At 45.7% G+C, this 57,671-nt stretch carries 44 protein-coding genes and 1 pseudogene (1 of these 45 only partly in view); 20 read left to right on the plus strand and 25 right to left on the minus strand.

Annotated elements, in window-relative coordinates; all coding sequences use genetic code 11:
* The first annotated feature begins 272 nt into the window (after positions 1-272).
* Positions 273-563, plus strand: a complete 291-nt coding sequence (locus tag GWI56_RS04915; protein WP_028759787.1) for a cytochrome c3 family protein — start codon at positions 273-275, stop codon at positions 561-563.
* A 237-nt stretch (positions 564-800) separates the two neighbouring features.
* On the opposite strand, the gene GWI56_RS04920 is transcribed toward GWI56_RS04915, so the two are convergent.
* The gene (locus GWI56_RS04920) at positions 801-2,810 is read right to left on the minus strand and encodes an ATP-dependent DNA helicase (protein WP_198572292.1); all 2,010 of its coding nucleotides are present in this window, start codon (positions 2,808-2,810) and stop codon (positions 801-803) included.
* A 432-nt stretch (positions 2,811-3,242) separates the two neighbouring features.
* Between GWI56_RS04920 and GWI56_RS04925 the strand changes: the two genes are divergently transcribed.
* From GWI56_RS04925 to GWI56_RS04990, 14 genes and pseudogenes are all read left to right on the plus strand, one after another.
* Positions 3,243-3,743, plus strand: a complete 501-nt coding sequence (locus GWI56_RS04925; RefSeq protein WP_198572293.1) for a GNAT family N-acetyltransferase — start codon at positions 3,243-3,245, stop codon at positions 3,741-3,743.
* 376 nt (positions 3,744-4,119) lie between these two features.
* Positions 4,120-5,133: pseudogene (locus GWI56_RS04930) on the plus strand (IS110-like element ISShes7 family transposase).
* A 929-nt stretch (positions 5,134-6,062) separates the two neighbouring features.
* A complete protein-coding gene (gene hisG / locus GWI56_RS04935; protein WP_006086295.1) occupies positions 6,063-6,962 on the plus strand; it encodes an ATP phosphoribosyltransferase in 900 nt (299 codons plus the stop codon).
* Positions 6,963-6,965: 3 nt separating this feature from the next.
* On the plus strand, positions 6,966-8,288 hold the full coding sequence (gene hisD / locus GWI56_RS04940; protein WP_198572294.1) for a histidinol dehydrogenase: 1,323 nt from the start codon (positions 6,966-6,968) through the stop codon (positions 8,286-8,288).
* Between the two features lie 90 nt (positions 8,289-8,378).
* Complete coding sequence (hisC, locus tag GWI56_RS04945; protein ID WP_198572295.1) at positions 8,379-9,581, plus strand: histidinol-phosphate transaminase; 1,203 nt, start codon at positions 8,379-8,381, stop codon at positions 9,579-9,581.
* A 101-nt stretch (positions 9,582-9,682) separates the two neighbouring features.
* Entirely contained in the window at positions 9,683-10,774 is a 1,092-nt protein-coding gene (hisB, locus tag GWI56_RS04950; RefSeq protein ID WP_198572296.1) for a bifunctional histidinol-phosphatase/imidazoleglycerol-phosphate dehydratase HisB, read from the plus strand.
* Between the two features lie 31 nt (positions 10,775-10,805).
* A complete protein-coding gene (gene hisH, locus GWI56_RS04955) occupies positions 10,806-11,630 on the plus strand; it encodes an imidazole glycerol phosphate synthase subunit HisH (RefSeq protein ID WP_198572297.1) in 825 nt (274 codons plus the stop codon).
* Positions 11,631-11,700: 70 nt separating this feature from the next.
* The gene (gene hisA, locus GWI56_RS04960) at positions 11,701-12,438 is read left to right on the plus strand and encodes a 1-(5-phosphoribosyl)-5-[(5-phosphoribosylamino)methylideneamino]imidazole-4-carboxamide isomerase (protein WP_198572298.1); all 738 of its coding nucleotides are present in this window, start codon (positions 11,701-11,703) and stop codon (positions 12,436-12,438) included.
* Positions 12,420-13,193, plus strand: a complete 774-nt coding sequence (hisF, locus tag GWI56_RS04965; protein WP_006081894.1) for an imidazole glycerol phosphate synthase subunit HisF — start codon at positions 12,420-12,422, stop codon at positions 13,191-13,193. The genes hisA and hisF overlap by 19 nt, the downstream gene beginning before the upstream one ends.
* Positions 13,194-13,327: 134 nt before the next feature.
* Entirely contained in the window at positions 13,328-13,969 is a 642-nt protein-coding gene (hisIE, locus tag GWI56_RS04970) for a bifunctional phosphoribosyl-AMP cyclohydrolase/phosphoribosyl-ATP diphosphatase HisIE (protein WP_173244587.1), read from the plus strand.
* Between the two features lie 777 nt (positions 13,970-14,746).
* Positions 14,747-15,934 (plus strand): aromatic amino acid transport family protein, encoded by a 1,188-nt coding sequence (locus GWI56_RS04975; protein WP_173244583.1) that lies wholly within the window; start codon positions 14,747-14,749, stop codon positions 15,932-15,934.
* Between the two features lie 305 nt (positions 15,935-16,239).
* Entirely contained in the window at positions 16,240-19,677 is a 3,438-nt protein-coding gene (locus tag GWI56_RS04980) for a YdbH domain-containing protein (protein ID WP_198572299.1), read from the plus strand.
* Positions 19,678-19,690: 13 nt separating this feature from the next.
* Positions 19,691-19,909, plus strand: a complete 219-nt coding sequence (locus GWI56_RS04985) for a YnbE family lipoprotein (RefSeq protein WP_028759774.1) — start codon at positions 19,691-19,693, stop codon at positions 19,907-19,909.
* A 24-nt stretch (positions 19,910-19,933) separates the two neighbouring features.
* Positions 19,934-20,269 (plus strand): YdbL family protein, encoded by a 336-nt coding sequence (locus tag GWI56_RS04990; protein ID WP_173244577.1) that lies wholly within the window; start codon positions 19,934-19,936, stop codon positions 20,267-20,269.
* Positions 20,270-20,571: 302 nt separating this feature from the next.
* On the opposite strand, the gene GWI56_RS04995 is transcribed toward GWI56_RS04990, so the two are convergent.
* From GWI56_RS04995 to GWI56_RS05060, 14 genes are all read right to left on the minus strand, one after another.
* Positions 20,572-21,312 (minus strand): toll/interleukin-1 receptor domain-containing protein, encoded by a 741-nt coding sequence (locus GWI56_RS04995; RefSeq protein ID WP_198572300.1) that lies wholly within the window; start codon positions 21,310-21,312, stop codon positions 20,572-20,574.
* 536 nt (positions 21,313-21,848) lie between these two features.
* Positions 21,849-22,382 (minus strand): cell division protein ZapC, encoded by a 534-nt coding sequence (locus tag GWI56_RS05000; RefSeq protein ID WP_105252649.1) that lies wholly within the window; start codon positions 22,380-22,382, stop codon positions 21,849-21,851.
* 200 nt (positions 22,383-22,582) lie between these two features.
* On the minus strand, positions 22,583-23,602 hold the full coding sequence (gene pyrD, locus GWI56_RS05005) for a quinone-dependent dihydroorotate dehydrogenase (RefSeq protein WP_198572301.1): 1,020 nt from the start codon (positions 23,600-23,602) through the stop codon (positions 22,583-22,585).
* 63 nt (positions 23,603-23,665) lie between these two features.
* Entirely contained in the window at positions 23,666-28,510 is a 4,845-nt protein-coding gene (locus GWI56_RS05010) for an NAD-glutamate dehydrogenase (RefSeq protein WP_028759769.1), read from the minus strand.
* A 264-nt stretch (positions 28,511-28,774) separates the two neighbouring features.
* Positions 28,775-31,090, minus strand: coding sequence for an MMPL family transporter (locus GWI56_RS05015; protein ID WP_113940560.1), 2,316 nt, complete (start codon positions 31,088-31,090; stop codon positions 28,775-28,777).
* 36 nt (positions 31,091-31,126) lie between these two features.
* A complete protein-coding gene (locus GWI56_RS05020) occupies positions 31,127-32,143 on the minus strand; it encodes a YCF48-related protein (protein ID WP_198572302.1) in 1,017 nt (338 codons plus the stop codon).
* A 54-nt stretch (positions 32,144-32,197) separates the two neighbouring features.
* Positions 32,198-33,562 (minus strand): DUF1329 domain-containing protein, encoded by a 1,365-nt coding sequence (locus GWI56_RS05025; RefSeq protein ID WP_198572303.1) that lies wholly within the window; start codon positions 33,560-33,562, stop codon positions 32,198-32,200.
* 13 nt (positions 33,563-33,575) lie between these two features.
* Positions 33,576-35,618, minus strand: coding sequence for a DUF1302 domain-containing protein (locus GWI56_RS05030; RefSeq protein ID WP_105252651.1), 2,043 nt, complete (start codon positions 35,616-35,618; stop codon positions 33,576-33,578).
* 338 nt (positions 35,619-35,956) lie between these two features.
* Positions 35,957-36,172: a DUF2835 domain-containing protein gene (locus GWI56_RS05035; RefSeq protein ID WP_028759764.1), complete on the minus strand. Its 216-nt coding sequence runs from the start codon at positions 36,170-36,172 to the stop codon at positions 35,957-35,959.
* 43 nt (positions 36,173-36,215) lie between these two features.
* Entirely contained in the window at positions 36,216-38,765 is a 2,550-nt protein-coding gene (gene pepN, locus GWI56_RS05040) for an aminopeptidase N (RefSeq protein ID WP_198572304.1), read from the minus strand.
* Between the two features lie 84 nt (positions 38,766-38,849).
* The gene (gene prc, locus GWI56_RS05045) at positions 38,850-40,895 is read right to left on the minus strand and encodes a carboxy terminal-processing peptidase (protein WP_198572305.1); all 2,046 of its coding nucleotides are present in this window, start codon (positions 40,893-40,895) and stop codon (positions 38,850-38,852) included.
* 28 nt (positions 40,896-40,923) lie between these two features.
* Complete coding sequence (proQ, locus tag GWI56_RS05050) at positions 40,924-41,553, minus strand: RNA chaperone ProQ (protein WP_028759761.1); 630 nt, start codon at positions 41,551-41,553, stop codon at positions 40,924-40,926.
* Positions 41,554-41,833: 280 nt separating this feature from the next.
* Positions 41,834-42,292, minus strand: a complete 459-nt coding sequence (locus tag GWI56_RS05055; RefSeq protein ID WP_028759760.1) for a GAF domain-containing protein — start codon at positions 42,290-42,292, stop codon at positions 41,834-41,836.
* Between the two features lie 17 nt (positions 42,293-42,309).
* Positions 42,310-42,609 (minus strand): YebG family protein, encoded by a 300-nt coding sequence (locus GWI56_RS05060; RefSeq protein ID WP_105252655.1) that lies wholly within the window; start codon positions 42,607-42,609, stop codon positions 42,310-42,312.
* Between the two features lie 206 nt (positions 42,610-42,815).
* Between GWI56_RS05060 and GWI56_RS05065 the strand changes: the two genes are divergently transcribed.
* From GWI56_RS05065 to GWI56_RS05075, 3 genes are read left to right on the plus strand one after another with little or no spacing between them, the layout of a single operon-like run.
* Complete coding sequence (locus tag GWI56_RS05065; protein ID WP_173496834.1) at positions 42,816-43,448, plus strand: paraquat-inducible protein A; 633 nt, start codon at positions 42,816-42,818, stop codon at positions 43,446-43,448.
* A gap of 1 nt (position 43,449) precedes the next feature.
* The gene (locus GWI56_RS05070; protein ID WP_105252657.1) at positions 43,450-44,067 is read left to right on the plus strand and encodes a paraquat-inducible protein A; all 618 of its coding nucleotides are present in this window, start codon (positions 43,450-43,452) and stop codon (positions 44,065-44,067) included.
* Positions 44,054-46,693, plus strand: coding sequence for an MlaD family protein (locus GWI56_RS05075; protein WP_198572306.1), 2,640 nt, complete (start codon positions 44,054-44,056; stop codon positions 46,691-46,693). The genes GWI56_RS05070 and GWI56_RS05075 overlap by 14 nt, the downstream gene beginning before the upstream one ends.
* A gap of 138 nt (positions 46,694-46,831) precedes the next feature.
* Here the strand turns inward: GWI56_RS05075 and GWI56_RS05080 are convergent, their stop codons facing one another.
* Positions 46,832-48,058, minus strand: coding sequence for a spore maturation protein (locus GWI56_RS05080; RefSeq protein WP_198572307.1), 1,227 nt, complete (start codon positions 48,056-48,058; stop codon positions 46,832-46,834).
* Between the two features lie 224 nt (positions 48,059-48,282).
* Here GWI56_RS05080 and rsmF point away from each other — a divergent pair, with 224 nt between their 5' ends.
* Positions 48,283-49,728: a 16S rRNA (cytosine(1407)-C(5))-methyltransferase RsmF gene (gene rsmF / locus GWI56_RS05085; RefSeq protein ID WP_198572308.1), complete on the plus strand. Its 1,446-nt coding sequence runs from the start codon at positions 48,283-48,285 to the stop codon at positions 49,726-49,728.
* Between the two features lie 241 nt (positions 49,729-49,969).
* Here rsmF and GWI56_RS05090 read toward each other — a convergent pair whose 3' ends face one another.
* From GWI56_RS05090 to apbC, 9 genes are all read right to left on the minus strand, one after another.
* Positions 49,970-50,758 carry a YchF/TatD family DNA exonuclease gene (locus GWI56_RS05090; RefSeq protein WP_131523337.1) on the minus strand — a complete coding sequence of 263 codons (789 nt, stop codon included), beginning with the start codon at positions 50,756-50,758 and terminating at the stop codon, positions 49,970-49,972.
* Positions 50,759-50,891: 133 nt separating this feature from the next.
* Positions 50,892-51,218: a PilZ domain-containing protein gene (locus GWI56_RS05095; protein WP_028759752.1), complete on the minus strand. Its 327-nt coding sequence runs from the start codon at positions 51,216-51,218 to the stop codon at positions 50,892-50,894.
* Positions 51,219-51,224: 6 nt separating this feature from the next.
* Positions 51,225-52,181, minus strand: a complete 957-nt coding sequence (holB, locus tag GWI56_RS05100; RefSeq protein ID WP_198572309.1) for a DNA polymerase III subunit delta' — start codon at positions 52,179-52,181, stop codon at positions 51,225-51,227.
* Complete coding sequence (gene tmk / locus GWI56_RS05105) at positions 52,175-52,801, minus strand: dTMP kinase (RefSeq protein ID WP_028759750.1); 627 nt, start codon at positions 52,799-52,801, stop codon at positions 52,175-52,177. The genes holB and tmk overlap by 7 nt, the downstream gene beginning before the upstream one ends.
* Before the next feature lie 22 nt (positions 52,802-52,823).
* Entirely contained in the window at positions 52,824-53,861 is a 1,038-nt protein-coding gene (gene mltG, locus GWI56_RS05110) for an endolytic transglycosylase MltG (RefSeq protein ID WP_198572310.1), read from the minus strand.
* Complete coding sequence (gene pabC, locus GWI56_RS05115) at positions 53,858-54,667, minus strand: aminodeoxychorismate lyase (protein WP_198572311.1); 810 nt, start codon at positions 54,665-54,667, stop codon at positions 53,858-53,860. The genes mltG and pabC overlap by 4 nt, the downstream gene beginning before the upstream one ends.
* Before the next feature lie 5 nt (positions 54,668-54,672).
* The gene (dcd, locus tag GWI56_RS05120; RefSeq protein ID WP_028759747.1) at positions 54,673-55,254 is read right to left on the minus strand and encodes a dCTP deaminase; all 582 of its coding nucleotides are present in this window, start codon (positions 55,252-55,254) and stop codon (positions 54,673-54,675) included.
* A gap of 31 nt (positions 55,255-55,285) precedes the next feature.
* Positions 55,286-55,924, minus strand: coding sequence for a uridine kinase (gene udk, locus GWI56_RS05125; RefSeq protein ID WP_028759746.1), 639 nt, complete (start codon positions 55,922-55,924; stop codon positions 55,286-55,288).
* Between the two features lie 11 nt (positions 55,925-55,935).
* Positions 55,936-57,051, minus strand: coding sequence for an iron-sulfur cluster carrier protein ApbC (gene apbC, locus GWI56_RS05130; RefSeq protein WP_006086266.1), 1,116 nt, complete (start codon positions 57,049-57,051; stop codon positions 55,936-55,938).
* A gap of 160 nt (positions 57,052-57,211) precedes the next feature.
* Between apbC and metG the strand changes: the two genes are divergently transcribed.
* Positions 57,212-57,671, plus strand: partial view of a methionine--tRNA ligase gene (gene metG, locus GWI56_RS05135; RefSeq protein WP_198572312.1) — the beginning only. Its footprint extends 1,610 nt past the window's final position; the window shows 460 of its 2,070 coding nt (coding positions 1-460); its start codon is at positions 57,212-57,214; the stop codon falls past the right edge of the window.

Genomic DNA, 57,671 nt, shown 5'->3' on the forward strand with positions numbered 1-57,671 from the left:
ATAACTCACCCGTTAACCTTTGATAACGATCAAGGTTTTGTCATATTAAAAAACTATTATACACACGCAAGACTGCTAAAGCTTGAGGTGTAAAAATCTCGATTATTAAACTTACGCACCAAGCAAAAGCGATATTATCTTTCCGTTTATATCACTAATAAAACAGCGAGAAAAATACAGTTCCAACTTCAAGTTACATATTTCATAGCTAGATATGTGATTTACTCGCTTCAGAATGATGATTTAACCAACAATAAAAAAAGGAAAATAACATGCTTAAAAAGATGATGCTAATGTGCGCACTGTGCTTTTCAACGAATTTAATGGCGGTATCACTTGCCGACAGTCATTCTGAAAGATCTGACTGTGAATCCTGCCATAAAGATAAAAAACCTTCAGCGGATTATGTTTTTGAAAATCAGCAATGTGTATCATGCCATGGAGAAATGAAAACACTCGCAGGCGAAGCTCATACTAAACATGATGGCGTTTTAACATGCACCAATTGCCATATCGCTCATCAAGAAAAAGCACCAGCAGATGCTTGCAAAGAATGCCATTAATTCACTAAAAATCTAAAACCAAAGGCCGAAGAATTATTTATTTTGAATGGAACCATTAGGCAGGATGCCACTTGACCCAACCTCCAAGGGTGTTTGCCATCTATTGCTCACAGGTGGCAATTTTTACCTCCATTTTTATATCCTTACAATATGTGTAACGGCTCAATACTTAGCTCAGAATCCCATGTCAGGCAAATAGGGCAAGTTTAATTGTGCTAGGTAAGCCATAGACGACTCTCAGGGGATTGTTCTCAAGAATGCCAATGCCTTTTCTAGGTCACGGGTGCGCGCCATCGGTGGCAGCGAGTTTAAAAAAGCTTGGCCATAGTAGCGATTCACAATGCGATTATCGCAAAGGATCAGCACACCACGATCTTTTTCATCGCGAATGAGACGGCCAACACCTTGTTTCAGCGCAATAATCGCCTGCGGTAACGACACTTCAGTAAAAGGATCGAGTCCCTGACGACTCACATTGTCGGCTCGGGCGCGATACAGGGGCTCATCGGGCGACACAAAAGGTAATTTGTCGATAATCACGCAGCTTAACAATTTACCGCGCACATCCACCCCTTCCCAAAAACTACTGGTGCCGAGCAATACCGCATTGCCGAGTTGGCGAAACTTAGTCAGCAGACTCTGTTTACCCGCTTGGCCTTGTACCAGCAGCGGATACTGAGTGCGAGTTCGCAATGCCAGCGCCGCTTGTTCGAGCATTTTATGGCTGGTAAATAAAATAAAAGTCCGTCCCTGTGCCGCATCTATCGCTTGCACGCACACATCCACCAACTGCTTTAACGCTTGCTGTTGATTGGTCACGCTCCCAAGTTGTCTAGGCACACAAAATACCGCTTGGCGGGGATAATCGAAGGGACTGTCGAGAATGCTTTGCTGCGCATCAACGATACCCATTTCTCGGGCAAAATGAACAAGACTGCGGTTAACCTGCAAAGTTGCCGAGGTAAATATCCAACTGGTTTCGGGCACAAATAACTGTTGGCACTCACGGGCAATATTGATTGGTGAAATTCGCAGCACCACAAAGCGACTACCAAATTCGATGCTGTAGGCCGCCAGATTATTATCGCAGTTAAAAAACACACTGAGCTTGTTATTCAACTCCGCCAACTTAATGGCGATATCATCTAACAATTCACTGCGGCCAATATGGGCCATTAATAAATTCTGCAGCGCGGTTAATTCCGCTAATAAATCCCATGACGCCCCCGCGAGCGCTTTATTGCCCAGCACTAAACGCCAATCGGATTCACCGCAGGAATATAACTGATTATGCCAATCACTTAATTTAGCGAGGCAACGCTGGCAAAATTGGGCGAGTTGCCCAGTATCACTGAGTTCAGTCTGATAAATAGCGAGTAGCTTTTGAATGAAATCATCGATAGTACGACTCGAACATTGCTGGCCAAAATAGTTAACGCAAATATCGGGTAATAAATGCGCTTCATCGAAAATCACCACATCAGGATCGGGTAATAACTCGGCAAAGCCCGTGTCTTTCAGTACACTATCGGCGAAAAATAAATGGTGGTTAACCACAATAATTTTGGCATCCAGAGCACGGCTGCGCGCCTTGCGGGTAAAGCAGGCATCGTAAAAATCGCAGCGCTTACCAATACAGCTTTCCTTAGTGCTGACCACAAGCGGCAGCGCCGAAGAATTCTCAGGCACTGAGGTTAAGCCGCCAATATCACCATCTTTGCAGGTGCTCGCCCACTGATTGATTTTCAACAAATCATCCAACAAACGCGCATCGATATGTGTCGCCTCGCTCATTTGCTTATCGAGTCGCCACTGGCACAGATAATTATTACGCCCCTTTAGCAGCGCCAGTTTTGGCTCAATTCCCAACATGGCGACCAGCGCGGGTAAGTCTTTAAAAAACAACTGCTCTTGCAAGTTTTTACTGCCCGTACTGACGATGACTTGCTTACCGCTCAATATCGCGGGGATCAAATACGCAAAGGTTTTACCTACCCCCGTACCCGCCTCAATTACTACATTCCCCTTCGCCGCTATCGCCTCACTCACTTCCTGTGCCATCTGCATCTGGCTTGTTCGCGCACTAAATCCTTGAATATGTTTAGACAATACTCCATCGGGCAAAAATGCGCGTTGCACTTCGGACGCGAGTCGACTCACCGCAGCGGCGCCTTTTAAAGCAGAAGGCTTAGCGACAGTTTCTTTAGAGGAAACATGCTTTGATGTCGGTTGGCGGGAGCGAGTCAAAGGGAGAATCAATCCTTTATCAAGGTGTTAGGAACGTCAGTGAAAACAGTACTGCAAGTCCACACAATAAATTACTGAGCGAATGCATAGTGAAACTTTATAAGCACAAACAATGGTTAGTACCGCATGCCACTGCCGTAAACAATAGCGTTAAGCTTAACAGCTCGAAGCATTATGCTGATTTGAGATAAGACTACAAGTTAGCCGCGTAATTAACGCCAATTTAAACGTCGGTATTTGCTAGCATCCGCCAAAGCATGTGCGCTAGCTGTAACGGTTCGCAAACTTCTGTCGATTTCAGCCTGCCACTAACCATTTGAAATAAATAAGCTACCTCAGCAAAGCAAAACTCTATACCAGTATATACGCTCGATAACAGGATGTTTCAGTGCCCAAGCATCAATACTAAGACGCAGGTAATCAGGATGAATGATGTCAAACGTTAGTCTTATCAATTTAAAAACAAGTGACACCACAACGCTACAACGTCTGCTCCAACTTTATTATTTTGATTCAACATCTTGGAGTAAAGAAGATATAGGCATTGATGGGTTATATGATGGCTCTACAGCCTCAGATCTTGAATCCTATGTTAACTCACAAGAGGCAAAAGCCTACCTCATTTGGGTAAATGAAGTATTGGTAGGCTTTGTTCTACTAGAATGGGTTGAAGATGAAAAAAGGCTTATCTGGGAACTGGCTGACCTCTTTATTCTTCCTAAATATCGCGGTGGTTGGATTGCGCTCGAAGTAGTCCGTCAAATATTTGAGCAGATTAGCACACCGATACTGGTCGCTACGTTCAAAGAAAATGAACTGGCTTTGCGCTTTTTTAAAGCGGTATCAAAACGATTACAGCTTAATTCAGTACGTGAGTTAATCGAGGATGAAACTACGCCGTTTTATACATTCATCATAAATGAACACATCTAACAATCGATGTTGTTCAAGTTTTTCTAAGCCACCCATTGTTTGTAGTGGTACGGTTAATTTGGCCATCTAGTTAGAATTGACCTCAGCAATGTCTACGTTTTTTGACCTTCGCCATACTTATCGTAATGTGAACTAGACGATTGTGAGTAATAGATCTTCCGCACTTTTGTCCAAAAGCGTGCTGCGTGTCTCCTTAAAACCTACAGTTTATGCTAATGCTAAAAAGGTAGGCCATGGTGATTAGCGAGACGACCGTCCGCCCCATGGACGGGGCGGTCGAGCATCCAAGGATGATGGGATGGACACCTCTTGTGAAGTAGGCGTCATTTACGCCATATTGAATTTGCACGTTCAATAACAACAAAAGGTGTCCAAAATGAAAGTTACACTAATAGGAATTGATCTCGCAAAAATATCTTCCAAGTATGTGGAGTTAATCAAGCAGGCAAGAGTGTTTTTAACCGTTCGATTAAACGTGCTCAGCTCCTGACTTTTCTGCGTACTTACCCTGATGCCACTATTGCGATGGAAGCCTGCAGTGGCTCTAACTATTGGGGCAGAGAGTTACTTTCTCTCGGGCATGACGTCAAACTGATCCCGCCTCAGCATGTTAAGCCATTTGTCAAAGGCAATAAGAACGATCGCAATGATGCCTTCGCTATCTGTGAGGCGGCGCAGAGACCGAACCTGATTTTCGTCCAGCCGAGAACCTTAGCGCAGGTTGATATCATCATTACCCACAGAATTCGCGAGCGCCGGATCAGAATACGCACTGCACTAACCAATCAAATCAGAGGCTTACTAAGTGAATATGGAATAGCCCTCCCTAAAGGACGTAATCCATTGAATCTTTTGCTGCCGGAATTACTTGAGGATGCCAGTAATCAACTCACTACGATTGCACGCCAATACATGCGTGAGCTGATGGAAGAGTTGCGTGCGATCAACGTTGCAATAGGTTCGCTGGAAAAAGATATCAAACTGCAGGCAAGAACGCACCCGGATGCCAAGCGACTGATGGGTATAAGAGGCGTTGCAGAAATCATTGCCACTGCCGCGGTGTCATTTGCCGGTGATGGCTCTGGCTATCATGGTGCTCGGCATTTTTCTGCAAATTTAGGACTGGTTCCTAAAGAGTTTTCCAGTGGGGGGGAAACAGAAATTGGGCGGCATAACCAAACGAGGTAACAGCTATCTGCGGCGGCAACTGATCCAGGGAGCTTGGTCGATTATTCGCTATGCAAGTAAGAGTAATGACAGGATCTCCGTATGGGCCTTAAAGGTGATTGAGCGGCGAGGTAAACAGAAAGCGGCAGTAGCAATTGCAAACAAATTGGCACGGATCATCTGGGCTATGCTGTTTCATCGCAGCGAATATCGGCCTTGTTAATATGTAAAAATCGAGTATTAAACTCACCTTAAAACACGACTACAGATAATGAAGTAACAGGTAATACCGGCCTTTGCAGATGCTGAGAGAGTACAAGGAGCATATGACTCCGAAAGGACGATAAGCAGCAAAGGCGCGGTTCTCATTAAGGCCAGAGAACAAAGATTCTCACAAACAGGTCGGATATACGTACGCAGTATTACTTTCTGTTACTCAAAAAGTGGTTGATCTATTTGAGGTGTCCATATAGGACTAGCTGCGAGTCGGTGAGTGAACACCATGGCAAGCCTGTATTAATGAATATCAGCAAATGCTCACAACTCAAGTTACGAATCCCCTGCACGACTTCCAACACATTTCCATCCACTTTCAACATCCCACCAACAAATATGCTCAATAACTTTATTTAACGATAACCCTCTGGCTTTCACAAAAACGCATAAATATTCTCATTTAATTCAAATTGGCTGTTGCAAAGGCTCATAAAAGCGGTTAGTTTAAATCCACTTATACGGGTAGACGTCCGTAACAACGAATTCAACGCTTCACTGTATTTCGAGCAGTTAAGCCAATAAAGTTAAATACCGAGAGAGTAAAATGAGCCCACTACTGAACGCTATCCACCACCATCACCACCATATGCGGTAGCCTTCGGACGCTCACTGCCGGAGGACTATATCCTTCTGGCGGACTGATTCAAGATGATCATAAACCCCTGGAAGGAATTCCGGGGGTTTTTGCATTTAGGCGTTAATTTGGGTTTTAATTTAAATAAGCAACTTTAGATATTTAATAAATTATCAATACGTTAGCTAGAACACTTAGCTAGATTTCTTAGCTAGGGCCCATTGAATGGCAAGGCGTATTAAACCGATTAAACAACACTTTTTGAATCTTTTAATTTTGATACTTTTGAGCGAGATAACACTATGACTGAATCGAACCGTTTACGCATCGCCATCCAAAAATCTGGCCGTCTTTCTACTGACTCTCAGCAACTGCTAAAAAGCTGTGGTGTTAAATTTTCCATTAATGAACAACGCCTTATCGCTCATGCTGACAATATGCCTATCGATTTACTGCGCGTTCGTGATGACGATATCCCAGGTCTAGTGATGGACGGCGTAGTCGATATGGGGATCATAGGTGAAAACGTGCTCGAAGAAGAACAAATCGAGCGTCAAACTCTGAACAAACCCGCAGATTGTCTCAAACTGCGTCAGTTAGATTTCGGATCATGTCGCCTTTCGTTAGCCGTACCAACAGAATTCAGTTACGCCGATGCCTCCTCGTTAGAAGGATTACGCATCGCCACTTCTTATCCGAACCTTCTGCGCCGTTTTATGCAACAAAAAGGCATAACTTATCGCGACTGTATGTTAAAAGGCTCGGTTGAAGTCGCCCCGCGTGCCGGCCTTGCCGATGGGATTTGTGATCTCGTGTCGACGGGCGCCACCTTAGAGGCCAACGGTTTATACGAAACCGAAGTGATTTACCGCTCTATGGCCTGCATCATTCAATCGACCCAAACCCAAACACCGACTAAACAAGCACTCATCGACAAAATTCTGTCCCGCGTCAATGGCGTTATCCGCGCCCGTGAGAGCAAATATATCCTGCTGCACGCGCCAACCGAGACCTTAGATCAAATCGTCGCCCTGCTGCCCGGCGCGGAAAACCCAACCGTATTGCCATTAAATGATGATACTAACCGCGTTGCTATACACGCCGTCAGTACCGAAGATTTGTTCTGGGATACTATGGAACAGCTGACCGCACTCGGTGCCAGCTCGATTCTGGTAATGCCAATCGAAAAAATGATGGGGTAATGTATGGAAATCCTAACTTGGTCAACCTTATCAACCGCCGAGCAAAAAACGGCGCTGAAACGCTCGCCTTTAATTGGTGACATCGGCTTAGAGCAAAGCGTTCGCGCCATTATCGATGCAGTGGCAACGCGGGGTGATGCCGCCATTGCCGAATTTAATCAAAAGTTTGATGGCTTCAATAGCGCGACCAAAAATTTAAATGGACAAGGAAGTGATGAGCTGCGCATGGGTGAAGCCGAGATTGCTGCGGCAAGCGCACGGGTATCACCAGAGCTGAAAGCGGCGATCGCCAAAGCCATGGCGAATATAGATGTGTTTCACAGCGCCCAGCAATTTCGTCCGATTGATATGGAAACCGAGGCGGGAGTACGCTGCGAGCTACGTAGCGAACCGATTGAAAAAGTGGGTTTATATATCCCCGGTGGCAGCGCGCCATTAATTTCTACCGTGATGATGCTCGCCCTGCCCGCCAAGATCGCCGGCTGCGAACAAAGAGTATTGGTCAGCCCACCGCCGATCAACAATGCCATTATCTATGCCGCCAATGCCTGCGGGATCACTGAAATTTATCAAGTGGGTGGCGCGCAGGCCATTGCGGCACTGGCCTTTGGCACAGAAACTATTCCCGCGGTCGATAAGATTTTTGGCCCAGGTAATCGCTACGTGACAGAAGCTAAACGCTTAGTGTCACAGGATGGCCGCTGCACTGTGTGTATCGATATGCCGGCTGGTCCTTCTGAGGTGTTAGTGATTGCCGATAGCGACGCCAATTGCGAATTTATCGCCGCCGATTTGCTTTCGCAAGCGGAGCACGGCCCTGATTCACAAGTGATTTTAGTGACAGACTCGCAAGCGATCGCCAATGGCGTCAATGACGCGCTGACAAGACAACTTGCTGCCCTGCCGCGTTGTGATATAGCTACAACGGCGCTCCTCAGCAGTCGCACTTTTGTTGTGGACGATATGCAGCAAGCCGCGCAGGTTTCCAATCAATATGGGCCTGAGCACTTGATCATTCAAACGCGCTTTCCCCGCGAGGTACTGAAAAACATTCGCGCGGCGGGCTCGGTATTTTTAGGCGCTTATACACCTGAATCTGTTGGCGATTATGCCAGTGGCACCAACCACGTGCTACCGACTTACGGTTACAGCCGCGCCGTGTCGAGCCTGTCATTAGCCGACTTTAGCCGCCGCTTTACCGTGCAGGAACTCAGCGCTAAGGGCTTAATAGGATTGGGGCAAGCAGTCATGACGTTAGCCAGTAACGAATTGCTCGATGCGCACAAAAATGCGGTCGCAGTACGTTTAGCTAGCCTAGAGAAATGACCCGCCTAGATCTTAAATGATTAGCACTTAAGTGAATAACTCTTAAGTGATTAGCCCTTAAGTTTATAAAAATAGAGCTGAGTGAAGAAAATGAGCCAAATGAGCAGCATGGAAAAGACAGCAGAACCCACAGCATTAACGGCATCAAAGTTAACACCATCAACGTTAACGCAATCGGCGCCGCTAAATTTAGCCGAGCGTTTAGCGCGCCCTGAGTTACTGGATTTAACGCCCTACCAGAGTGCCCGCAGACTGGGCGGTCGTGGTGATATTTGGATCAATGCCAACGAATCACCCTTCAATAATGTCGATACCGCAGCGCTCGATTTATCAAAATTGAATCGTTACCCAGAATGCCAACCGCCGCAGCTTATCAAGGCCTACAGCGAGTACAGCGGTGTAAGCGAGCGTAAGATAGTCGCCAGTCGCGGCGCCGATGAAGCAATTGAACTATTAATTCGCGCCTTTTGTATACCTGGCGTCGACAGCATTGCCTGCTTTGGCCCGACGTACGGCATGTATGCCATCAGCGCGAACACCTTTAATGTGGGCGTTAAAGCATTAAATCTCAGCGCGGAATATGGCTTGCCGACAAGCTATGCCGAGGACGTTCGCGGCGCAAAACTGGTGTTTATCTGCAATCCCAATAACCCGACTGGCACAGTGATCGACAAAGCCATTATCGAGCAAGCAATCAAAGCCTTGCCCGACGCGCTTGTGGTCATCGACGAGGCCTATATTGAGTTTTGCCCTGAATACAGTGTGGCGGATTTGCTGGAAAGCTATCCGAATCTAGTGGTACTGCGCACCCTGTCAAAAGCCTTCGCACTCGCCGGCGCACGCTGTGGTTTTATGCTGGCAAACGAGGCCGTAGTCAAAATCATTATGCGCGTGATTGCGCCCTATCCTGTGCCGCTACCCGTGAGTGAAGTCGCCACCCAGGCGCTATCAAACGCAGGCGTTGCGCGGATGAAAGTGCAAGTTGCTGAATTAAATGAGCAAGGCGCCAGACTCACCGCGGCGATCAGCGCTTATTGTTCAAAATCGAATAGTTCAGATTCGCGCGCCCGCGTGCTTAAGCCTAACGGCAATTATGTGCTGGCTGAATTTGATGATGTCGCCAAGGTCGCGGCGTTACTGCAAGGCAGCGGCGTTGTCGCCCGCGCCTACAAAGACCCAAGGCTTGCCAAGGCTATCCGCTTTAGCTTTAGTTCAAAGGCGGATACCGATGTGTTAGTGAATTTATTTGAATCGCAACACACTGAGCAGTCACCAGAAACGAATAATAAGTAACTGAACATAAAAACTAATAAAACCAATAAAAAGCGAATGCCGCGCTGAAGGTAAAATCAGCTTAAGCATTAGCTAAACGAATTGAATTTGAAGGTAGAGCCATGAACCCACAATTTATCCCAAACGTTGCACAAAAAATTCTGTTTATCGACCGCGATGGCACCTTGATTGAAGAGCCCGTCACCGACAAACAGGTCGATTGTCTGGCTAAATTAGTGTTCGAGCCACAGGTGATCCCCGCTTTGCTACGTCTGCAAAAGGCGGGATTTCGTTTAGTCATGGTCAGCAATCAAGACGGCCTTGGCACACCGTCTTTCCCGCAGGAAGATTTCGACGCGCCCCACAATATGATGATGCAAATCCTCAAAAGCCAAGGGGTTAACTTTGAAGATGTGGTGATTTGCCCACACTTTAATGATGAAAATTGCAGCTGCCGTAAACCTAAGCTGGGGCTAGTAAAAGACTATCTCACCCAAGGTTGCATCGATTTCACCCAATCGGCGGTGATTGGCGATCGCGAAACGGATGTGGAGCTGGGCAATGCCATGGGCATTAAAAGCCTGAAATATCAACGCGACACTTTAGGCTGGAACGCCATCGCCGATGTGCTGCTCAATAAAGGCCGCACCGCCACAGTCGTACGTACCACCAAAGAAACCGACATTCGTGTGACTGTGGATCTCGACAGCCCCGTTAAAGGCAAAATCGACACTGGCATTGGCTTTTTCGACCACATGCTCGATCAAATTGCTACCCACGGTAATTTTAGAATGGATGTGAAAGTCGATGGCGATTTAGAAATCGACGATCACCACAGCGTCGAAGACACTGCGCTAGCCATAGGTGATGCCCTGCGCCAAGCGCTCGGTGACAAACGCGGCATTGCCCGTTTCGGCTTTAGTCTGCCGATGGACGAAGCCAAGGGCGAATGCCTGCTGGATATCTCTGGCCGCCCTTTTATCAAGTTCTCGGCCGATTTTGAGCGCGAGCACGTCGGCGAAATGGCCACTGAAATGGTGCCGCACTTCTTCCGCTCCTTTGCCGATGGCCTGCGCTGTACGCTGCATGTGTCAACCGAAGGCGATAACGATCACCACAAGGTTGAAGCCCTGTTTAAAGTGCTCGGCCGCGCGCTACGCCAAGCAGTTAAAGTTGAAGGCGATATTCTGCCATCGAGCAAAGGCGTGCTTTAAGGCATCAGCATAAATGGTTTAAGAGGTTAGGATGCAACAAGACACTCTATTAACAGCTGGCCAGCAATTAACAGCAAATGCATCACCAGATGCTGAAACCGTCATCATAGACACGGGCTGTGCCAACTTAAACTCAGTACGTTTCGCCTTCGAGCGTTTAGGCGTTAAGGTATTGGTCACAGACGATAAAGCCAAAATCAAAGCGGCAAAACGTGTGGTACTGCCGGGTGTGGGCACGGCGGGTGCCGCCATGGCGTCCTTACATGAAAAAGGCTTGGTCGAACTCATTCAAGGCCTGACTCAACCTGTGCTGGGTGTGTGCCTTGGCATGCAAATGTTGGCGGCAATTTCTAAGGAGCGCGGCGGAAAAGGTCAAGATTGCGAGTGCTTAGGCATAATCCCGACCGACATTTGCGAGCTGGATACGCAGTTACTCAAAGCTGAAGGCTTGCCTTTGCCGCACATGGGCTGGAATCAACTAAAGCTCACGACCAACTCACAAGGCGCCAACAGCCCTAGCGTTCATCCGCTGTTTGCGGGTATTGAAGATGGCAGTTATGTGTATTTCGTCCACAGTTACCGCGCGCCGCTGAGTGAATTTACCTTAGCCGAATGTTCCTATGGCGAAGGCTTTAGCGCCGCCATCGGCAAAGGCAACTTTATGGGCGTGCAGTTCCACCCCGAAAAAAGTGCCGCCGTGGGCGCGCAAATTCTGCGTAACTTTTTACTGATGGACGAGTTACAGATGAACGAGTTACAGATGAACGAGTTACAGATGAACGAAGCGCTGATGAACAAAGCGCTGCAAAGCAACTCTGCTGATGGCCAAGCGGATGTAAAGAAGGCTGACCAATGAATAAATTACTCATCAAAAAACTAGTTATTAATAAATCACTTATAAACAAATCAATCAAGGATCTGAGCTTATGATTATTCCTGCAATTGATTTAATTGATGGCAATGTCGTCCGCCTCTATCAAGGTGATTACGGCCAGCAGACCACCTTTGATTTAAGTCCTTTGGCGCAGCTGCAATCCTACGAGGCTCAAGGCGCGAAGTGGTTGCATATCGTTGATTTAACAGGTGCGAAAGATCCCGCTAAACGCCAAACTCTCCTTATTAGTCAACTCGTGGCGGGACTAAACGCTAATATTCAAGTGGGCGGCGGCATTCGGACAGAAGAACAAGTCACTGAATTATTAAATATCGGCGTAAAACGCGTGGTGATTGGCTCACTGGCGGTGAAAGAACCTGAGTTAGTCAAACAATGGTTTATCAAATACGGCAGCGAAGCGATTTGCCTCGCACTCGATGTCAATATCAACCAAAGCGGCGAGAAAATTGTCGCCGTATCCGGTTGGCAAAGTGGCAGTGGTAAGAGTTTAGAATCCCTTGTAGAAGCCTTTAGCGCGGTCGGCTTAAAGCATGCGCTAGTAACTGATATTAGCCGTGACGGCACCTTAACGGGCGCGAATACCGCGCTTTATCAAGAAATTGCTGCAAGTTATCCCGATATCGCTTGGCAAGCCTCCGGCGGTATTGCAACTCTTGAGGATGTTGCCGCCGTGCGTGATAGCGGCGCGGCGGGCATCATTATAGGCAAAGCCTTGCTTATCAATCAGTTTAACGTGGTGGAGGCAATCCAATGCTGGCCAAACGACTAGTCCCCTGTTTAGATGTGAAAGACGGTAAAGTAGTGAAAGGCGTGCAGTTTCGTAACCACGAAATTGTCGGTGATATCGTGCCCTTAGCCGCGCGTTATGCCGAAGAAGGCGCCGATGAGCTGGTGTTTTATGACATTACTGCCAGCGCCCACGAACGTGTGGTCGATAAATCTTGGGTGAGCCGCGTGGCGGAGCAGATTGATATTCCCTTCTGCGTGGCAGGTGGCATTAAAACCATTAGCCAAGCCCGTGAATTATTAGCCTTTGGGGCGGATAAGATTTCGATTAACTCGCCCGCCTTGACCGATCCAAGTTTAATCTCACGCCTGCAGGACGAGTTCGGCCGCCAGTGTATCGTGATTGGCATCGACTCCTTTTTCGACGCCACCAGCAACAGCTATAAGGTAAAACAATTTACCGGCGATGAAGCGGCGACTAAGGATACTCAGTGGTTTACCCAAGACTGGGTTGAAGAAGTACAAAAACGAGGTTGTGGTGAAATCGTGCTCAATGTGATGAACCAAGACGGCGTGCGCGGCGGCTATGATATCAAGCAGTTAAGTCTTGTTCGCGCCATCTGCGACGTGCCTTTGATTGCCTCGGGCGGCGCTGGAACTATGGCGCATTTCCGTGATGTGTTTATTGAAGCCAAGGTCGATGCGGCGCTGGCAGCGAGCGTATTCCACAAGGCGATTATCAACATTGGTGAGTTAAAAGCCTATTTAGCGGCCGAAGGCATTGCGATTAGGCGCTAGCTATTGCAATTAGCCGCTCGCGGTCAATCGTTTATAGCGAGCTAATGGCGCCTACCGCTACAGTAAGAGCATGAGTAAGAGCTAGCAACCACAATACGTCGCTAAAAAGCATCAACAAATTAAGAGTGAACACTATGTCAACGCAAACACACACTAAATCGGATTTTAGCGAGCTGGATTGGGACAAACAGGATGGACTTATTCCTGCCGTGATCCAAAATCACTTATCGGGCAAGGTATTAATGCTCGGTTATATGGATAAGGCCGCGCTGGAAAAAACCTTAAGCACAGGTGATGTGACCTTTTTCAGCCGCTCAAAACAGCGTTTGTGGACTAAGGGTGAAATCTCAGGCAATACGCTAAAATTGGTGGCTATTGATAAAGACTGCGATAACGACAGCCTGTTAGTTCAAGTGATCCCCAACGGCCCAACCTGCCACAAAGGCACCGAAAGTTGCTGGTTAGATGACAATGCGCACCCATTTTTGAACAACCTCGCCAGCTTAATCACCTCGCGTAAAGGGCAAAGTGCCGATTCCAGCTACACGGCGTCTTTGTTTGCGCGCGGCACGAAACGTATCGCCCAAAAGGTCGGGGAAGAAGGTCTTGAAACCGCCCTTGCCGCTGCGACCCACGATAAAGAAGAGCTAGTTAACGAAGCCTCAGATCTTATCTATCACTTGCTGGTATTGCTTGAAGATCAAAACTTAAGCCTCAGTGACATCACAGCAAATTTGCTGGCAAGACATGAAAAGGCGCTAGAGAGCAAAGCATAATCTGCTTACTGTTCCTGATGTCTTACTATCGATTTTACCGCTAAAAATGCCGCCCGCTTAAATCAAGTCGGCGGCATTTTTTATCGCGCGATTCCCTCAAGTGCCATTGCCGCAATGTAAACAATGAATATCTTGCGCCTTAATCCTGTGACAAAAAATAATCAAAATACTGTTGTAATGGTTGACAAGTACATTTCAGTTCCCTATGGTAACCTCCGTTGCCGTTAGGTTATTAAGGCAAGGCATCAAAACACTTATCCGTTTTTACTCAACACACGCTAAGGCAAGTTTTATGTGTTTCACACCCTTTTATACTCCCTATCTGTAGCCGCAATGGATATACCCAAGCTACCTGAAGATACGAGTTTCAGAGCGCCTAGGGGGCTTCAATTCAAGGCGCATCAATGACAGAATGTCGACCACCTTTTGAATTGATGCAACACGGGAGTGGAGTACCCTAGACGCTCCGTCCCGGCGGGTTTTAACGCACTTTATGCGGTGTTGGTTATTTTTAACTTAGCCCGCTAGGTCTGCAAATAACCGCCTTGCCTAAAGTGCGTTAAACTCCCTCTGAATCCTGCATCTTCAGGTTGTTTGGGTATAAAGGCACCTCGCCTGACCTTCCATTGTGGCCATATCCTTTCGGATCCGCTGAGCGCCACTGTCTCATTTGCTTAAATCATTTTGTGCTTGAATCGCATCAAAATCCTTTAAGACGGTTGCTTTAGGATCAAGTCTTTATCTCTTTTTCTTGCGACACGCTTTTGAGATCATGTTATGACACAGAATAAAATTTTCGGCAGTTTACTGCTTATCGCCGGCACCACAATCGGCGCGGGTATGCTGGCTTTGCCTATCGCATCGGCTGGACTCGGTTTTGGCACCTCCTCCGCCATTATGCTCATCCTATGGGCGCTGATGGCCTACACGGCACTGCTTATGGTGGAAATACATCAATTCGCCCCCAGCGATGCCAGCCTTAATCACTTAGCGCAGCGCTTATTGGGTCGTAAGGGCCAGTTGATCGCCAATAGCGCCTTGATGTTTTTACTGTACGCCCTCTGCGCCGCCTACATTGCTGGCGGCGGCGAGCAAGTGAACCAAAAGCTGAGCACTTGGCTAGGACTAAATTTGCCACCGCAGGCGGGTGCAATCCTATTCACCCTGCTGGTTGGCGCCATTGTGGGCATGGGAACCCACTGTGTGGATCTCATCAATCGCGGTTTATTTGCCCTTAAGCTATTGGCATTATTGCTTATGTTGGCCTTGTTACTGCCGCAGGTTGAAAGCCCACATTTGCTCGAACTCCCGCTCAACCAAGGCCTAATTATCACGGCTATTCCGGTGATTTTTACCTCCTTTGGTTTTCACGGTTCGATTCCATCAGTGGTGCGCTACTTGGGCGTTGAAGTCAAAGCCCTGCGAAGGATCATGTTGTTTGGCTCGGCTTTGCCATTAGTTATTTACCTTTTGTGGCAACTGGGCAGTCAAGGCGTATTAAGCCAAAGTCAATTGCTCGAAAACCAGAGTTTATCAAGCTTTATCAATCAACTGGCGAGCGTACTGCACAGTGAATACTTAAGTAGCGCTATAAGTCTATTTGCCGATCTCGCCCTTGCGACCTCGTTTTTAGGGGTGAGTTTAGGTTTGTTCGATTTTATGGCCTCAAGCTTAAGGCAAGAAGATAATGCAACAGGTCGAAGCTTAACCGCGGCTATCACCTTTTTACCGCCCTTAGGTTTTGCCCTCTTCTACCCTCAAGGTTTTATCGCCGCCCTAGGCTACGCGGCGATTGCGCTGGTGATCCTCGCCATCTTTTTACCTGTGACCATGGTGTGGACACAGCGCCAGATGCGAGACGCTGCCAATATGCCGATGGGTTACCGCGTTGCGGGCGGAAAGTTAGCCTTAATGCTCGCCACACTTTGCGGAATTGTGGTGATCGCCGCCCAGATATTTAGCTAGCCGCAATTCACTCACCAAGAGTGAGTTAACCAAAAGTTCGCTAGCTCGAATAAAAGATGAAGTACAAGAGCCTGTAAAACCTCAACTATTGACAGCAGGCGCTTGTCTATTCAATGATCCTTTCACATTAGTCAGCTAAGCCCGTGAGTGTTAAACTGCCTCAGGTGCTCGTGCGCGATATAAAAGCTCCGAAGTAACCGAACAAATTAAAAGTGCCAATGAAATATACACATTCGTGTATTTTTGCACTGCTAAAGCACGAGTTTGATCAGGGCTCTTTCAATAAAGGATAAATATCAAACCCAATGCCAATCCACAACAAGCCAAGCCGTGGCAATGCCTCTGATAGCAAGGCACTTCAGCACGAGGCAACGCAGATATCTGCAGGCCCTCGCAGTGGTGCTTTAGATTTTGGAACGGATACTCATGTTGCTGCGCAAAATCGCCGTAAATTCCCCCTAAAAAAAACCTTATTGGCGACCAGCTTAACGGGCATCTTGGCGGGCGTGGCGTTAACTGTTTGGATTGTGAATACCCAGGCTGAACAACTCATCATACGGGCGGCAAATTTTGCCCTCACAGGTATGGACAGCGAACTGATTGACATTGAATTAGGGCAAAGTCAGTTAGAACATTGGCGAATTACCTCTGCCAATCTGAGGGTGCATGATAGCCATATCAAGCTTAATGATTTGAATATTCAGCTAAAACTTGACTGGCCACAGAGTTTTGCCGAACTGAAACAGTTCAGCCAAGCCTCTTACCTCACTCAAAAAATCACCCAAATATCCACAGGTAATATTGAAGTCGAGTTAGGGCAATCACTGTTTTTACCCAATCGAAATGCCATCGATGAACAAGGCCCCGCATTGGTCTTAGATATCAAATCATTACCACTCATCGATATCGGAAAAACCAGTCTTATTCTCAAAGCCCAGCATCTCAACACCCAAAATGATTTATCCGCCTATCGTTTGGTGATGGACAAGTTGAGCCTCAACGGCGCGGGGGAAATCAACAGCGAGTTTAGTCACGCAGGCGAAAGCATCGCCACACTTAAAGCCATACTCGAAACCAACAAATGGCAACTCATGAGTCAAATCCAGCTCGCGCCGCTGCTTGCGAGCTTGCATCAAATCAGCCTGAGGCAAGCGCAAGACAGTGTACTGAGTCCGTTAACTGAGCTTGATAAAGAGTGGCAAGCGTTAGCAATTGATTTACAAGGCCAATTGGTATCCAACAGCAGTATCACTTTAACCTCAGGCGAACTTATCAGTGAGCATCAATTAATCGATCCAAAGCTGACCTTTAATCAACTGGCTGCACTAGAGCTTGCGCCTAAACCCGAGCTTGCACCTAAGTCTGAGTTAGCATTTAAGATTGCAGGGCATTTAGCCGAACTTGACCTAAAACTAGAGCCCTTTAGCTTAGCGCTGAGTCCAAATACAGAGCAGCAACAACGATTGATGCAGCTGCTCGATGAGACGCTGGCTAAACCTTCATCTCAGTCAGTATCTGAACCAGTATCTCAACCGATAACTGAGCAAGTGCCTGATCAGACAGCGAGTCAAATCGCTAAGCTGCTATCGGGGCTCAAAAGTACAGATACACCAGTGGGAATCGCACTGACATTGCCTGAAGCCCTGCATTACCCGCTGACTCAAATTCCGCAAGATGTGCACTTAGCTAATCCCCTTGCGATTAAACTTCCTCGAGTGAAGCTTAAGACCTTAGGCAGTAAGCTCGATACCCAAGTCGATTTGGCCAATGTTGAAATCACAAAATCAATCGAAGCACTGTCCTTCAAAACAGATTGGCGCCTTAGTACGAGGCAAACAGGCTCAATGCAATTATCTGAATTGTGGGCAAATCCACCGCAGGACTTTAGCTGGAATAATAGTCAGTTAACAACAGCAGGCACATTTAACTTAGTTCAGACGCCAAGTTCAACCGATTGGCAATTCATCACTGCCGCTACCGAGTCGACTGAACTGACTCAATCAACAAAACAAGATACTGGCAACACGCTAGAGTTCGCCGTGGGTGAGCTTAAGCGTATTAGCATGCAAAATAAAAATGCGGCTAAACATGCAGAGTTTAGCCTTGGTAGTATCGCGATAAATGCCCTCGCGCCGCTGAACATAAGCTCGCAGCAAAGCACTCATACTCAGAGTTCTGGTATTCAAAACGCTAGCATTCAGAAAGTCAGTCCAGCGCAAAGCTCAGTACCCACATCTGATACCGCAAACAGGTTAACCCTTGCCATACCACCTTTAACCTTAGCACTGGAGCAACTGTATTTTTCGCAGACCAAACAGACTTTAGTGACAGATGGTGTAGTCACTGAGGCTAATGCGGATAAAAATGCTAGCACTAGCATCATAACGAAAACCGATATGAATGCGGGCAGTTTCTCGATTGCATTACAAAAAGCCATGTCATTTGAACTTAAACCCAATATCGAAGCGCTGTTCGACTCGCTGCTCTCTACCACTTGGCGTAATCAACTCGCATGGCAAGCCAGTCAGCTAAATATCGAAAAACAGCTCAGCAGCAAAGGCCGCAGCCGCAAAGAAACCGTACTTAAGCTGGACAAGTTAACGCTGGCACAAAGCTTAGATTGGAAAAATAACACGCTCTTTGGTGATGAGCACTGGCAAGTGGGCACAGTTGAGCTGCAAAGCCAACACAAGTTGAACCTTGCCACCGCGAACAATCCTTTAGTGTTAACGGGCCAATGGGTAGTCAACACTAGCATGACCGAGGCGCTGGCCTTGCTCAATCAAACCCAACCCTTACCATCTGAGCTTAATGTCACAGGTAATAACCAATTACAGGCGCAGTTTAATTTAACCCAACAGCGCGATCAGACCCAATTTGCCATGCAAATAACTCAATCGATGACAGAACTTGAAGGCTTTTATAAAGACATCATTTTTGAGGGGGGAAAACTGCAAGCGCAATGTGAGTTCACTTGGGGGCAATCTTATAAAAAAGAGTCTCATAACAAGCCGCAGGATAAAGGCTATTTTAGCAGCCTCAGTAAGCTCAATTGCCCGCAGACGCTGATGACCTTTAACTTATTTGATCCAGGCTTCCCACTGACCGATATCGAAGTGGAAGCCGATATCGCCCTTGGCAAAGATGCCGAGAAATTGCCCGACAATTGGATACAACAACTCACAGGCTTAAGTGACACCGATGTTTCCATGACCGCCAAAGGCAAAGTGCTCAGCGGCCAGTTTCTGCTGCCAGAATTTAATCTTAAATTGCAGGATAAATCCCATGCCTATCTGTTACTGCAGGCCATGAGTCTAGAAGAGGTCCTGCGTATTCAACCGCAAATTGGCATCTATGCCGACGGCATATTCGATGGCGTGTTGCCCGTCGATTTAATCAACGGCAAAGTGTCGATCACTGGCGGGCAATTAGCCGCGCGCGCACCCGGCGGCCTCATCGCTATCTCAGGCAACCCCGCCGTTGAGCAGATGCGCCAATCCCAACCGTATCTAGACTTTGTCTTTTCAACGTTAGAACACTTACAATACAGTCAATTATCAAGCAGCTTTGATATGGACCAAGCCGGTGATGCTAAACTACTCGTCGAAGTGAAAGGCCGCGGTGAAGGGATTGAACGCCCTATCCACTTGAATTACTCCCACGAAGAGAACATGCTGCAATTATTTAGAAGTCTGCAAATTGGTAATGACTTGCAGGACAGAATCGAAAAATCAGTGAAGTAACAAGGAAACCTCAGTGAAGATAATTCAATTACAGCAAATTAGCATAGGTACCCGAAGCGCACTTATCGCATTGGTAGCCCTAGCCTCATTGCAGGGCTGTACGCCCACAGTAAAAATAGAACCGCCGGATAAACCTATCGTTATCAATCTCAATGTGAAAATTGAACATGAGATACGGATCAAAGTAGATAAGGAATTAGACCAACTCCTGTCAGACGATAAGCTGTTCTAATTAAATAAGAATTGAGGAATCACCATGAAATCAATCCGACTAAAAACAAAGTTATTATTGCTATTAACCCTCAGCGTCTTAAGCCTAAGCGCCTTTGCCATGTCACTTCAAGAAGCTAAATCACAGGGCTATTTAGGGGAACAAGCCAACGGCTACTTGGGATTAGTGCAAGCCAATCCCGAAGCCAAAGTCGTGATGGACGACGTAAATAACAAACGTCGCGCACACTACGAAACCATTGCCAAGAAGAACAAACTCTCCCCTGCCGACGTCGCTAAACTCGCCGGTGAAAAAGCCATAGCCGCCACAGATAAAGGCAACTATGTACAAGATGCCAAAGGCAAATGGATTAAAAAGTAGTCCGCTTTCTAAGGCTCTAGCGCGTAAAAGCAAAACGAATAAATATAAACAAAACGCCTGCAGTAGCAGGCGTTTTTGTTGATGGAGTTTGATTAAGCACACTCATTCCAGTGACACGCCGTCCTGTTACCTAGTAAGAAGTATCTCTATAGGCTCGACCATGACATCCCTGTCACGGACGGTCACTTCAATGACTCTGCTTAATCTCATCAACCCGGCGTATACTGGGTAACCAAATTTAATAATGGGTGTCTTATTAAATTCGTCTCATTAAATTCGAAGGTGAGAAGTTGATGGCCTTGTTATGCATTTACCAGTTTATGTTGTATAGCGTACTTTTTACCTTCTGATTGCAAATGGATATCACCGTCTCTATCCAAAGCGATGTATCCTTTTCGGACAGCATCGCCAATGATGATATCAAGCATAATGCGCGACATATCGACGACTTGGACTAAATTTTTGTAGAACGTATAATTTTTGCCATTTTCAAAATCAGCGACGATGTATTTCATTATCTCCCTTATTGGGTCACCTGTCTTTTCAGGTGGTGTTTCACTCACTGGTGTAAATGGGTTGTTGCCGATTTCTGGTTTTTCAAAGAGAGGCGCATCATGAAATGTTCTAACTAACTCATCAAAACTGAATTCGTAATCACCATCTTTTGAAAAATTGACGAACAGTTTTGTTTTTAGAAATGTAGGCACATTGTGTGTGCCGAATTGCCGTATTACTGGAACAACTTTGTTTGAATCGATATGAGAAAGGAGGTCGGCAGTAATTATCATTTTCTCATAGCCTACCCCACCAGTTCCCGCATTGGCTTTATCTACATATTTATCAGTGCAGACCATGGCCACATAATCTGAGTTAGCTAGATGCGTTTCCATGAAATGCGGAAGATCATCACCTGGGCGCAACTCCCACTGATCAATTATTGCATCTACGCCGCTATTTCTTAGCCTAGTAGCCAAATCTAGAACCCACTTTTTATGCTCCTGCGAGTCATGTGAGTACGATATAAACACCTTAGGAGTCGACATAATGTTCCTTTATTTCTCTAGCTATTGCATAACCTTTGTATAGTGGGCATGCGCGTTTACCTCATTAAACCAGTAAAAATGCGCATGGTTAACTACCTGTAATAGAAGGAACTTACCAGCTTTTTTTTAGATATGCCATCAGAAAAAACGCGCATGCGCGTTTTCAAAATCTATTACCTCAAGCGGTCAAAAATAAGTTATTAAAAAGACAAAAGACCAGATATCCACAACTCTTTTTTGATTTTAGCGCTCTACCGAAAAATCTAATAAAATTAAAGTGAAATGTAATCTCTAATCTTTTGAATCTACAGACTACGCAAATGCTGAAAGGTACGCCATGGTGATTGGCGAGACGACCGTCCGCCCCATGGACGGGGCGGTCGAGCATCCAAGGACGGACTCGCTGCGAGTCGACGAGTTAATACCATGGCAAACCAGACTGCGTAGTGAGTTTAATACTAAAAGCAGGGCCAAATAGAGCAAACTAAGACTCACGAATTATCGGTAAGTGATTAATATCAAAAACCAATGATGAGCTATGCCGCAACCACGTGGCGCTGCGCACGTAGGGGGTGTAAGCGATTATGCATCACTTTGATGGTTTCAAACTGCACCATGGTTTTTGCACCCGACAAAACACATTCAGGTGACAATAACATCACTAGCGCGGACTGTAGGGTATTTTCAACCACGAGGGCGAGCACTCTTTGCTTTTGGCATTTAAGCTCGAAGACTTTACCCACATCGCTATAAACACAGACATCACTGGTATCAAAAAACCATGATTTAGGCATTTGCGGTGTCAGCATAAAATGGGCTGCGGTGGCATTGAGTGCAATTTGCACAATTGCAGCATCGGACAAAGACAGGGTTTTAGGTAATCTATCGAGTAAGTTCATATAGAATTTGGCGTGCGCAATATTAAATTCCATGCTTGATAAGGCATCTGGAATGAGTAATTTTGCTTTATAAGACGTCAGAAATTCTATCTCGGAACCTAACGATACGCCTAATACACCATACGAATCGTTATATTTCCATTGCCAATCTTTTTGCGGCATTAATAACATAACGGTGACCCAATATTTGAACACTGGGACATAATAGTAGATATTTTATCCAATATCAAAATAAAAATAATAAAATACAAATTATTTAACAGTTACTTAGTCGATCTATTGTAAGATCTTAACAGCGATCTATGGATCATTTTAGATCGCTGTTAAAGAATAAGATCTTATTTTAGATCGTTATATTAATCCTAAGATCATTATTTCAAGCGGTATGCATTCACTATTTCTTTAATTAACTTCGGACCTTGATAAATAAAACCTGAATAAATCTGAATCATAGTCGCGCCCGCATCAAATTTGGCTAAGGCATCTTCAGCGCTATTAATACCGCCCACACCGATGATCGGGATCTGCCCTTTCAAACAAATCGCCAATTGCTTAATCACTTTAGTAGACAGCTCAGTTAAGGGTTTGCCGCTTAAGCCGCCGCTTTCATTGGCGTTGGCAAGACCGCTAACACCATCACGCGTTAAAGTGGTATTGGTCGCAATTGCGCCATCAAATTTGTTTTTAATCAAAGCTTGCGCGATATTTTCAATTTCTTCGATGGTTAAATCTGGAGCAATTTTAAGCGCGATGGGCACGTATTTTTTATGCTTTTCGGCCAGCTCAAGTTGCTTGGTTTTAATTGCGCTCAATAATTCATCTAATAGATCGCCATATTGTAGCGATCGTAATCCTGGGGTATTGGGTGATGAAATATTCACCGCAATATAAGCCGCATGGAGATAAACTTTATCCATGCAGATCAAATAATCGTCTTTACCTTGTTCTACTGGCGTGTCTTTATTTTTGCCAATATTGACGCCAACCATAATATCGGTCTTTTTAGCGATCAAATTTTTGACCAGATTATCGACACCCTTATTATTAAACCCCATGCGATTAATGATGCCTTTGGCAGGCTTTAATCTAAATAGACGGGGTAAATCGTTACCAGGCTGTGGTCTTGGGGTAACTGTACCCACTTCAATATGACCAAATCCCATCGCATGAAAGGCATCAATCGATTCGCCGTCCTTGTCCATACCGGCAGCAAGTCCCACTGGGTTAGGAAAGGTCAACCCCATAAAGCTGACAGGAGCGGGTGCAATCGTTTGTCCATATAGACACGTTAACGGGCTATTGGCGGTCATTTTTAAACTGCCTATAGCAAGATGGTGAGCTCGCTCAGGATCCATCTGAAACATGACTTTCTGTGCGATTTTATAAAACATGTACTTTCCTCGACCTAAAAAAAGCCCCGGCGATCGCCAGGGCTTCTGATTGTTATAATAAGTTTACTTTTGGCCTTCGCAATGAAGGATCAGAAGGTTAAGTTCACGTAGGGCGACAGAGAACTTAGCAAACTCATGGATTTGCGACGTTTTAAAGTCAGCTAGCATGTGGAACCATCTTTCCAATAAGCCTTGATTTATCTCAATCCACTGAGAAATCACACTTTCGGCATCACAGGTTGCACTGCAGGTTCTTAAGACCACTGAACTTAATGCACGTTGTTGCCAATCTAACTCTTCCCTAAAGGCGGCACGAGCCAGTGCTTGCCAATGGTTCGCTACAGGTTGAGCGCTGATCTGTTCTAAGAACCAGTGCAGCTCAACGCGGGCGCCGAGTTTGAAGTAAGTTTCAGCCACTAATGCCACTGTCTTATCTTCTGTTTGCGCAATTTGGGCAATGTCTAAGGCAGAGAACAAGGTGCTCATGTTAGCCACAATCGTTGCCACAGCTTGTGGTACGTTTTCTTTGACCAAGGCATTGATCTCAGATTGAATACCTTTCGCTTCTTCTTCGACCAGATATAAATGAACATTATCTTTAATTTGTTCAAATACCGGTTTGAAGAAAGCAACGGTTTGTTCAATGCTCCAAGAGCGGTTACGGTGACGTAGGAACCAGCGGCTAGCACGACGCATATTGCGGCGTAACTGATGCAGCATTTCACCTTGAACCACAGCCGGAACTATGCCGTTTAAGTCAGTGATCGATTTAGTTAATTCAGCTAAACCAAATACTTCGCGAGCCATAGTGTAACAAATTGCCGCGTCGGCAACTGAGGCACCAGTCTCATCTTGCATACGTTGAACAAAATTCAAGCCCATGTCGTTGACGAGTTCATTGGCGAGTGAGGTCGCAATGATTTCGCCACGCAGTGGATGGGTTGCCATTTTGTCGCTGTATTTTTCCTGAAGTTTTTTCGGGAAATACGCGATAAGCAGTTGGCTTAACAGAGTATCTTCAGTGATTTCTGGCGTCACTAATTGCTCTTTCAGTACCATTTTCGCATAAGCAACCAATACTGATAGCTCTGGGCGCGTTAATGCACGACCACTGGCTAAACGTTCAGCTAGCTCATCGTCAGACGGTAAGAACTCTAACGCTCTGTCTAACTTGCCTTCTTTTTCGAGGTACTGGATAAAGCGGATCTGCTCTTTTAACTGCTCAGCACCGCGCACTTGAGTCACAGAGATAGTACGAGTTTGATCTTTACAGTCTTGCAGTACGATTTGGCCGACTTCTTCAGTCATTTCTTCCAGTAAACGGTTACGCTGCTTAAGCGTCAGTTCACCTTCAGTCACCATAGCGTTCAGCAAAATCTTGATGTTCACTTCGTTGTCTGAACAGTCCACACCACCAACGTTATCGACGAAGTCAGTGTTGATGCGACCGCCATTAGACGCATATTCAATACGACCTAACTGAGTACAACCTAAGTTACCGCCCTCACCGACTATCTTAGCGCGTAGTTCGCCACCGTTGACACGTAGAGCATCGTTGGCACGATCGCCGACTTCAGCGTGGGTTTCCCGTGAAGATTTCACATACGTACCGATACCGCCGTTCCAGATCAAATCCACTGGCATTTTCAGCAGTTCTTTCATCAGCTCAGTTGGGGTCATAGAGGTTTTCTCTGTGGCCAACATTTGCTTCATCTCTGCCGATAATGGAATGGATTTAGATGAACGGAGGAAAATACCGCCACCTTTAGAAATCAACTTGCTGCTGTAGTCTTCCCAGCTTGAACGTGGCAGAGCGAATAAACGCGCCCGTTCATCATAACTTAATGCCGTATCAGGATTTGGATCGATAAAGATATGCATGTGGTTAAAGGCTGCAACCAGTTTAGTGTGCTTAGACAACAACATACCGTTACCGAATACGTCGCCCGCCATGTCACCTATACCTAAACAGGTAAAGTCTGTAGTTTGGCAATCAATACCGACTTCGCGGAAATGACGCTTAACCGATTCCCAGCCGCCTTTGGCCGTGATACCCATTTTCTTATGGTCATAACCGTTGCTGCCACCCGATGCGAATGCATCACCGAGCCAGAAGCGGTATTCGAGGGAAATCGAGTTCGCGATATCAGAGAATGTCGCTGTGCCTTTATCGGCTGCTACCACTAAATATGGGTCATCTTCATCGTGACGAACCACATCCAATGGATGGACGATTTCACCGTTCAAAATGTTATCGGTAATATCGAGCAAGGCACGGATAAAGATGCGGTAACATTCTTGACCTTCGGTGAAGAAAGCTTCACGGCCGCCTTCAGTTGGCAATTGTTTACAAACAAAGCCACCTTTAGCACCCACAGGCACAATCACAGTGTTTTTCACTTGCTGTGCTTTTACCAAACCTAATACTTCGGTACGGAAGTCTTCACGGCGATCTGACCAACGCAGACCACCACGAGCCACTTTACCGTAACGTAAATGCACACCTTCAACCCGTGGCGAATAAACGAATATTTCGAATTTCGGCAGTGGACGTGGCATTTCAGGGATCAGTGAAGGCATGAATTTAAACGAGATATAACTCTTAGATTCGCCTTTGGCATCCAGTTGGTAGAAGTTTGTACGCAGAGTAGCGTTAATCAAGTCTAAATAACGACGAATAATACGGTCATCATCTAAGCTAGACACTTCGTCTAAACGTAAATTGATCTGCTCCAAAAACTTGCCCAGGGTACGAGTTTTCAGTTTAGGGTTAAATTTACGGATGAACATCTTCACCAACAAATCAGCGATTTGTGGGTAACGACCGAAGGTTTCTTCAATATATGACTGACTGAAAGTTGCATCGATTTGACGCATGTATTTCGCATAAGCGCGCAATACAGAGACTTCACGGCCGGTTAAACCAGATGCCAGAATAATGCGGTTGAAGCCATCATCTTCTAACTTCTTTTGCCACACTTGTGACAGTGCAGTTTGGAATCTGTCTTGGCTATCAGCGATGTTATCTGTGTTGACGACTTTAACTGTCATCAAGAAGTCTAAGATCCAGAAGGTAGAACCGTCTGAAGTCGTAACTTCATATGGACGCTCGTTGATCACGCGCAGACCAAAGTTTTCGAGCATTGGCAGCACATCAGAAAGATGAATAGGCTCATCTTTATGGAATAGCTTTAAACGCACTTTATTGTCGTTCAGCGCCGCTTCCTGCGGTTGATAGAACAACATGCCGAGCTTGTGTTCATCATCCAGTGCTTCGAGCTGTTGCATGTCGACGACGGCAGAACTTGGCAATACGTCTTCTTTATAGCTTTGCTCAAACGCATTGAAATAACGCTTAGTCAGATGAGTGCCAGCTTCTTCGCCGAGTGCACTGTTAAGCGCAGTGCTTAACTTATCTTCCCACGAACGTGCCGCTTCTATTAAGTTGTTCTCTATGGCAGCCACATCTACATCCATATTATTGTTATCAACTTTGACTATGTAGTGAGTGCGGGCTAGCGTCGACTCGGAAAAATAAGTCGTAAACTCTACATCTTCTTTGCTGTTAAAGTGCTGGGCCAGAATACGTTGAGTATCTTGGCGGAGTTTAGTGTTGTAACGATCCTTAGAAACGTACACTAAACAGGATAAGAAACGGCCAAAGCCATCTTTGCGTACAAAGAGTTTCAGCTTGTCTCTGTCTTGCATTTCTAACACGCCATGGGCCATGTGCGATAAATCATCAACATTGGCTTGAATTAGCTCGTCACGAGGTAAATTCTCAAGGATGTTTAGCAGGGCTTTATAGTCGTGTGAACGTGGGGTCAAGCCTGAACGATCTAACACACGCTGCACTTTTTCATTCAGCAGTGGGATTTCACGTGGGCTGCGGTTATATAGGTTTGACGCATATAAACCGATAAATCTATCTTCGCCAATCACATTGCCTTTCTTATCGAAACGCTTAATACCGATATAATCGACATAAGCTGGGCGATGCACACGGCTCTTAGCGCTGCTCTTAGTGAGGATCAGTAAGCTGTGATCTAAGGCTTCTTTGCGGGCACTATCGGAGAAGCTAGATAACAACAAACCTTGCTCAGGTTGTGCTTTAGTGTGCTTGTTCATCAAACCTAAACTAGAGGCGATATTAGGCACTAACTCAACGTCACCTTCGACACGTTTCAAATCGTATTGACGGTAACCTAATAGCGTAAAGTGATGATTATTCAAGTAAGTCAGGAAGTTAATCGCTTCTTCTAACTCTTGCTTATCGCCCGGGAACGGACGTTTTGGCAATTCCTTAATCATCTCAGCCAACTTGGCAGACATGACTTCCCAGTCGTTGACTGATGAAGCGACATCGGCAAGCACAGACTGAATTTCGCGCTCTAATGCTTTGATATCGACCGTGCTGCTTTGACGGTCAATTTCAATCAAAAATACGGCGACATGCTCAGTGCTTTCAGGGCTTTTATTAAGATAAGTAACATTCGTCACACCACTTTCTGAACGCTCAATCGCCAGTGGAGTGTGCAACATCATGTGAGCAGTAATACCCATACGATTCAATGCCATACCAACTGAATCGACCAAGAATGGCATGTCAGGTTGGATAACTTCAATGATCGAGTGAGTAGATTGCCAGCCGTGTTTGGCTTGGCTAGGATTGAACACTCTCAGATGAGTGTTACCTTTTGGTGTTTTGTTCAGGGCGTTCCATAAACTGAGAACCGCACCGTATAAATCACTGTCATTACGCGCATTGAGATCGTCTTTCGACATGTGGGCATAAAGGCAGGTGGCGAACTGTTCAACTTGCTTGGCTTGTGAATTAGGGACTTTAGCGTGAATTAAACTGACTACATTTTCAAGTAGTACTGAAGGCATTGCATCTTTCAAGGCCATGTTGCTGTTTCCTTAAGCGTCTATGGCAGCGCTTTTTTCATTATTTGGATGCTTCGGCTTAACAATCGCAGATAAATTAATGTGATCTAGATCGTCGCGCGAAGTTTATTACTAAAACCGCTGTATTTCGAGGAAAATTTTAGTGGTACATCCTCTTGAAATCCAGTATTGGCGTAAACAAGGAATGACAAATGACCAAACAATCGATAAAGCAGACTAAGTATTCAAAAGTAAATGGGGAGCTGAGCTCCCCATTTGTAGACTCTACTTAGGCTGGCGCCAGAAAATGGCGGCCAATGCAGGTAGGATAATTATGGCACCGAGCATATTTACCACAAACATGAATGTTAACAATATTCCCATGTCCATTTGGAATTTAAGCGCCGAAAAGAACCAAGTACTGACACCAATCGCCAATGTAAGGCCAGTAAAGATCACCGCACTACCCCGTTCGACCAACGCCTCATAGTAAGCCTGTTGCACTGGCATACCATTTGATAGCTTAGACGACATAGTCGAGAGGATATAAATACCATAGTCCACACCAATACCAACCCCCAGCGCGATGACTGGTAAGGTACTGACAGCTAAGCCAATATCGAGCTGAGTCATCAAAGCCTGTGCCAGTGTCGACACGACATATAACGGAATAATGACCGCCACAGTGGCTTTAAAAGATTTAAAGCTGATTAAGCAGAGTACAAACACGGCACCATAGACGTATATCATCATAGGTAACTGCGCCTCGGCCACCGCTTCGTTAGTCGCTGCCATTACACCCACAGGACCCGACGCCAGTTTAAACTGCAACTTCTCGTTGTCCATTTTCGCGGCGACGGCTTTGACCTTAGCGACCACAGTTTCTATGGTTTCGGCCTTGTGATCTTTCATAAACAGATACACAGGCATGACAGAACAATCGCCATTTAATAAACCTGAAGTCGTGGGAATTTGGCCAATAGCCTGTACTAAGCTCGCCGTTGTACGCGGCAACACTTCCCATCTTGGATTACCTTCGTTGAAGCCAGCATTCACTTTTTTAGCGACCGACGCCAGACTCACAGTCGACTCCACCCCAGGAGTATTGCGCACTAACCATTCAAACTGATCAATTTGAGTGAGCACATCGTGGTAAGTACAGGCTTCAGGTGCTGCCTCAACAATCACAGTCATCACATCTGTGGTGATAGAGAAATGATCTGTGATGAAGAAGGTATCGAGGTTATAACGCGAATCTTGATGTAACGCTGGCGCGCCGCCCTGTAGATCACCAATCTTCATCTGATTGGCTTGTTGCAGACCCACAAAATACAACACCACAGTGGCAATAATGACTACCACAGCATATTTAGGCGTCGCAAAACGCGCCATGAAGCGCCAAATAGCCTCAGTTCGCACTTCTTCAGCGGTCGGTTCTGCGTGTTTATTGACTTTGATTTCAGTAAAAGAAATCACCAAAGGCAACAGGATAAGGTTAGTGAAAATGATCACGCCCACACCGAGCGAGGCAGAAATAGCCAGCTCGCGAATAATCCCAATATCGATAAATAACAGGGTAATAAAACCAACAGTATCGGACAATAATGCCACACCACCCGGCACTAATAAACTACGAAATGCCGACGCCGAAGCCGCTTTTGTCGTTTGCCCGTCGAGCACTCGACGCCGTACAGCGTTAATGATCTGCACCCCGTGGCTCACACCGATGGCGAAGACTAAAAACGGTACCAGAATCGACATAGGATCAAGACCGAAACCTATCACAGTCAATAAACCAAGCTGCCAGACCACAGCCGTTAAACTGCAGACCAGTGGCAGCATGGTCAAGATGATTGATTTAGAAAAGAGGTAAACCATGATGGCGGTGACCAAAATCGCGATCACGAAGAACAGCAATACACCCTTAGCACCATCAGCCACATCCCCCGCCATTTTGGCGAAACCTATGATGTGAATTTTAACCTTATCGGTTTCGAACTTGCCCCTAAGCTCTTTTTCTAATTGTGCAGCAAAAGCAATGGTATCAAGCGGTTTACCCGTCTGTGGATCAAAATCCATTAATTGAGCCGACACCATAGCCGCACTATAATCGTTGGCAATTAATCGGCCGACAATCCCTGCTTTTTCAATATTATCGCGAACCGTTTCTAACCCAGACACTGAAGTTGAAAAATCCGCTGGAATAACAGGCCCGCCAGCAAAACCATCCTCAACGACTTCAGTAAAACGAGTGGAAGGCGAAAAAATTGATTTCACCTGCGCACGGTCAACCCCTGGAATAAAAAACAGCTGATCATGCACATTTTTTAAGGTATCAAAATAGTTAGCATTAAAAATATTACCGCTGGTATCCTCAACCGCCACCATGATGCTGTTGGCACCACCAAAATCTTTTTGGTGTTTCAGGTAGGTCTGCATATAACTGTGCTGCAGTGGAATATTTTTGATAAAAGCCGCATCCATTTTGAGTTGACTGGCCTGATAGCCAAAAAACAACGTCAAAAACACAAAAATGCCGACGACCCATGCGCGATTGCGAAACAAAAATGACTCAAATCCGTTGACCAGTTTTTCTAACATCTTCTCGGCCCTGTTATTTATTGTAGTTTTAAAATTTTATGGCTTAAGAATAAACAGCCCTTGGCTGCCGGATAACCACATATTCCCTTGATTATCCTTTGCAATAGACACTAAGTTTTCCCCTTGGCGACGAGTCACGATACTGCTAGTGTCATCCTCATTTAGCTTGATCACTATCCCCGCATTTCCCACTAAATATAGCGCGTCGTCAGAAACAACCATGGCACCGTTGATTGAGGATTGCACCGGCAGTTCTATTTGATTCCATTGGCTTAAACTCACATCAGCTTTGAATATATGACCGCGAAGGCCCATCACATACACAGCATTTTTCGTTTCTACGGCGTTAAACATAGAACCATCGTAATCAAAATTGGTACGCGTAAATGTTTTACCTTGATCGCCAGAAACAGCGACTAAGCCCAGCTCGCCAACCAATAATAAACGTCCATCGGTTAAGGTTAAAATACGATTAAAGTGCGGCAATAATGAAGCTCGCGCACTCAAATAGGCCAATTGATCGCTGCCTTTTAACTCCGCCAAATAAGCCACATCTTCTTCTGCTAAGAGCTCCTCATGGAACTCCTCACGCCACTGGGCACCGCCATCGTTGGTGCGATAAAACAAACCGTAAGCACCAATGGCAATACCATTGTTTTCGTCTAAAAACACCACATCGAGGAATGGTTTTTCAATCTCGGGCGAATGCATCTGCTGCTGCCAAGTTTGGCCACCATCCTGAGTCTGTAAAATGGTTGCATCATGACCTACAGCCCAACCGCGTTTTTCATTGAGAAAAAAGACTTTGGTCAGCTGTGAACTCACGGGCGTTGCCACTTGATGCCAACTGCCGTCATACACCAGAGCATGGCCACGTTCACCCACAGCCACTAAACCTGCGCCTACGTTGGCAATATCTAAAATCAAAGATGAAGCAGCAAGAGGTTGAACTTGAGAAAAAATCGGATCAGAGGGCGTTGCAGATAACGTAGAAGGAAAAAAAGCGCCACCGAAACTTAATACAGCGACACACTGAAGGATGCGAAACGACATACAAACTTCCTTAAACTAATGAGGGGCGCTAAGCGCCCCTTTGTACGTGGCCTATTAACGGATACCTTCACGACGCAATGCATCGGGGGTAAAGTTAGCTTCAGTCAGTTTGGCATCGAAGTTATACATGCCACTTTGGTTGTCTAAGCCCATAGCGAGATAACGACGGGATTGCAAATCATGGAAGACTTCTAAAGTATCCCACTGTGCAGGTACTTCGTAGTAATTCAAGCCATGTGCAACGGCCACACGATACAACTGATCACGGTTGTCGTAGAGATCGGCGATTGACACTTGCCATGAATCTTCATCAAGGTACATATCGCGCACTTTATAAATGTGGCGCATACCGTCTTTCAGCGTCGCCCTCACTTGCCATACGCGGTGTTTTTCCCAACGAACATACTCAGGATTCACATGACCAGGTTTCAATATTTGGTCATATTTCAGCTTATCTGAATGCAGTTTGTAATCGTTGTACGGGATATAAATTTCTTTTTTGCCAACCAGTTCCCAGTTGTAACGCACTGGAGAGCCGTTAAACATATCGAAATCATCTGTCGTACGCAGACCATCTGACACTGTACCCGGTGTATCAAAAGCCACGTTCGGCGCTTTACGTACTCGACGTTGACCTGTGTTATAGGTCCAAGCTTGGCGGGGAAGCGCCTCTTGATCCATGGTTTCTTTAACCAATAAGGCTGTACCTGCTAAACGTGCAGGCTGAGTCACCACTTGCTTAAAGTAGAACAGCGTATTGCTGGCTTTAAGCTGATCTAAGGTAATTTCTGGACGAGAATATTCGAAACGAATTTCCTCAGCCGTTTCGACTAAGCTATAGCTACCATCGGCTGTCGGTGCAGCTTGGCTACGGGAAGTTTCGATATCGATACCACGAAAACGCAAAATGTGGTTCCAAATTGCTTCTAAACCATTTGCAGGGATCGGGAATGGAATACCAATAGCCGCACCAGAAATACCATTGCCCTGTGCAATCAGTTCAGCACGAGTCGCGTTAACTTTAGTCGCATCGTAAACGAACTGTGGTACAGAGGCGCTACGGCGAGTCTTATACACATTCATCTTGTAGGTATCAGGGTAAAGTTCGAACAACTTCATCTGACCCGGCGTTAAAAAATCTTTATATTGCGCTTTGTTAGCATTGGTAATAGTAAATTCAATCTTATCCTCAGGGAAAGGATCTGGGTGATGCATCCCTTTGGTATAACCCGCCACAGGCTTAGTGATACCACCATCCCACGCAGGAATAGAACCATCAGCATTACCTGCTTTTTCAGCACCTAAAGGGGTAAGTTCATTGCCAAGTTTTGCCGCATCAGCTTCTGATATCTTAGCCATAGCGACTGGCGCTGCGAACGCCAGCATGACTGCACTCGCCAATATCGTCAGTTTCTTCATTGTTTGAGTCCTTTTAGATCGAATACTTGATATTGAATGAAACATAATCACGATCTGCCATCGCATTCGTCGTACCGACACCGCCAAAGAAATTGTTATAGGAGATATCTGCACCCCAACGGTTTTGATAGTCGAAGTTAACGCCTAGCGCGACAGACTTACGTCCTTCCGTGAACAGGAACATAGGATCAGGTGTAATACCATCAACGTCATGGGAGAAAATCACCCGTGGAGACATATTGACCCCAGCAAATACGTTGTTGAAATCCGCCTTTCCAACTAAACGGTATCCCCAAGCAAAGTCGGTTGGGAACGGGTTAGTTTCAGGACCGTTGTGCAAGGCTTGAATGATGCCGGGCATATCTGGGTTGCCGCCAGAACGTGACGTACCTGGACCATTGAGACGTAGCTCATCAAAACCTGGCATATCATGGATCCACACGCCACCCACTTCGGCCAACATAGTCAAGTTATCTAAACCTAACGTTGGACCAAATAAATGGGTGAAAGTCATCTGCGCCTGAGTGGTATCAAGACGGATAAAGCCATCCACGGTTTCACCCGGCTTAACATCTTTAATCTGTGAAATACCATCGAGATCTGGACGAAGACCAGCGTTAGCTAACTGCTGTGGCATACCGGCAAACAACAATTCTACGTCATCGATTTGCAGTGGTTCATCCTGACGATGGGCAATTTCAGCCGCGACAGAGGTATCACCAACCAGGGTATTGAAACTGAAACCGTAAAGCTTGATATCTTCTGGATAAACGATTTGCGCCTTAGAGAAACTCTTCAAATTGAGCAGCAATTCACGATCAATATTACCCGAGTTTTGACCTATGGTCGCCAGATCAGATAAAAGTGCACCCGTGCTAAAATCGGCGGCAGTACCACTGATAAGAGGACGACGGCTATGATAATTCATGAAATAAAAACCAAATTCGGTTTCACCCAGTGAAGGCGCGTAATAACCCAGCTTAATACCGTATTGGCCATCATTACTTGGCTCTGCCTCATCCTGCACTAGCGTCACTTTTGTTGGGTAGGCTAAGGCCATAGAAACCAATTGCTGTGTCGGAATAGATTGGCCGCTGGCAATCATGCCCGCTAAACGCTCGTATTCTTGCATCACAAAGTCTAAATTGATGTCAGGGTTAGCATTAAACCCAAGCTGAGCGTTTTGAGCGTAACCACCGAAACCCGCAAAATCGTTAGTAGCAAAAATAGAACCCGGTGTCGGTACCCAAATAGGTTGCCAATCATATTGATAGAATGCTTCTACCGTTAATGAATCCGTCAAACCAAGGGAAGCCCACACCATACCTTGAGGTCTGAACGCTTCTTTGAGTTCAGCACCAGGCGCGTTAAGTATGTTCAAGTCAACGGCGTTGATTTCACTGATCCCATGGGCAATCAGTGTACTTTCACCCCATGACACCACTTGATTACCTACACGAATAGATAATGGATTAGCGCCATCGTTAAGATCAAAATTGCCATACACAAACGCATCGAGTAGGCGAATATCTTTACATTGAACTTCTGAAGCACGGTTATCTTCACAAGGGTCAAACTCTTTGCCCGTTATCGGATCATTAAAATCATAATTACCGTCATTGAGTTTACGATCATAGAAATACATACCACGAGCGAATAAACCGTAGTTTTTGTATTTCAATGACAATTCATGCAAACCTTTAACGATTTCGGATGTAGTATCGCCTTGAGAATAAAGTAAATTACTTAAGTCATTGTTACTGGAATACGATCCGGGCTGGGCCCAAATCTCAGCAGAAGTGTATTTAGTATTGCCAAATGCGCTGTAATTAGACCAATCGAATTGGGGTTGATTAACCTTACCAATTTGACCTTCCCAATCGCGCTCCCCTACACGCCAGCTCGCACCAGCAGTCCAAGTTGAGTCAAATGTGCCCTCAACCTCTCCCCAATTAAAAGATACTGCATTAACGCTTGGGATCATTAACAAACTCAATGCCGACGCCACCCCCAAAGCAAGCGCCGATTTGTTAAAACTATTTTTAACAATTTTCATTTTAGCTCTCCGTACCCTGCTGGATTCTTTGTTTTAGGAATTACAACCAACATCTTGTTAGCTCACAGGTAACATCATTGTTACAGCAATTAATCCCCTTGAGCAAGGCGCAGTTAGAGAAAATTTTCTAAAGAATTAAGCATGTAGGTACATTTGTACCGATAACTAAAAAGGAGAGATTTAAATTAGCGAAAAGCAGAATAGGAATGAAACATAAAAACACATTAAAAAATCATATAATTCATTAACATATTTAAAAATAAAATATCACAAAGCGAGCTTAGTAATCAGCCGACCGTTTAAAGTAATTGCTCTAAGTAAAGATAAACAAATTAAGACTAAACTCGATTTAATGAAACAAATTGTCCCTTGTCATCTAAAACCAATTTGAAATAGCCTTGAATGCCATTTTCGGTTAAAAAACGCCTAAAATGACGGCCATTAATCCACAAAATCCGCCCTTGAGTTTCACGAACCTCGACTTTATCGGCAAGCCCTTGATAATAAGGTAAGAAATCTCGATAGCTGATCGATAGTTTGAAATACAGTTCCATAATATCAGGGCAGCACAGACTGCTGCCCTCCTCCTACAAACTGCTATTTTGCCAATGCTTTAGAGACTTTTTCGTACATATCCTTAGATAAGTCAGGCAAAGCCAAAAGTTGCCCTAAACAGGCTTTTATCAAGGTTTGGCGGCCTAAGTCGAATTTATGATACTGGATCAATGGCGTCACCATACGGGCCGCAACCTGCGGATTGAGCTTATTAAGGGTCATTAAGCATTCGGTTAAGAAAGCATAACCCTTACCGTCTCTACGGTGGAATTGATAAATATTACCGGCAGCAAAACTGCCCACTAAAGCACGCACTCGGTTTGGATTGCTCATACTAAAGCACTTGTGTTGCTGCAACTGACGCAAACACTCAATCACATCATCTGCATCACGGGTCGCTTGCAACATAAACCATTTATCCATCACCAATGGCGTATCCTGCCAACGTAGCTCAAATGTCGTCATCAGTTCATCACGACAAGGTAAATTCCCAACATTGGCTGCCGTCAACGCACCAAGAGAATCCGTCATATTACTGGCGTTATCGAACTGAGAAATCACTAACCCCTCTGCCTCATCCGACACCCGAGCTAACCAAGTTAAACACTGATTTTTAAGGGCTCTTGCCTGCGTACTCTCTACTGCGACTAAAGAACGATATAGCGCAATCAATTCATCTTCACTATGTGAAGCGAGCTCTATTAATACAAATTCACGTGCTAAAGCTAACGCATCTAGATCGACACTCTCTGTTTGCTCAATCAAAGCCGAAGCCGTAGGTATCGCTAATATTTCGGCGATCAATGCCGGATCAAGCTCAGTGTCTAACAACACACCTTTAAAACTATCGCGCACACGGGGATCGAGAGCCATAGCTTGTTGCTGTTGTAAACTCGCCACATTTTGCCAAATAGCTTGGCTCACTAAGGTCACAGAAGCTTCCCAACGCGCCACTTCGCTGCTAGCAAAACGCATCAAGTGAACGAGTTGATCCACATTGAATCGATATTGTAATTTGACGGGCGCGGAAAAGTTTTGCAGTAACGAAGCGACAGGTTTATGAGTGAGTCCATCAAAGCTAAACACTTGTTCAGTTTGAGTAAAATTGAGGATTTCATTCACTAAAGAATGGCCCTTCGCATCTAAGAGCTCTAAGCTAAACGGAATATGCAGCGGTGATGCACAGTTCGCTAGACTTTGTTTAAGGGTCAATTGATAAACGCCCGTTTGCGCATCAAAGCTGTCAATCGCAGTCACAATCGGCGTACCAGCTTGGCTATACCATAAACGGAACTGGGTTAAATCCACTCCGCTGGCATCTTCCATTGCCGCCACAAAATCATCACAGGTGACAGCTTGGCCGTCGTGGCGTTTAAAATACAGTTTCATTCCCGCCTGAAACTTTTCTTCGCCGAGCAAAGTGTGCATCATGCGGATGACTTCAGCGCCCTTGTTATACACAGTCACAGTGTAGAAATTATTCATCTCAATGACAGATTCTGGACGAATAGGATGGGACATAGGGCCAGAATCTTCTGCAAATTGCTGATTCTTGATCACTTTAATTGCATGAATTCGATTCACAGCACGAGAGCCTAAATCTGAGCTAAATTCTTGATCGCGAAAAACCGTTAAGCCTTCTTTTAAACTTAATTGGAACCAATCGCGGCACGTTACGCGGTTTCCTGTCCAATTATGAAAATACTCATGGCCTACAACCGATTCAATGCCGTGATAATCCTCGTCGGTGGCCGTTAAGGTATCTGCAAGCACATATTTAGTGTTAAAGATATTTAAGCCTTTGTTTTCCATCGCCCCCATATTGAAAAAGTCGACGGCCACTATCATGTAAATATCTAAATCATACTCAAGATCAAAACGGCTCTCATCCCATGCCATGGATTTCTTAAGTGATGCCATCGCATGGTGTGCTTTATGTAAATTACCTTTATCAACGAACACTTGCAGGATCACTTTACGGCGACTGCGAGTAATGAACTCATCTTGCAATAGATCAAAATCGCCAGCGACTAAGGCAAATAAATACGCTGGTTTTGGAAATGGATCTTGCCAGCAAACATAATGGCGTCCGCCATCTAACTCACCTTGATCAATCAAATTACCGTTACTCAGTAAAAACGGGAATGCGGCGCTATCGGCTTCGATACGAACAGTGTATTTAGCTAATACATCAGGGCGATCAAGGAAATAAGTGATACGTCGAAAGCCCTCTGCCTCGCATTGCGTGCAGTAGGCACCATCGGACATATAGAGCCCTTCAAGACTCGAATTAGCTCCAGGATCGAGCTTAGTGATAATGTTCAGCTCAAACTCATCAAGCTCAGTTTCTAGAACTAATTGACCTGCACTAACATGGTAAGGCACAGCATCACCATTAACAGTCAGCGAAACAACGGTCAAATCTTCGCCATCCAACACTAAGGCTTGTGCATGTTTTGAAGTGCGTTTTATACGACTGATCGCCTGCACTTGGGTTTCATTGCCAGCCAAATTAAAAGCTAAATCGATAGTCTCTATCGTAAAAAGTGGCGCTTGATAATCTTTTAAGTATTTTGCTTGAGCTTGTGTCATTGCGATCCCTTTAACGCTGATCTAAATAAGAAAAAACGCGCCATAAGCGCGTTTTGATATCGGATAAATCGACTCGACTAGCGCCTACTTAGCACTAGTTTTAGCCATTTTTTGCACATCAGCCATATCTAAGGTGATATAAGCGGTTTCGTCTAAAAATGCATCTGGCAATTCAGCGTCGTCTTTAATGTCTTCCATTGATTTAACCGGTGCTAAACCATTGGCGACTCGACGCTCGTTTGTTCTGTCGAGGACTTTTTTCTCATCGGCTTCGCGGGAAGCAATACGCTCACTTTCAACCAGAGACACAGTTTTCTCTTTGTGATGCTTTTTAAAGTCGGCAATATCTTGATTGATATAGGCAAACTCTACGCTGTTTTTTATACGGTTAAGGTGCTTAGATTCAAGGCCAGTCACTAACTCAGGCGTAACATCATTAAGCGTGCCATATTGCGCCATAGGCACTTTATCCCAAGGTAAAGCATTTTTCTCTTCAGCTTCACCGTACTCGCCCGGCTCCAACGCACTTGGGTAAGCAATGTTGGGGGTCACACCTTTAATCTGTGTACTACCACCATTAATACGGTAGAACTTTTGAATCGTATACTGCACATGGCCAATTGGCTTCTCATACATGTCGTAGATACGGCCTAGGCTCTTATGCTGCTGTACTGTGCCTTTCCCAAAACTCGACTCACCGACGATCAGTGCACGGTCATAATCTTGCAATGCGGCAGCAAAAATTTCAGAGGCTGAAGCACTGTAACGGTCAACCATCACAGTCAATGGTCCTGCATAACTGGTTTTACCGTCGTTATCACGATGCGCAGACACTCGTCCATCGGCATCACGAATTTGCACTACAGGGCCCATATCGATAAAGAGTCCCGTCAGTAGCACGGCTTCCGTTAATGCACCCCCACCGTTACCTCTAAGGTCGATGACTATGCCTTCTACTTTGGCGTCGTTTAACTTCACGAGCTCTTTTTCAACGTCCTGCGACAAATTCATATAAAAACCAGGAATTTGGATCACGCCGACTTTGCGATTAGCATACTCACCGTCTTTAGGTTCAATCACCTTAGAGGTTGCAGCTCTGTCTTCAAGACGAATTTTGTCGCGAACTAAGGTAACGTCGAATGGCTTCGCATTCGAACCGCCTTTCTTCGGTAAAATTTGCAGAACAACTTTACTGCCCTTAGGCCCTTTGATCAGGTCGACCACGTCGTCTAAACGCCAGCCGATTACATCAACAATTTCACCGCCTTCTTGACCGACGCCGACAATCTTGTCTTCCGGCGACAGTTTTTCACTGCCCGCAGCAGGGCCGCCAGTAATTAAACTTTTAATGACAGTGTAATCGTCTTCAAGTTGCAGTTGAGCACCAATGCCTTCAAGGCTCAAGTTCATTTCCATTTGGAAACGTTCAGCATTGCGTGGTGAAAGGTAACTTGTATGTGGCTCAATGCTACGGGAGAAGGCATTCATCACGCCTTGGAACACGTCTTCACTGTTAGTTTGAATCAACCGTTTAATGGCGTTGTTGTAACGCTTTTGGAGGATATCAACAATCTCAGGCCATTTCTTACCTGTGAGTTTAAGATTTAGTGCATCGTATTTAACACGTTGACGCCATAACTCATTAATTTCTGTCTGGTCTTTTGGCCATGCGGCCTCATCGCGGTCGTACTCATAGGCATCACCGGGCGCAGAAAAATCCATCTCTTTGTCTAATAGAGATAAAGCATAGACAAAGCCTTCATAGCGGCGCTTTTGAACGATATCAAACATTTTATAGGCAGGCTCAAGTTCACCAGAACTGAGCATGTCATCGAATTGGGTTGCATAAGGTTTAAAACTATCGACATCCGCTTGGGTTAACACATTGCGGCGATAGTCTAACTGCTGTAGATAACGATCAAAAATTTGCGCAGAAAAGGCGTCATCAAGATTGAATCTATGATAGTGCGAACGAGTGTATAAGTCCGTTACCCTTTTGCTCGCAACCTTATGTTGCGCTTCCTGCTTGAGAGTGGGTAACTCGCTGATTTGAATCGTGGGTGGTACGGCCCAAGCCGAGAATCCGACAAAAACAGTGGCGATCGAGGTAGCCAAAGTGAGTTTTCGCATCAACAAGTTACTCCGTTTTAATAAATGATTACAGCAGGATATGTTCTGCTCTAACTTTAATCGTTAGGCCACTATCAAGCTGAACATGAATATCTTCCTTGTTAATGTCAGTAATCACACCGGCTACGGGTGTCATACCTAATTTAACATTGACGCGTTGTTTTTTCGTTAAATCAGTCAATTGTGCTTGAACATAATTTACGACTGGCGCTGCAGCTTTTGGTGCAGGCTTAGCAGGACGCTCAGTTTTAGGACGCTGAGGAACGGCCACCTTTTTAGGTGCTTTCTTCGCCGCAGGCTTAGGTGCAAGTGCTGCACGTTTCGCTTTGGCCTTATCCTGACTCTCTTTCAACATGGCTTGAGCATGATCAATGTGCTCTTGCTCTAACTCGCCGCAAGGTTCGCCATCCAGGTTTACGCGTTGTGCGCCCGCTTTAACGCACTTTAAATAGCGCCAGCTGCTGGTGTAACGTCTCAAGGCAACTCTGAGCTGAGTTTTACTGACTTTAGAATCATCAGCCAACCTTTCAGCCAAATCTTGAAACAATCCGATTTTTAATGGCTTAGTTTCACCTTCAGCAATAAAGCACAAAGGAAATGTTTCATACAAATACGCCAAAATTGCATTGGTGTCGGTCAACTTTTCTGTTGATTCCATCATTACTTCCACAGTCAAAAAGGGACATCGATTCGAGGTGATATATATCAGCTTCTTACATGTCGTTTATCTTCGTTAAACTCAATATTGAGTCAACGTACAAATTAGCATCCTAGCCGCGTTTACTAAAGTTAAAAAATATACCTTAACAAATTTTGTCAGCTCAAAACACTAAGCTTATTCATTGCATGCCAATCAAACCAGCTTAATGCGTGCAGGCGCATATTATAAGGCGCACGCCACCGATTGCGACTATGAATTATGCGTTATTGTACGCAAATTAATCAAATAGGCAGTTTTCAAAACTTTTAACCAGTAATTCCAGCCCCTTTTGGTCTTCTTCATCGAAACGATCGAAGATAGGACTATCAATATCGAGCACGGCAACCACGTTACCTTGCGCACGAACTGGCACAACGATTTCAGAATTACTGGCAGAATCACAGGCAATATGACCATCAAATTGATGGACATCAGCCACTCGCTGAGTTTGATTAGTGAATGCTGCTGTACCACACACACCTTTTCCTAACGGAATGCGTGTACAAGCCACTTTACCTTGAAACGGGCCTAGTACCAGTTGTTCGCCACGCATGACGTAGAATCCCACCCAGTTCAGCTCAGTTAAATTATCATTGAGCAAGGCTGAAAAATTCGCCATCGCCGCAACAAGGTCATCTTCCCCTTCCAACAAGGCCAAGGCTTGACGGTTAAGTGACTCATAAAATTTCGATTTCATTACATTTCCTAACAATTTTATTCTGCTGCTTCGGTCTTTTTAGCCGCTTTTTTCGCTGCAGGCGGATTCGTTGGCGTACTATTAACCTGAACGGCGCCTTTAAGCAAGTTCGTCAGCTCATCTTTATTGTTAGCAAAATAGAATGCGAGCTTTTCACCCACACTTTCATCTATACCCAAATCAGCTTTTTGAATGAAGGGGATAAGGTTATCGGCGATATCGAGCATCTTATCGTAGGCATCAGCCTCCTTCTTAGATGTGAATGTCATCTTTTCAACCCCTTCTCTGACCACGACAAACTGTGTTATTACTGCCATGACTGCCCTCGCACTGTTTTTATATACAGTAACTAGAGTGACATAAATTGAACTTGTGATGCAAGTGTTCTGATTAATCTGATATTATTAGCGTACTTTCGTTGCCAAGATTATAAAGCGCTAGACGTGGCTTAACAGCTAACTAGCACGACACTTTGCACCGATCTCGCTGTTATTACTCCTATTAGGCTAATATATATTTTTATATGCATGAAAACGCAGCAGAAAATTCAGTAACCCTATGCCGCTCCTGCGATTTAGCAGTCCGCAAACGTGCCTTGCCAAGCGGCGTTAGAGCACTCTGTCCTCGTTGCAGCACTGCACTTTATGACACGCCATACTGCTCTGTGAATGGTATGTTAGCCCTATGTATTTCGGCATTAGTGTTTTATTTCCCTGCCAATTTTTTACCCGTACTCGAGATCCACTTTTTCGGCAGTATTCGTACTACTACGGTTTTCCAAGGGGCATTTGCAGTATTTGACCAAGGCTATTGGGTTGTAGGTGTCGCCGTACTTGCCGCAGCTGTGATAGGTCCAGGCTTATTACTGTTATCGATATTGACACAGATTTTAATTGTAAAATGGGGGTTGAGTAGCCTTTTTTGGCGTAACTCATTGAAGCAGTTATTAAAATTTCATGGTATCTTATCGCAGCTCACTATGCTGGAAATTTATGTGATCAGCTTCTTAGTTTCATCATTTCAGCTATCTGATTTTTCGGACATTTATTTTGGTATGGGCACATTTTGCTTCACTATGCTGTTTCTCGTGACCTTGTTTCTACAAAGAGAATACGATTTAGAACATATGTGGACGTTATTGGAAGGTCATAGCTGATATGAAACAACAAGGTAAAGATATCGGCCTATGTCTCTGTAAAGTGTGTCGCCAACTCAACAGCAGTGAACTCACGCACTGTCAGCGCTGTGAAACTGAGTTGCACGTCAGAGACTATTCCAGCCTGCAAAAAAGTTGGGCTTTGTTGATTACCGCTGCCATCTTACTGGTGCCAGCCAACATTTACCCTATCACTATGCTGACCAATCAAGGGCAAGTGCGGCACGACACCATTTTTTCAGGCATTTTGCATTTAGTGCATTCAGATATGCTGCCTATTGCCATCATAGTGTTTACCGCCAGTATTTTAGTACCATGGATTAAAATCATCGGCTTATCCATTTATCTGTGTGCGATCAGCTTTGACATTCCGATTTCAAAAAAGAAATTGATGGTGGGTTTTCACATCATCGAATGGATTGGCCGCTGGTCAATGCTCGATTTATTTGTCATCTCAATCACAGTGGCATTAGTGAACATGGGACAATTACTCGACGCGAAACCCGCGCCTGCGGCTACCGCATTTGCCTTGGTTATTCTGTTAACTCAGTTAGCCGCAAAAGTTTTAGACACTCGTTTACTCTGGGATCGATTGGAACCTCAAGATGACACAAATTGAATCGCCGAAAGTTGTAAAGAAAAAACTCTTTTCGCCCATTTGGCTGCTTCCTATTGTCGCGTTGGCATTAGGTGCTTGGCTGGGCATTAAGAGCATTAAAGAATCGGGGGTTGAAATTCAAATTCACTTTCCGAGCGCCACTGGGATTGATGTAGGTAAAACCTTAGTCAAATACCAAGGTTTGACTGTTGGTAAAGTGAAAGACATTGGCATAGATGAAGATCTCAAAGGCGTGAATGTCAAGGTCATGATGGACTACCGCGCTAAGCCTTTCTTGAATAAAGAAACCCTCTTCTGGCTTGTCACACCTAAAGCAAGTATTACAGGTGTTGAAGGCTTAGATGCGCTGTTTTCGGGTAACTATATTGCTATCCAACCAGGAAAAGGCAATGCATCGACCTTTTTTGAAGCAGAACGCCAACCGCCGCCGATGCAAATCGGCTCAGAAGGTGTGATGGTCGAATTGACCTCCGATAAACTCGGTTCGCTCGATGTTGGCTCGCCAATATTTTTCCGCCAAATCCCCGTGGGTAGCGTGGTCAGCTATCGTTTAGATGGCAATCAAAGGGTCATTATCAGCGCTTTCATTCAAGAGCAATATGCGCGGTTAGTGAAGAAAAATTCTCACTTTTGGAATGTTTCTGGCGTCAAAATTGATGCTTCACTAACTGGAGTTAAAGTCAGTTCAGAGAGTTTGGCATCCATTCTGGCTGGCGGCGTGAGTTTCAGCTCTGACGATAAAGCAGACATAGCTAAAAACGGTGACGTTTTTTCGCTTTATGATTCAGAAACCACTGCCCTTGGCGGCATAGAAATAAACCTAACCATGGCTGACGCTAACGGTGTCGACAAAGGTACCCGCATCGTTTATCGCGGCATGAGCATTGGCAGTATTTTAAGTAAACAACTCACGTCCAATGGTGTTACAGCCGTGGCTAAATTTGAACCTCAATACGGTTCACTGTTAACTAACGACGGCGTGTTTTGGCTTGAAGGCGCTGATATTTCCCTCTCAGGCATTAAGAATCCAGAACGCTTACTGACAGGTAGCGTGATCAACTTCCTGCCAGGCATCAACACCAAAAGCGCGGTACCAAGCAGCTTTGCCTTACAAGCCAAAGCGCCTGATTTACTGCAATCAAAGAAGCGTTTCTTGACCTTAACCTCAGCCGAAAACATGGGCATTTCAGCGGGCGCTCAAGTTCGCTTCAAGCAAATACCCATCGGTTCAGTGCTTGCGGTTAAGTTAACCAAAGATTTATCGGCGGTGGAATACCAACTCGAGCTACAACCTGAGTTTGCCAGTCTAATTCGAAGCGACAGCTATTTTGTGCCTGAGTCGGCATTAACGGTAAACGCATCGTTAGACGGTGTCTCAGTCAAAGCAAGGGATTTTACAACGCTCACTCAAGGTGCAGTTAGCTTGATCCAAGGTCAAAGCGACACACCTTTAGCTGCTAACAGCGCTCTGACCCTCTTTAGCTCTGTGGATGCCGCGACAGCTTTTTATGATCGTCAGCAGCAAGTGCATTTAACGTTAATCAGTCAAGATGGCGCCGATGTCAGCCAAGGCTCACCGATTTATTATAAAAAAATGCAAATTGGCACAGTTGACTCAGTGAACTGGCAAAGCAAAACCGAAGACTTTGCTATCAAGCTCGCTATCGACAAACAGTTTCAACCCTTGCTGAAAAAGCCAAAAGTATTCTGGCGTAACAGCGCCGTGGATATCAGTGCCAGTCTTGCCGGTATTGATGTCACCGTTGCCCCTCTACAAGGGGCATTAAAGGGCAGCATCAGTCTGGGACTGCTTGATAGCAATGACAAAGTGAGCAATACAATCCCGTTAAAACTCTATGAGAGCAAGCAGTTGGCATTAACTCAGGCGCAGGCGATTCGCCTCACATTACCCGCCTCCAGCAAACTGACGGCCAAGGCCGCGATTCGCTATCAAGGTCATCAAGTAGGTGAAGTGTCGCAAGTGAAGCTCAATGCGGATCTCAATACACTCACAGCTAGCGCATATCTCTACGGGGAGTATGCCGAACATTTCAGCCGCAGTGACTGTGAATATCATTTAGTGGATGCACAAATTTCTCTGGCGGGGATCAAAGCGCCAGAAACGCTGATCACAGGTCCTTACATAGGAGTCTTACCGGGTAAAGGCAGTCAAAAAGCGACCCAGTTTGTTGCCAACCTCGCCGCTAGCAGTTATGCCAACGTTGCCGAAGATGCGCTGAAATTCATTCTAGAAGATACTAGCCTAGGCTCAATGAAAGTCGGCACACCGATCTTCTTCCGAGGGATTAAAGTCGGTCAAATCGACGGTTATAGCCTATCGACACAGGGTAATAGTGTATTGATGCAGGCCCATATTGAGCCGCAGTACAGTCACTTAGTGAATCAAAGCAGTCAATTCTGGGATGCCTCAGGGATTAAAGTCGATGTTGGCCTCTTTTCAGGTGCACAAATCGAAGCGGGCTCACTGGAAACCTTACTCGCTGGCGGCATCAATGTGGCGACTAAGGACACTACTCAAGGGGATAATCGTTTAGCAGCAGGAACAGTATTAAGATTGCAACACAAAGCCGAAAACGAATGGCAGCAATGGGCGCCCGCCCAGTAATTCTTTTCATCAAAATACTTACACCAACGCACTAATAGCTCTTATAAATAAATCAGGCGCATAATGCGCCTGATTTATTTTTAGCTTCTCGAACTGTTATTGGCACATTCTAGGGTGCTCAAGACACTTGCCATCCTGTTAACCATAAAACCAATAACAAACAGCAATCGCGGCGCTGATACCCGCAAAGTCCGCAGTTAAACCGCAAGCTAAGGCGTGGCGTCCATGGCGAATACCCACAGAACCAAAATACACAGCGAGAACATAGAAAGTGGTTTCAGTGCTACCCTGAAAAATCGCCGCTAATCGACCCGCAAAGGAATCTACTCCGTGGTGATCCATTGTCTCAAGCATCATGGCTCTGGCGCCTGAGCCACTAAAAGGTTTCATCAGTGCGGTCGGCATTGCATCGACAAAGCGAGTGTCGAAACCTAATATCCGCACACCAGTGGCAATCAAGTGCAACAGATAATCCAAGGCGCCGGATGCACGCAGCAAACCAATCGCTAATAACATAGCAAGTAAATAAGGGATCAACTGGATAGATTGAGCAAAACCCGCCTTCGCCCCTTCAATAAACTCATCATAAACCGCCACCTTGCGAATGCCCGCAACAATCACGAAGGTAAATACCAATAACAGCAAAATACCATTGCCCATTGCCGTCGACACTGTGCCAATGGCATCAGCACTTAAGGTCATCAGATAAAAACCACTCGCCACTAACCCTGAGAGCATCAAGGCGCCATAACCGAGCACCACTGAGTTTAATAATGAAATTCGCTGCACTAACGCCACAACCAGCAAACCCGCCAATGTCGATGCTGAAGTGGCCAGTAAAATCGGCAAGAAAATATCCGCAGGCGCAGCGGCACCTTGCTGGGCACGGTAAAGAAATACCGTCACAGGCACTAAGGTCACAGAGGAAGTATTGAGTACTAAAAATAAGATTTGCGCATTGGTCGCCACGGTTTTTAGCGGATTTAAACTCTGCAAATCATGCATCGCCTTTAAACCAAGTGGCGTGGCAGCATTATCTAACCCAAAGATATTCGCTGTTAAATTCATCGTGATACTGCCAAAGGCCGGATGCCCCTTGGGCACTTCAGGCATCAAACGGCGCAGTAATGGCTCAAACACAAAGGCAATAGCGCCGACAACGCCAGCCTTTTCCCCTACCTGCATCAATCCCATCCACAAAGAAAGCACGCCAATCAGCCCAAGAGAAATTTCAGCGGCAAGCTTAGCACTCGCAAATAAAGCCGTGACTGAAGCCGATAATACTTCTATATGTCCATTGAATAACTGCACTGCTATTGCAAGCAATGCCGTGATAAAAAAAGCCAACCACACACGATTCAGCACGCTAATCCCCTTATTTTTATTTGTTTTTATTCTATTAGCTCATGGCTACTGAGTGCTAGCTTTATGGCGACTCATTCCAATATCGCTCAAATCATCAGAGCATAAACATTAAATCACAATAGCAGCCTTGGCGGCTCGGGAGAAAATCTCAGACCCAATAAGGGATTATGATATACTCGCACCAGTTGATACACAGTCTATTTTCCTATGGTTCAATGAAATCAATGGTCCAATTAAATCAAAATTTTATCGATACAATCACCCAAGAACTCCCCGCCCATTTATCCATGGACGAGTTTATTGCCGCCTGCGACAGGCCGCTTAGACGTTCAATTCGGGTCAATACCTTAAAAATCAGCAGTGACGACTTTAAGACCTTGATGCAACCTAAGGGCTGGACGTTCGATCCTATTCCTTGGTGTGAAGACGGATTTTGGATCAGTTACGATGAAGAAGAACAACTCGGCAATGCCTTAGAGCACATCCAAGGCTTATTCTACATTCAAGAAGCCAGCTCTATGTTGCCGCCGACCGCACTTTTTACACCGAATGCACATTGGCAGTGCGTACTTGATCTCGCCTCCGCGCCGGGTTCAAAAACCACGCAAATGGCCGCATTGATGCAAAACCGAGGCTTATTGGTGGCTAATGAGTATTCGGCGAGCCGCGTGAAAGTATTGCACGCCAATGTGCTGCGCATGGGCGCGAGCCACTGTGCCCTCACCCATTTCGATGGCCGTGTATTTGGCGAATACCTGTACGAAAGTTTTGATGCCGTGCTTATCGATGCGCCCTGTGGCGGTGAAGGCACAGTGCGTAAAGACGCCGATGCTCTAAAACACTGGAGCCTAGACGATGTGCTGGCGATTAGCGAAACCCAAAAAGCCTTAATCGAATCGGCGTTTCTCGCCCTGAAACCCGGTGGCAGTTTGGTCTACTCAACCTGCACCTTAAACCGCCTCGAAAACCAAGGCGTGTGCGAGTATTTAAAACAAGTCTACGGCGATGCGGTGCAATTTGAATCCTTAAGCGATTTATTTGATGGTGCAGATCGAGCTACAACGCCCGAAGGCTTCTTACATGTCTGGCCACAGATTTACGACAGTGAAGGTTTCTTTGTCGCTAAATTGACAAAAACCGCCTCAGTGCCGCGTTTACAACCAGAGCCTAAACTACAGAAAAACTTTCCCTTCACGCCCGCATCAGCAAAACAAGCCCAAGGGATCAAAGACTATTTTCAGCAGGATTTAGGCATCAGCTTACCGGACGAACTCATCATGGTTCGCGATGATGAATTCTGGCTATTTCCGCATGAATTCAACGCTTTTATCGGCCGTATGCGCTTTCAGCGTATTGGCATTAAACTCGCCGATAACAGTAAACACGGCTTTAAAGTCCGCCATGAAGCGATTATTGCATTAGCAGGAAAACAACTCAGCCCAACCTCAAAAACAGTCGATGTGAGCGATGTTGAAGCGAAAGAGTATTTGATGGGGCGAGATATTGCCCTAAACACCGCAGTGAAAGCTCAAGGTGAAGTGATCGTCTGTTATGGCGGTGCACCATTAGGCATGGCGAAACATTTAGGCAATAAGTTAAAAAACAACCTACCCAGAGACTTAGTGAAAGATAAAGTGTTACTGCTACCAGAACAGACGAAATCGTTATAATTTCGCTATTTTTTAGCGATAAATAACCTAAAAAAGGGGAAAGTGAGCGCGACTGTAAGACAAAAGCTCGGCTACACTGAGTCTATTGTAAAGCGCACTGCATGGCGCTTTCACCTGTAGCGCACGGCTCTTCAATGAGCCATTCCCCTAGGCCCAAACAGCTTTAATCGTTTTGGGCCTTTTTTTATGCCTGTACGCTAACAATCACGCAATCGCATAACGTGGGTCAAAGCACTTGCTGCTAACGGCCAACTAAACGCGCTGCATCTTTGAATAAATTAAAGAAGTTATTGCTGGTGTATTCAGCAAGATCTTCATAACGCTCACCTCTAAGCTCTGCCACAAACTCAGCCACATCGCGCACATAGGCAGGCTGATTCTCTTGTCCACGGTGTGGGATCGGCGCCAAATAAGGCGAATCAGTTTCAACTAGCAGACGATCCTGAGGCACTTTACGGATAACGGTTCGCAGATCACCCGCATTTTTAAAAGTGACTATGCCTGAAACCGAAATATAAAAGCCGAGATCAATCGCCGCTTTCGCCATCTCCCAGTTCTCGGTAAAGCAATGCAGCACGCCGCCGACGTTATCCGCGTTACCCTGCTTAAGCATATTGATCGTATCTTCACGTGCATCCCGGGTATGGACAATTAAAGGCTTATTCACTTCTACCGCAAGGGCAATCTGCTGCTCAAAACATTGCTGTTGCAACAGCTTAGTGTCGTCTGCATAAAAATAATCTAACCCCGTTTCACCAATAGCGACCACTTTAGGATCGGTGGCAAAGCGGCGGATTTGCTCAACATCGAGGCCTTCTTTAACGTCTAATGGATGCACACCCGATGACAAAAATACCTGTTCGAAGGCTGCAACTTTATCTCGCATCGATTCAAATCCCTGCTGGCGTACATTCACGCACAACATATAGTCCACGCCACGGGCTTTAGCATTAGCAAGAATCTGTTCTAAGGTTTGTTGATCAGGCGCCGCTTTGAGGCGATCGAGATGGCAGTGTGAATCAATAAGCACAAGGATTTCCAAGCAGAGTAACAAAGGACGACAAGGATACCCAGCCAAGGGATCGAGGTCAAATTCAACAGAAGTAAATAGCCAGTTTAGGCAGTGAGCAGACGTTTAAACCAGAGCAATAATGCAGGCTAACCTACATAGTACAGGTTAAATCGCCAGAGGCGAGTTCGCGAGACAGTAACTTTTCGATATGGTGTTTATGGCTATCTGGCTCAGAAATAATTTTAATGCCAATCCCCACAGGGCGGCCACCCGACGCTCCTAAGGGATTAATCCACACCACAACACCACGAAATTCATTAGTGAGGGTTGCGCCGGGTAAACGATACGCAATCGTCAGCGGTTGGCCAAGATAATGACTTTCACTGGTCGCAATAAATAATCCTGCCGGCTTAATAAAAGGCATATAGGCACGATATAACTGATGTAAGGTATCAAAATTAACGACGAGATCTACCATGGCATATTACTTATTTGTTATCTCTCTATATTCTAAGACATAACTTTGACACAGGGCCAAATAATTGACGCTCGGCATTGTGCTTAAGCTATGACACATTCCCATGATCTTAGCCGCCAAATTCCCGAGTTGCGCATGAACAAACGCATCTTGATGGCTATTTTTCAGTAAAACCTGTCGTATAAGTAGGTACAAAACCTTAAGAACATCAATTATTTGTTGTTCACTTATTATTAACAAACTAGCACACAGATGACCAGACGACAAACTTTGTGCCCAATCTTTGCGTAATTGTAGCAAGGATTGATACCGACTCTGTTGGCTACCCTCACACTGCAAGCTCTCAGCCAACTTTAACGGCCCACCCACGACACTCAAACACCAAGTTACATCCTCTTGAATACCACATCGCTGGGCAAGCCAGTTTTTGATGACCTCTCGACTCGGAACGACAAAGGGAATGCGTTGACAACGACTGCTAACCGTCGCCATCAAACGTGCAGGCGTATCCGACTGCAAAATCAGTAAGGTGTCTTTACCTGGCTCCTCAAGGGTTTTAAGGAGTGCGTTCGCGGCAGCGGAGTTAAGACGCTCGCTGTGGTGGATAATCGCTACACGCCTGCCACTTTGCTGTGCGGTGGCTGTCAGACGCGTACACAGCTCACGAATTTGATCGACTTTAATTTGATTGCCATCGGCGGCGATATGATAAAAATCAGGATGATTGCCCGCATCATAGAGCTGACAAGACTTACAAAAACCGCACGCGCCCACAGGCGTTGGCTGCAAACACATAGCCGCGCGCGCCATAAACACACTCAGCAACTCACCGCCATAGGCTGAATCAATGCCAACGAGTTGTGCGTGAGGTATTTTTTGACGCGCTAATTGAGCTAAAAATGCCTGTCTTGGCCCTTCGAGCCAAGGTAATTGCTCAGCCGTAAATCCGGACTCGGCTACCATACCATCGCCTGAAGCACGGCTAAGATATCTTTGTGCACTTCGGCCATAGTTTGGCTCGCGTCTATAACTACGATACTGTCATCTTCGCTGGCAAGTTTGAGATATGTAGCGCGTGCTCGCTCAAAGAAATCAATCGCTTGTTGCTCAATTCTATCAAGCTCACCACGTTTAGCTGCACGGGTAAGCCCAAGCTTAGGATCTAAATCTAAGTACAAAGTAAGATCGGGTTTAAATCCCTTTAGTGTTGCAGTGCTCACCGCTTCCACTAACGGCATTAAACCTCTGCCACCACCTTGATAAGCTAATGACGATAGATTGTGTCTATCACCCAATACCCATTGCCCTTGCGCAAGCGCGGGCTTTATGACATTAGCAACTAACTGAGCTCTGGCAGCATAAATGAGTAAACACTCGGCCTCATCACACAGGGGATCATTCGCATCAGCAATCTTAACTAAATCACGGATACGTTCGGCCAATGGTGTACCGCCCGGTTCGCGGGTGCAAATCGGCGCTTTACCCGTATGTTTTTCAATAAAGTCGCGAATAAGGTTAATCGCACTCGACTTACCTGCGCCTTCTAAGCCTTCAATAACGATAAATTTTGCAAAAACTGACATTGGATTTTCTTTCTCTGCATTTTTACTTTGGTGATTTTTCTGGCGTCGCTGGTTTTATCTTACGCTGATAGACGTCTACGGCGTGATTGTGTTCTTCAAGCGTGGTTGAAAACACATGGGTGCCATCGTTGCGCGATACAAAATAAAGGTAACTCACACTGGCGGGCTTAGACACGGCCATCAATGAGGCTTTACTCGGTGCAGCTATCGGCGTTGGCGGCAATCCAAAGATACGATAAGTATTAAAAGGCGTCTCTTCGACTAAATCTTTGCGGGTGATATTACCCTTATAGCGATCACCCATGCCGTAAATAACGGTCGGATCGGTTTGCAGACGCATACCTAGGTTAAGACGATTAACAAATACACCGGCGATTTGCTCACGCTCATGGGCTTGGCCGGTTTCCTTTTCAACTATCGATGCCAAAATCAGCATTTCATAGGGCGATTTTAACGGCAAATTTGGCGCCCGTTCTGCCCACGCTTTGGCAAGCTCCTGCTCCATCATTTTATAGCTTTGAGTCAGCATGACTTTAGCATCCGCCTCGGCGGTATAATGATAAGTGTCGGGGAAGAATTTTCCCTCAGGCAAACCAGAATCATCGCCTTGTGTCATCAATACCGCTGCAAATGCTTCTGGTGACATTTGTAAATGCGGAGCACTGGTAAGCTGTTGTTCCCATTCCACAATAGTTTTACCTTCAACTAAGGTCAAACTGAAGGTTTTTACTTTGCCGGCGATCAAATCATTGAGTAAATCAGTAATCGTTTGTGAAGGTGATATTTCATAAAGTCCCGTGCGAATTTTAGCAAGCTCAGGACGAAACTTAAGCAGCCACTTGAGTTTCCACGTATCTTGAATAACGCCGTCATCGGCAAGTTGCTGTGCCAGTTGATTCACACTGGTGCCGCGCTCAACCTTCAACTCTTTAGGCTCGCTGAGGCTCAGCGGCGTTTGACTGTATTCGACAACTGTTTGATAGCCCCAAAAGGCACCCAAACAGACTAAGGTTAGCAAGGTCAACAGGGTTGAACTGACGATAATAATGATTTTTTTCATAGAGTGAGTGAAAGTGTCTGTCTAAGTTGCGCGGTAATCGGAGCACGGGTGAACTTGAGCGAGTCTATCGCCAGTACATCCACAATCCCTAAAACGCTGTTAGTGATAAACGCTGAGTCAAATTCGATTAAACGCTCGGCGCCAACGGGCAAACATTCGATATTCATGTTCTGTTCAAGCAAGGCCAACATTATCTGTTCGCGCATCACACCCGCCACGCCACACAGGGCTAATGAAGGCGTGATAATGCGATTATCTTTGATAAAAAACACATTCGCCATCGAAGATTCAATCACATTCTCCTCGATATTTTTGACTAACCAGTCATCAAATCCCTGCGGTAAAGAGTGCGATTTAATCAAAACTTGTTCGAGTCGATTTAAATGCTTCATCCCTGCCAACAGAGGCTGCAAACCCAATCGTACCGACGAAGTTTTAAGGCTAATACCCTGTTGCTGCCACTGAGCATAATGGCCGGGGATAGTATGAACTGAGACGATTTCGGTAGGATTAACCGTTTCTGGCGGTGTATAGCCACGACCACCAACACCACGGGAAACGATTAACTTAATGCAATGATGAGGATATTCAATGGCTAAGGTATTCAGTTGCTGTTGCAATGCTTTACTCATTTGCCATTGAAATCCAAGCCTTGCGGCGCCTGCGGTTAAACGGGCTTGATGGGCTTCAAAAAACATAATCCCCTCAGCGTCCGTTCGCATCGTTGCAAACAGACCATCACCGTAGGCAAGCCCTCGATCGGAAGGGTCGACACTTGCCTGCGATGCGCCATTCACCCAGAACACGCGTGTTAGTCCTGACTGATACGGCTAGCCACCGCTTCTTGCTGATCTTTGTACTTGGCACTCTTACGGGTGTTATAAGGACGTGCAACCGCATGATTTAAGCGTTCAAAGTTAAGCGCACCTATAGTCATGCGTGGACGCAAAGCTAAAGGCAACTTGCCGCTGTTATAAAACTCGAGCACAATTTTACCTTGCCAACCCGGATCGATACGGTGCGCCGTTACGTGTACCATCAGGCCTAAACGCGCTAGAGACGAACGGCCATCAAGCCAACCGACGATGTCGGCAGGTAAAGTTACGCTCTCGTAAGTCACAGCCAAAGCCAATTCGCCAGGATGCAAGAAAAATGCTTCGCCATCGGGGATTTCGATAATCTCACTCATCACCCGATCGAGCGCCGCTTGCATCTCAGCACTTGGACCACTCAAGTCGATAAAAGGCGCGGTATGATCTTTAAAGACGCGAAACTGTCCACCTAAGCGCACATCAACACTGACGCCTGAAATAGCTTCTATGCCTGGGCGAGGTTCTATTACGATAGTGCCGTTATCAAGGGCCTGTTCAATTTCGATATCGGTTAAGCGCATCTTGCCTATTACTCCTTGAGTTTTTATGTCGTTATTTTGCCAGTAAATGTTGGATACGAGTCTTTAAAATATCGGTCGCAATACGATTTTTGCCGCCACGGGGAACGATAATGTCGGCGTATTGTTTCGAGGGTTCGATAAACTGTAAGAACATAGGACGCACGGTTTTCTTGTACTGTGAAATCACAGATTCCATCGTACGGCCGCGCTCGGCCACATCACGGGTTAAGCGACGTAGGAAACAAATGTCCAGCGGCGTGTCCATAAACACACTCGCGTCCATCAGCGCACGTAACTTAGGATCGGTCAGCAATAAGATACCTTCTAAAATGATCACCTTTTTCGGTGTCATCTTTAAGGTTTCTGCAGTGCGTGTATGTTCTGTATAGCTATAACAAGGGATATCAACAGCTTCGCCAGACTTGAGCAACTGTAAATGCGTGCACAACAATTGATGGTCCAGCGCTTTTGGATGATCGTAATTCGTTAATACCCGTTCATCCATGGATAAATGACTCTGATCGCGATAGTACGCGTCTTCATTAATTACCCCAATTTGATCTGTGCCTAAATCGCGGCGCAATTCGTCAAAAATCGTTTTGGCAATTAAACTTTTGCCCGATGCTGACGCGCCAGCAATTGCAATAATGACACACTGCTGAGAATTCATACCCTTAAACCTTACTCGTCATCTGAAACACTAATAGAAACTGTTTTCTGGCTTTGCTTTAAAGCCAATTCTGCGCCCACTTTACGGGCAATTTCCCGATAAAGAGCTGCGACTTCACTGTCAGGATCGGCAACGACGGTCGGCGCACCATTATCCATGGCTTCACGGATATTGATGTGCAGCGGCAAAGCGCCTAACAGTGGAACTTGATAGCGTTCAGCAATTTTACTGCCGCCGTGTGTTCCAAATGGATGTTCTTTATGACCACACTCAGGACATAAATGGAAACTCATGTTCTCGACAATACCCAGCACAGGAATGTTCACTTTCTGGAACATATTGATGCCCTTCTTGGCATCGGCCAGTGCGATATCCTGCGGTGTAGTCACGATAACGGCTCCGCTCACAGGGACTTTTTGCGATAACGTGAGCTGAATATCCCCTGTGCCTGGTGGCATATCAACGACTAAATAATCCAGTTCTGGCCATTGGGTTTCATTCAGTAACTGGGCTAACGCGCCCGCGGCCATTGGGCCACGCCACACGGCAGCTTCATCACCACTGAGCATAAAACCAATCGACTGCGCGGCAATACCATGGGCACTGGCGGCTGTCATATGTTTGCCATCGGGGGAAAGCGGTCTGAAATTAGGAATACCTAACATCATAGGCACTGACGGGCCGTAAATATCCGCATCGAGAATACCCACCTGCGCACCTTCAGCCGCTAATGCCAAAGCTAAGTTCACCGCTGTGGTTGACTTACCCACACCGCCCTTACCTGAGGCTACGGCAATCACTTGCTTCACATTGGCAATCGGCGCAATAGAAGATAACGCTGAGTAAGCTTTAGGTTGAAAATCGATTTCACACTCGACTTCATCAATAGCATCGAGCACCGCTAACTTATTCGTCAGCGCCATAACAGTGTCGCGATACTGAGTCATACAAGGGTATGGATAGACTAAGCCAAGCTGCAAACGCTTACCTTCCAATGCCAGCTTATTTACGCATCCTGCGCTCACTAACCCTTTCGCGAGATACGGGTCAACAAATGAATCGAGAATAGCCAGAACTGGCCCGAGAAGATCGTCATTCAGACGATAATCAGTTTGAGTTGAAGACAAAAGAATTACCCCCACCAATAAATTTGCCCAAGTGTACCAGATAATGCAGAAAACATTAGCGCAGATTTAGCTCAATTGGCTCAGGTTTTGATGAAAATCATCCTGTAATCGGTTAGTATCTCTACCAATATTTTTGGCCCACCACGATATTTGAGACAAGATGGCAACTTCACAACGTAAAATTCTCGTGACCAGCGCACTTCCCTATGCAAACGGACCGATACATTTAGGTCACATGCTGGAATACATACAGACAGATATCTGGTCGCGTTATCAAAAGCTTCGTGGACATGAGTGCCACTATATTTGTGCCGATGACGCCCATGGCACGCCAATCATGCTTAAAGCACAGCAATTAGGCATAGCGCCAGAAGACATGATTGCCCAAGTGAACAAAGAACATCAGCAGGATTTTGCCGATTTCAATATCGCCTTCGATAACTATCACAGCACCCACAGCGATGAAAACCGCGTACTGGCGAGTGATATTTATCTCAAGCTACGTGCGAATGGCTATATCAAGAGCAAGAGTATTTCTCAGCTGTTCGATCCTGAGAAATCCATGTTCTTGCCAGACCGCTTCGTAAAAGGCACTTGTCCTAAGTGTAAGTCACCGGATC

This window comes from Shewanella sp. DW31 (genome assembly GCF_015767295.1).
Taxonomy (GTDB): domain Bacteria; phylum Pseudomonadota; class Gammaproteobacteria; order Enterobacterales; family Shewanellaceae; genus Shewanella; species Shewanella oncorhynchi.

Excerpts from the sequence above, each read along its gene's own strand:
- hisB (WP_198572296.1), top strand. The coding sequence starts at position 9,683 with ATGAACCCACAATTTATCCCAAACGTTGCACAAAAAATTCTGTTTATC.
- pyrD (WP_198572301.1), bottom strand. The coding sequence starts at position 23,602 with ATGTTTTATAAAATCGCACAGAAAGTCATGTTTCAGATGGATCCTGAG.
- GWI56_RS05030 (WP_105252651.1), bottom strand. The coding sequence starts at position 35,618 with ATGAAAATTGTTAAAAATAGTTTTAACAAATCGGCGCTTGCTTTGGGG.
- rsmF (WP_198572308.1), top strand. The coding sequence starts at position 48,283 with ATGGTCCAATTAAATCAAAATTTTATCGATACAATCACCCAAGAACTC.
- tmk (WP_028759750.1), bottom strand. The coding sequence starts at position 52,801 with ATGTCAGTTTTTGCAAAATTTATCGTTATTGAAGGCTTAGAAGGCGCA.
- GWI56_RS05095 (WP_028759752.1), bottom strand. The coding sequence starts at position 51,218 with ATGGTAGATCTCGTCGTTAATTTTGATACCTTACATCAGTTATATCGT.
- GWI56_RS05070 (WP_105252657.1), top strand. The coding sequence starts at position 43,450 with ATGAAACAACAAGGTAAAGATATCGGCCTATGTCTCTGTAAAGTGTGT.
- GWI56_RS05075 (WP_198572306.1), top strand. The coding sequence starts at position 44,054 with ATGACACAAATTGAATCGCCGAAAGTTGTAAAGAAAAAACTCTTTTCG.
- GWI56_RS05010 (WP_028759769.1), bottom strand. The coding sequence starts at position 28,510 with ATGGCCTTGAAAGATGCAATGCCTTCAGTACTACTTGAAAATGTAGTC.
- hisIE (WP_173244587.1), top strand. The coding sequence starts at position 13,328 with ATGTCAACGCAAACACACACTAAATCGGATTTTAGCGAGCTGGATTGG.
- hisD (WP_198572294.1), top strand. The coding sequence starts at position 6,966 with ATGGAAATCCTAACTTGGTCAACCTTATCAACCGCCGAGCAAAAAACG.
- GWI56_RS04915 (WP_028759787.1), top strand. The coding sequence starts at position 273 with ATGCTTAAAAAGATGATGCTAATGTGCGCACTGTGCTTTTCAACGAAT.
- pepN (WP_198572304.1), bottom strand. The coding sequence starts at position 38,765 with ATGACACAAGCTCAAGCAAAATACTTAAAAGATTATCAAGCGCCACTT.
- GWI56_RS05000 (WP_105252649.1), bottom strand. The coding sequence starts at position 22,382 with ATGTTATTAATGCCGCAAAAAGATTGGCAATGGAAATATAACGATTCG.
- GWI56_RS05025 (WP_198572303.1), bottom strand. The coding sequence starts at position 33,562 with ATGAAGAAACTGACGATATTGGCGAGTGCAGTCATGCTGGCGTTCGCA.
- GWI56_RS05060 (WP_105252655.1), bottom strand. The coding sequence starts at position 42,609 with ATGGCAGTAATAACACAGTTTGTCGTGGTCAGAGAAGGGGTTGAAAAG.
- dcd (WP_028759747.1), bottom strand. The coding sequence starts at position 55,254 with ATGCGCTTAACCGATATCGAAATTGAACAGGCCCTTGATAACGGCACT.
- hisA (WP_198572298.1), top strand. The coding sequence starts at position 11,701 with ATGATTATTCCTGCAATTGATTTAATTGATGGCAATGTCGTCCGCCTC.
- GWI56_RS04990 (WP_173244577.1), top strand. The coding sequence starts at position 19,934 with ATGAAATCAATCCGACTAAAAACAAAGTTATTATTGCTATTAACCCTC.
- hisH (WP_198572297.1), top strand. The coding sequence starts at position 10,806 with ATGCAACAAGACACTCTATTAACAGCTGGCCAGCAATTAACAGCAAAT.
- GWI56_RS05065 (WP_173496834.1), top strand. The coding sequence starts at position 42,816 with ATGCATGAAAACGCAGCAGAAAATTCAGTAACCCTATGCCGCTCCTGC.
- mltG (WP_198572310.1), bottom strand. The coding sequence starts at position 53,861 with ATGAAAAAAATCATTATTATCGTCAGTTCAACCCTGTTGACCTTGCTA.
- proQ (WP_028759761.1), bottom strand. The coding sequence starts at position 41,553 with ATGGAATCAACAGAAAAGTTGACCGACACCAATGCAATTTTGGCGTAT.
- GWI56_RS05015 (WP_113940560.1), bottom strand. The coding sequence starts at position 31,090 with ATGTTAGAAAAACTGGTCAACGGATTTGAGTCATTTTTGTTTCGCAAT.
- holB (WP_198572309.1), bottom strand. The coding sequence starts at position 52,181 with ATGGTAGCCGAGTCCGGATTTACGGCTGAGCAATTACCTTGGCTCGAA.
- hisF (WP_006081894.1), top strand. The coding sequence starts at position 12,420 with ATGCTGGCCAAACGACTAGTCCCCTGTTTAGATGTGAAAGACGGTAAA.
- hisC (WP_198572295.1), top strand. The coding sequence starts at position 8,379 with ATGAGCCAAATGAGCAGCATGGAAAAGACAGCAGAACCCACAGCATTA.
- GWI56_RS04925 (WP_198572293.1), top strand. The coding sequence starts at position 3,243 with ATGTCAAACGTTAGTCTTATCAATTTAAAAACAAGTGACACCACAACG.
- GWI56_RS05035 (WP_028759764.1), bottom strand. The coding sequence starts at position 36,172 with ATGGAACTGTATTTCAAACTATCGATCAGCTATCGAGATTTCTTACCT.
- GWI56_RS05055 (WP_028759760.1), bottom strand. The coding sequence starts at position 42,292 with ATGAAATCGAAATTTTATGAGTCACTTAACCGTCAAGCCTTGGCCTTG.
- GWI56_RS04975 (WP_173244583.1), top strand. The coding sequence starts at position 14,747 with ATGACACAGAATAAAATTTTCGGCAGTTTACTGCTTATCGCCGGCACC.
- udk (WP_028759746.1), bottom strand. The coding sequence starts at position 55,924 with ATGAATTCTCAGCAGTGTGTCATTATTGCAATTGCTGGCGCGTCAGCA.
- GWI56_RS04995 (WP_198572300.1), bottom strand. The coding sequence starts at position 21,312 with ATGTCGACTCCTAAGGTGTTTATATCGTACTCACATGACTCGCAGGAG.
- GWI56_RS05020 (WP_198572302.1), bottom strand. The coding sequence starts at position 32,143 with ATGTCGTTTCGCATCCTTCAGTGTGTCGCTGTATTAAGTTTCGGTGGC.
- GWI56_RS04980 (WP_198572299.1), top strand. The coding sequence starts at position 16,240 with ATGCCAATCCACAACAAGCCAAGCCGTGGCAATGCCTCTGATAGCAAG.
- prc (WP_198572305.1), bottom strand. The coding sequence starts at position 40,895 with ATGCGAAAACTCACTTTGGCTACCTCGATCGCCACTGTTTTTGTCGGA.
- hisG (WP_006086295.1), top strand. The coding sequence starts at position 6,063 with ATGACTGAATCGAACCGTTTACGCATCGCCATCCAAAAATCTGGCCGT.